The organism is Cypionkella sp. (assembly GCF_030652235.1).
Taxonomy (GTDB): Bacteria; Pseudomonadota; Alphaproteobacteria; order Rhodobacterales; family Rhodobacteraceae; genus Cypionkella.
In genome coordinates, this window is the sequence record NZ_JAUSBA010000013.1 from 1 (window position 1) to 57,671 (window position 57,671).

At 60.3% G+C, this 57,671-nt stretch carries 52 protein-coding genes (1 of these 52 running past the window's edge); 23 read left to right on the top strand and 29 right to left on the bottom strand.

The features are described from left to right. Positions 1-195: 195 nt before the first annotated feature. The 7 genes from Q7V03_RS03030 to Q7V03_RS03060 form a co-directional block, all read right to left on the bottom strand. On the bottom strand, positions 196-990 hold the full coding sequence (locus tag Q7V03_RS03030) for a carnitinyl-CoA dehydratase (protein ID WP_304924129.1): 795 nt from the start codon (positions 988-990) through the stop codon (positions 196-198). Between the two features lies 1 nt (position 991). Continuing rightward, positions 992-2,980: an acetate--CoA ligase family protein gene (locus Q7V03_RS03035; RefSeq protein WP_304924130.1), complete on the bottom strand. Its 1,989-nt coding sequence runs from the start codon at positions 2,978-2,980 to the stop codon at positions 992-994. 3 nt (positions 2,981-2,983) lie between these two features. Further along, complete coding sequence (locus Q7V03_RS03040; protein WP_304924131.1) at positions 2,984-3,286, bottom strand: SelT/SelW/SelH family protein; 303 nt, start codon at positions 3,284-3,286, stop codon at positions 2,984-2,986. Positions 3,287-3,301: 15 nt separating this feature from the next. Then, positions 3,302-4,465 carry an acyl-CoA dehydrogenase family protein gene (locus Q7V03_RS03045; RefSeq protein ID WP_304924132.1) on the bottom strand — a complete coding sequence of 388 codons (1,164 nt, stop codon included), beginning with the start codon at positions 4,463-4,465 and terminating at the stop codon, positions 3,302-3,304. A 9-nt stretch (positions 4,466-4,474) separates the two neighbouring features. Next, the gene (locus Q7V03_RS03050; protein ID WP_304924133.1) at positions 4,475-5,227 is read right to left on the bottom strand and encodes an SDR family oxidoreductase; all 753 of its coding nucleotides are present in this window, start codon (positions 5,225-5,227) and stop codon (positions 4,475-4,477) included. Further along, a complete protein-coding gene (locus Q7V03_RS03055) occupies positions 5,224-6,690 on the bottom strand; it encodes a carnitine 3-dehydrogenase (RefSeq protein WP_304924134.1) in 1,467 nt (488 codons plus the stop codon). The genes Q7V03_RS03050 and Q7V03_RS03055 overlap by 4 nt, the downstream gene beginning before the upstream one ends. A 458-nt stretch (positions 6,691-7,148) precedes the next feature. Then, complete coding sequence (locus tag Q7V03_RS03060; protein WP_304924135.1) at positions 7,149-8,063, bottom strand: 3-keto-5-aminohexanoate cleavage protein; 915 nt, start codon at positions 8,061-8,063, stop codon at positions 7,149-7,151. Positions 8,064-8,136: 73 nt separating this feature from the next. On the opposite strand from Q7V03_RS03060, the gene Q7V03_RS03065 reads away from it, so the two are divergent. Beyond that, positions 8,137-9,111, top strand: coding sequence for a GlxA family transcriptional regulator (locus Q7V03_RS03065; protein ID WP_304924136.1), 975 nt, complete (start codon positions 8,137-8,139; stop codon positions 9,109-9,111). Between the two features lie 126 nt (positions 9,112-9,237). Here Q7V03_RS03065 and Q7V03_RS03070 read toward each other — a convergent pair whose 3' ends face one another. The 3 genes from Q7V03_RS03070 to Q7V03_RS03080 all read right to left on the bottom strand — a co-directional run bounded on the left by Q7V03_RS03070 (position 9,238) and on the right by Q7V03_RS03080 (position 13,064). Continuing rightward, positions 9,238-11,250 (bottom strand): M3 family metallopeptidase, encoded by a 2,013-nt coding sequence (locus tag Q7V03_RS03070; RefSeq protein ID WP_304924137.1) that lies wholly within the window; start codon positions 11,248-11,250, stop codon positions 9,238-9,240. A 206-nt stretch (positions 11,251-11,456) separates the two neighbouring features. Next, positions 11,457-12,248, bottom strand: coding sequence for an amino acid ABC transporter permease (locus tag Q7V03_RS03075; RefSeq protein WP_304924138.1), 792 nt, complete (start codon positions 12,246-12,248; stop codon positions 11,457-11,459). A gap of 36 nt (positions 12,249-12,284) precedes the next feature. Next, complete coding sequence (locus tag Q7V03_RS03080) at positions 12,285-13,064, bottom strand: transporter substrate-binding domain-containing protein (protein WP_304924139.1); 780 nt, start codon at positions 13,062-13,064, stop codon at positions 12,285-12,287. 630 nt (positions 13,065-13,694) lie between these two features. Between Q7V03_RS03080 and Q7V03_RS03085 the strand changes: the two genes are divergently transcribed. After that, positions 13,695-14,306: a class III extradiol ring-cleavage dioxygenase gene (locus Q7V03_RS03085; protein ID WP_304924140.1), complete on the top strand. Its 612-nt coding sequence runs from the start codon at positions 13,695-13,697 to the stop codon at positions 14,304-14,306. On the opposite strand, the gene Q7V03_RS03090 is transcribed toward Q7V03_RS03085, so the two are convergent. From Q7V03_RS03090 to Q7V03_RS03110, 5 genes are all read right to left on the bottom strand, one after another. Next, a complete protein-coding gene (locus Q7V03_RS03090) occupies positions 14,214-14,681 on the bottom strand; it encodes a hypothetical protein (protein WP_304924141.1) in 468 nt (155 codons plus the stop codon). The two genes, Q7V03_RS03085 and Q7V03_RS03090, sit on opposite strands and share 93 nt — an antisense overlap. 175 nt (positions 14,682-14,856) lie before the next feature. Then, complete coding sequence (locus tag Q7V03_RS03095; RefSeq protein WP_304924186.1) at positions 14,857-15,891, bottom strand: molybdopterin-synthase adenylyltransferase MoeB; 1,035 nt, start codon at positions 15,889-15,891, stop codon at positions 14,857-14,859. Next, positions 15,888-16,382, bottom strand: a complete 495-nt coding sequence (gene dut / locus Q7V03_RS03100) for a dUTP diphosphatase (RefSeq protein WP_304924142.1) — start codon at positions 16,380-16,382, stop codon at positions 15,888-15,890. Before dut ends, Q7V03_RS03095 begins: the two co-directional genes overlap by 4 nt. A 103-nt stretch (positions 16,383-16,485) precedes the next feature. Beyond that, positions 16,486-17,682 (bottom strand): bifunctional phosphopantothenoylcysteine decarboxylase/phosphopantothenate--cysteine ligase CoaBC, encoded by a 1,197-nt coding sequence (gene coaBC, locus Q7V03_RS03105; protein WP_304924143.1) that lies wholly within the window; start codon positions 17,680-17,682, stop codon positions 16,486-16,488. A 74-nt stretch (positions 17,683-17,756) separates the two neighbouring features. Then, positions 17,757-18,632: an RNA polymerase factor sigma-32 gene (locus Q7V03_RS03110; RefSeq protein WP_304924144.1), complete on the bottom strand. Its 876-nt coding sequence runs from the start codon at positions 18,630-18,632 to the stop codon at positions 17,757-17,759. Positions 18,633-18,840: 208 nt separating this feature from the next. Between Q7V03_RS03110 and Q7V03_RS03115 the strand changes: the two genes are divergently transcribed. Further along, a complete protein-coding gene (locus Q7V03_RS03115) occupies positions 18,841-19,710 on the top strand; it encodes a glutathione S-transferase (protein WP_304924145.1) in 870 nt (289 codons plus the stop codon). A gap of 68 nt (positions 19,711-19,778) precedes the next feature. Continuing rightward, a complete protein-coding gene (locus tag Q7V03_RS03120) occupies positions 19,779-21,293 on the top strand; it encodes a YifB family Mg chelatase-like AAA ATPase (protein WP_304924146.1) in 1,515 nt (504 codons plus the stop codon). Between the two features lie 8 nt (positions 21,294-21,301). Here Q7V03_RS03120 and gshB read toward each other — a convergent pair whose 3' ends face one another. The 3 genes from gshB to rsmI are packed head-to-tail and all read right to left on the bottom strand — an operon-like array spanning position 21,302 to position 23,524. Beyond that, a complete protein-coding gene (gene gshB, locus Q7V03_RS03125; protein ID WP_304924147.1) occupies positions 21,302-22,246 on the bottom strand; it encodes a glutathione synthase in 945 nt (314 codons plus the stop codon). A 55-nt stretch (positions 22,247-22,301) separates the two neighbouring features. Further along, positions 22,302-22,655, bottom strand: coding sequence for a YraN family protein (locus Q7V03_RS03130; RefSeq protein WP_304924148.1), 354 nt, complete (start codon positions 22,653-22,655; stop codon positions 22,302-22,304). Continuing rightward, entirely contained in the window at positions 22,652-23,524 is an 873-nt protein-coding gene (gene rsmI, locus Q7V03_RS03135) for a 16S rRNA (cytidine(1402)-2'-O)-methyltransferase (protein ID WP_304924149.1), read from the bottom strand. Before rsmI ends, Q7V03_RS03130 begins: the two co-directional genes overlap by 4 nt. 82 nt (positions 23,525-23,606) lie before the next feature. Between rsmI and Q7V03_RS03140 the strand changes: the two genes are divergently transcribed. After that, a complete protein-coding gene (locus tag Q7V03_RS03140; protein WP_304924150.1) occupies positions 23,607-24,782 on the top strand; it encodes a penicillin-binding protein activator in 1,176 nt (391 codons plus the stop codon). Positions 24,783-24,802: 20 nt separating this feature from the next. Next, positions 24,803-27,586, top strand: coding sequence for a [protein-PII] uridylyltransferase (locus Q7V03_RS03145; RefSeq protein WP_304924151.1), 2,784 nt, complete (start codon positions 24,803-24,805; stop codon positions 27,584-27,586). Positions 27,587-27,922: 336 nt separating this feature from the next. On the opposite strand, the gene Q7V03_RS03150 is transcribed toward Q7V03_RS03145, so the two are convergent. Then, positions 27,923-28,417 (bottom strand): Dps family protein, encoded by a 495-nt coding sequence (locus tag Q7V03_RS03150; protein WP_304924152.1) that lies wholly within the window; start codon positions 28,415-28,417, stop codon positions 27,923-27,925. A gap of 308 nt (positions 28,418-28,725) precedes the next feature. Between Q7V03_RS03150 and murJ the strand changes: the two genes are divergently transcribed. Next, a complete protein-coding gene (gene murJ, locus Q7V03_RS03155) occupies positions 28,726-30,264 on the top strand; it encodes a murein biosynthesis integral membrane protein MurJ (protein WP_304924153.1) in 1,539 nt (512 codons plus the stop codon). On the opposite strand, the gene Q7V03_RS03160 is transcribed toward murJ, so the two are convergent. After that, positions 30,261-30,992, bottom strand: coding sequence for a rhomboid family intramembrane serine protease (locus tag Q7V03_RS03160; RefSeq protein ID WP_304924154.1), 732 nt, complete (start codon positions 30,990-30,992; stop codon positions 30,261-30,263). The two genes, murJ and Q7V03_RS03160, sit on opposite strands and share 4 nt — an antisense overlap. A gap of 132 nt (positions 30,993-31,124) precedes the next feature. Between Q7V03_RS03160 and trpS the strand changes: the two genes are divergently transcribed. Both trpS and Q7V03_RS03170 read left to right on the top strand, forming a co-directional pair. Further along, positions 31,125-32,168: a tryptophan--tRNA ligase gene (gene trpS, locus Q7V03_RS03165; RefSeq protein WP_304924155.1), complete on the top strand. Its 1,044-nt coding sequence runs from the start codon at positions 31,125-31,127 to the stop codon at positions 32,166-32,168. A 124-nt stretch (positions 32,169-32,292) separates the two neighbouring features. Next, on the top strand, positions 32,293-33,372 hold the full coding sequence (locus Q7V03_RS03170; RefSeq protein ID WP_304924156.1) for a hypothetical protein: 1,080 nt from the start codon (positions 32,293-32,295) through the stop codon (positions 33,370-33,372). Between the two features lie 210 nt (positions 33,373-33,582). On the opposite strand, the gene Q7V03_RS03175 is transcribed toward Q7V03_RS03170, so the two are convergent. Then, positions 33,583-34,143: a TlpA disulfide reductase family protein gene (locus Q7V03_RS03175; protein ID WP_304924187.1), complete on the bottom strand. Its 561-nt coding sequence runs from the start codon at positions 34,141-34,143 to the stop codon at positions 33,583-33,585. Between the two features lie 18 nt (positions 34,144-34,161). On the opposite strand from Q7V03_RS03175, the gene argH reads away from it, so the two are divergent. The 7 genes from argH (at position 34,162) to Q7V03_RS03210 (ending at position 40,937) form a co-directional block, all read left to right on the top strand. Beyond that, positions 34,162-35,562, top strand: coding sequence for an argininosuccinate lyase (argH, locus tag Q7V03_RS03180; protein ID WP_304924157.1), 1,401 nt, complete (start codon positions 34,162-34,164; stop codon positions 35,560-35,562). Between the two features lie 31 nt (positions 35,563-35,593). Then, entirely contained in the window at positions 35,594-35,758 is a 165-nt protein-coding gene (locus Q7V03_RS03185) for a hypothetical protein (protein WP_304924158.1), read from the top strand. 9 nt (positions 35,759-35,767) lie between these two features. Beyond that, the gene (locus tag Q7V03_RS03190; protein WP_304924159.1) at positions 35,768-35,902 is read left to right on the top strand and encodes a hypothetical protein; all 135 of its coding nucleotides are present in this window, start codon (positions 35,768-35,770) and stop codon (positions 35,900-35,902) included. Between the two features lie 85 nt (positions 35,903-35,987). Continuing rightward, the gene (gene lysA / locus Q7V03_RS03195; protein ID WP_304924160.1) at positions 35,988-37,253 is read left to right on the top strand and encodes a diaminopimelate decarboxylase; all 1,266 of its coding nucleotides are present in this window, start codon (positions 35,988-35,990) and stop codon (positions 37,251-37,253) included. A gap of 14 nt (positions 37,254-37,267) precedes the next feature. Beyond that, positions 37,268-39,715: a DUF4175 domain-containing protein gene (locus tag Q7V03_RS03200; protein WP_304924161.1), complete on the top strand. Its 2,448-nt coding sequence runs from the start codon at positions 37,268-37,270 to the stop codon at positions 39,713-39,715. A gap of 172 nt (positions 39,716-39,887) precedes the next feature. Continuing rightward, positions 39,888-40,094, top strand: a complete 207-nt coding sequence (locus Q7V03_RS03205; protein WP_054005407.1) for a cold-shock protein — start codon at positions 39,888-39,890, stop codon at positions 40,092-40,094. Between the two features lie 213 nt (positions 40,095-40,307). Then, the gene (locus Q7V03_RS03210) at positions 40,308-40,937 is read left to right on the top strand and encodes a PDZ domain-containing protein (RefSeq protein WP_304924162.1); all 630 of its coding nucleotides are present in this window, start codon (positions 40,308-40,310) and stop codon (positions 40,935-40,937) included. A gap of 140 nt (positions 40,938-41,077) precedes the next feature. On the opposite strand, the gene Q7V03_RS03215 is transcribed toward Q7V03_RS03210, so the two are convergent. From Q7V03_RS03215 to Q7V03_RS03240, 6 genes are all read right to left on the bottom strand, one after another. Further along, complete coding sequence (locus Q7V03_RS03215; RefSeq protein WP_304924163.1) at positions 41,078-41,668, bottom strand: FMN-dependent NADH-azoreductase; 591 nt, start codon at positions 41,666-41,668, stop codon at positions 41,078-41,080. A 298-nt stretch (positions 41,669-41,966) separates the two neighbouring features. Then, positions 41,967-43,049 (bottom strand): alkene reductase, encoded by a 1,083-nt coding sequence (locus tag Q7V03_RS03220; protein WP_304924164.1) that lies wholly within the window; start codon positions 43,047-43,049, stop codon positions 41,967-41,969. A 227-nt stretch (positions 43,050-43,276) separates the two neighbouring features. Next, a complete protein-coding gene (gene uvrC / locus Q7V03_RS03225; protein ID WP_304924165.1) occupies positions 43,277-45,133 on the bottom strand; it encodes an excinuclease ABC subunit UvrC in 1,857 nt (618 codons plus the stop codon). A 310-nt stretch (positions 45,134-45,443) separates the two neighbouring features. Next, the gene (locus tag Q7V03_RS03230; RefSeq protein ID WP_304924166.1) at positions 45,444-46,220 is read right to left on the bottom strand and encodes an SDR family oxidoreductase; all 777 of its coding nucleotides are present in this window, start codon (positions 46,218-46,220) and stop codon (positions 45,444-45,446) included. Then, on the bottom strand, positions 46,217-46,408 hold the full coding sequence (locus Q7V03_RS03235; RefSeq protein WP_054005412.1) for a hypothetical protein: 192 nt from the start codon (positions 46,406-46,408) through the stop codon (positions 46,217-46,219). Before Q7V03_RS03235 ends, Q7V03_RS03230 begins: the two co-directional genes overlap by 4 nt. Before the next feature lies 1 nt (position 46,409). Continuing rightward, positions 46,410-47,198 (bottom strand): S49 family peptidase, encoded by a 789-nt coding sequence (locus Q7V03_RS03240; protein WP_304924167.1) that lies wholly within the window; start codon positions 47,196-47,198, stop codon positions 46,410-46,412. Between the two features lie 127 nt (positions 47,199-47,325). Here Q7V03_RS03240 and Q7V03_RS03245 point away from each other — a divergent pair, with 127 nt between their 5' ends. From Q7V03_RS03245 to Q7V03_RS03275, 7 genes are all read left to right on the top strand, one after another. Next, positions 47,326-48,216, top strand: coding sequence for a LysR family transcriptional regulator (locus Q7V03_RS03245; protein WP_304924168.1), 891 nt, complete (start codon positions 47,326-47,328; stop codon positions 48,214-48,216). An 86-nt stretch (positions 48,217-48,302) separates the two neighbouring features. Continuing rightward, positions 48,303-48,770, top strand: coding sequence for a formate dehydrogenase subunit gamma (locus tag Q7V03_RS03250; protein ID WP_304924169.1), 468 nt, complete (start codon positions 48,303-48,305; stop codon positions 48,768-48,770). Continuing rightward, positions 48,767-50,293 (top strand): NADH-quinone oxidoreductase subunit NuoF, encoded by a 1,527-nt coding sequence (locus Q7V03_RS03255; protein WP_304924170.1) that lies wholly within the window; start codon positions 48,767-48,769, stop codon positions 50,291-50,293. Before Q7V03_RS03250 ends, Q7V03_RS03255 begins: the two co-directional genes overlap by 4 nt. Beyond that, positions 50,290-53,181, top strand: a complete 2,892-nt coding sequence (fdhF, locus tag Q7V03_RS03260; RefSeq protein ID WP_304924171.1) for a formate dehydrogenase subunit alpha — start codon at positions 50,290-50,292, stop codon at positions 53,179-53,181. Before Q7V03_RS03255 ends, fdhF begins: the two co-directional genes overlap by 4 nt. Then, on the top strand, positions 53,178-53,987 hold the full coding sequence (gene fdhD, locus Q7V03_RS03265) for a formate dehydrogenase accessory sulfurtransferase FdhD (protein WP_370651069.1): 810 nt from the start codon (positions 53,178-53,180) through the stop codon (positions 53,985-53,987). Before fdhF ends, fdhD begins: the two co-directional genes overlap by 4 nt. Continuing rightward, a complete protein-coding gene (locus Q7V03_RS03270) occupies positions 53,977-54,225 on the top strand; it encodes a formate dehydrogenase subunit delta (RefSeq protein ID WP_304924173.1) in 249 nt (82 codons plus the stop codon). Before fdhD ends, Q7V03_RS03270 begins: the two co-directional genes overlap by 11 nt. A gap of 150 nt (positions 54,226-54,375) precedes the next feature. Next, positions 54,376-55,107 carry a peptidoglycan-binding protein gene (locus tag Q7V03_RS03275; protein WP_304924174.1) on the top strand — a complete coding sequence of 244 codons (732 nt, stop codon included), beginning with the start codon at positions 54,376-54,378 and terminating at the stop codon, positions 55,105-55,107. Here Q7V03_RS03275 and Q7V03_RS03280 read toward each other — a convergent pair. Further along, entirely contained in the window at positions 55,097-55,744 is a 648-nt protein-coding gene (locus Q7V03_RS03280; RefSeq protein ID WP_304924175.1) for a 4'-phosphopantetheinyl transferase, read from the bottom strand. The genes Q7V03_RS03275 and Q7V03_RS03280 overlap by 11 nt on opposite strands. Then, positions 55,737-57,671: the 3' portion of a MupA/Atu3671 family FMN-dependent luciferase-like monooxygenase gene (locus Q7V03_RS03285; protein ID WP_304924176.1), read on the bottom strand. It continues 2,556 nt past the right edge of the window; the window shows 1,935 of its 4,491 coding nt (coding positions 2,557-4,491); its start codon lies off the right edge, out of view — the gene reads right to left on this strand; its stop codon occupies positions 55,737-55,739. Before Q7V03_RS03285 ends, Q7V03_RS03280 begins: the two co-directional genes overlap by 8 nt.

Below are 57,671 nucleotides of genomic sequence, written 5' to 3' on the forward strand. Positions count from 1 at the left end.
CCGCCTTCAGCCTGACGCAGGATCGCGAGGATCTGCGCCTCAGTGTATCTGCTTGTCTTCATTCGGAATCTCCTCGTTCATATTACCGAGAAAATTCTACTTATGCAGCCCCTTACTTTCGGGGGGGATTACCCGCCAACCGAGATCGAAATCCGCCCATTCAATGAAGACGCGGATTTCGCCGATATGTAGGGGTTACTTGCCTTTCCACACCGGATCGCGCTTCTCAGCAAAGGCGCGCGCACCCTCCAACTGATCCTCGGATGAATAGAGCTTATCCACCGTCGGCAGCAGACGCTTGGACACCCGGTTCAACGCGTCTTGGAAGCGCATATTCTCGGCCTCGCGCACCACTTCTTTGATCGCAGCATAGACCAGCGGCGGGCCAGATTCCAACAATCGCGCCAGATCCCAAGCCTTGGGCAGCAGGTCTACGGACGTGGTGATCTCTTTCACGATACCCCAGCGCAAAGCCTCCTCGGCATCGAACCAGCGTCCGGTCAAAAGCAGGTCCATCGCCACATGATAAGGGATGCGCTTGGGCAGTTTGATGCTGGCGGCATCGGCCACCGTGCCAGACCGGATTTCCGGCAAGGCGAAGGTTGCGTTCGCCGAACACAGGATCAGATCGGCGCTCAAAGCCAGTTCCAGCCCGCCACCGCAGCAAATCCCGTTTACCGCCGCAATCACCGGCTTGTTCAGGTTCGGCAATTCCTGCAAGCCGCCAAAGCCGCCGACGCCGTAATCGCCATCCACCGCATCGCCATCCGCCGCCGCCTTCAAATCCCAACCTGGGCAGAAGAATTTCTCCCCCGCCGCGCGCAGAATACACACCCTTAGCGAGTCATCGTCGCGGAAATCCCGAAACACCTGCCCCATCACCCGGCTGGTTTTCAGGCTGATCGCATTGGCTTTCGGGCTGTCGAGCGTGACCTCCAGTATAGCCCCCTCGCGGCGGGTTTTGATCGGGCCTTCGGTTCGCATTTCCATCTCAAGCCATCCTTACCAATGCATCCACCGCAACCGCCCCTTCGGGCCGCACGAGGATCGGGTTAATTTCAATTTCCTCAAGGCTGGCATCGGTCAGCATCAGATCGCCCAAGGCGACGGCAATCTTGGCAACCGCCTGCATGTCGGCGCGCGCCCGCCCCCGATACCCATCCAGCAGCGGCCACAACCGCAACCCCCGCATCGCCTGCAACACTTGCGCTTCCGTCACTGGCAAGATCATCGTCACGGTATCGGCCAGCACTTCCGCCGTCACCCCGCCCATCCCCAGCGTCAGACTCACGCCATAAATCGGATCGCGCCGCAGCCCAAGCAGGATTTCCGCCACCGCCCCGGTGACCATTTCTTCCACCAGGTAGCCCACAGCCCCCGGCATCTCGGCCTGCCCTTGCAGCGAGGCAAGCCCCAACCGCACCGCGCCAGCTTCGGTCTTGTGCGCGAACCCGAGGCCCTTCAGCGCGTAGGGCGGGGTTAACCCCGCCGCCCCCGCGGCCACTTCGGCAAAAGTCCCGCTGACGGCGCGCGGCACCGCAACACCCGCCTGTGCCAGCAACGCCTTACCCTCGGCCTCAGACAACATCCGGCTGTCGCGCGGTACCATTGCTACCGCAGGCCGCCACCCCGAAACCCCCGGTGCCACCTGCGCCGCTTTCACCGCAGCCAAAGCCGTCTCCAACCCCATCAAGGTCACAACCCCCTGATCCATCAGCGCAATCGCTTGGCGCTCATCAAAATTCTCCGGCATCGAGGCGACGGGCAAAGCAATCTTGCCGCTGGTTTTCTGCGCCGAAACGATCGCGTCCAACGCAGGTTGATACCCAGCCGGATCGCATCGATCATTCCTCGGCGGGTCAATGATGTAAAGCCCCGCGTCGTAAGCCTCTAGCATCGCGGTGAACACTTCGGTGGTCTTCGGCCCATCGCCCCAAATGAAGGTGTGGTAATCCAGCGGGTTAGAGATCGTCGGGATCGCCCCCAACACTTCAAACAGCCGATCATGCGTCGCCTGAGGCACTGGCGGGAAATCAATGCCATAAGGTGCCGCCAAATCCGCCACCAACCCGGCCTCACCGCCCGAACACGACAGCGAGCATATCCGCGGCCCAATCTGCGGCCCATGGACATGGAAAATCTTCAACGTCTCGATCAGTTCTGAAGGCGTGTTGACCTCCGCCACCCCGATCTGGCGCAAAAACGCCGAAGACGCCGCCCCACCCCCCGCCAATGATGCGGTATGCGACGCCGCCGCCGTCCGGCTCAGCTCGGTCTTGCCGGATTTGATGCAGACCACGCCCTTGCCCATCGCCCGCGCGCGTTCCGCCAACGCCGCGAAAGCAACCGCGTCGTCGATGCCCTCAATATACATCCCCAAGGCAGTGACGCGCGGATCGTCCAGCAAAGCCCCCGCCAGATCGGCCAAGCCCACCACCGCCGCATTGCCCAGACAGGCAACATAAGCCACCGGAAGCGCCCTCTTCTGCATCCCCAGGTTGATCACGATGTTCGAGGATTGGCTGACCAAAGCCACGCCTTTCGCCACCGGAATCCCGCCATGCTGATCCGGCCACAGCAGCGCACCATCAAGATAATTGATCACCCCATAGCAATTCGGCCCAAGGATTGGCATATCGCCCGCCGCTGCAATCAACCGCGCCTGCAACTCCGGCTCGCCCGCTTCGGTCCAACCCGAGGCAAAGCAAATCGCCCCACCCGCGCCCATCGCCGCCAGTTCCGCCACAACCTCAATGGTCGCGAACCGGTTCACCCCGATAAACGTGGCATCCGGCGCTTGCGGCAGATCGGCAAGGCTGGCGTAGGCGCGCAAGCCGCCAATCTCGGCCTTGGTCGGATGTACTGGCCAAATCTCGCCCGCAAAGCCCATCTTGCGGCATTGCTCGATCACATTCAGCGCCCAACCCGCGCCCAGCACGGCAATGCTGCGCGGTCGCAGCAGGCGGTCAAGATTGGCCATTCACTATCCTTCGGTCTTACCTGCGCGGTCGATATGGCCCAGATCCCGCTCTGGCCACACCCGATCCCGCACCATTTGTTTCAGCACTTTCACATCAGGAAAGCCGCCCTTTTCCTTGCGATCCCAGATCACTTCGCCGTCCAACGTGATCTGAAACAGCCCACCCGTCGCCGGGATCAGCGAGACCGAGGCGATGTCCTGCCCAAACGTCGACAGCAATTCCTGCGCCATCCAAGCCGTGCGCAACAGCCAGTTGCATTGCGTGCAATAGCTCAGGGAGATCACCGGGCGCTTGATTTCGCTCATAGTTTTGGCCTCTCGCTAGGCGCCATGCGGCCGCAGCAATTCACGGCTGATGATATGACGCTGGATTTCCGACGTGCCTTCCCAGATACGCTCCACCCGCGCATCACGCCAGATGCGCTCCAGCGGCAGCTCGTCCATCAAGCCCATACCGCCGTGAATCTGTATCGCCTCATCGGCAATCATCGCCAGCACTTCGCTGGCTTTCAGCTTCGCCATCGACATATCGGCTTCGGTCACGGTGCCCTGATCATATTTCCACGCCGCCTCGCGCGTCAGCAATTCCGCCGCTTTCAACTCCATCGACATATCGGCCAGCTTGAAGCTTATGCCTTGGAATTTGCCAATCTGCTGGCCAAATTGCTTGCGCTCTGCCGCATAAGAAATCGCATGGCCCAAAGCGCGCTCGGCCCGGCCCAGGCAGGTCGAAGCCACTTGCAGCCTGGTTGCGCCCAGCCATTTGCCCGCCACTTCAAAGCCTTTATGCACTTCGCCCAAAATCTGGCTGGCAGGCAAACGGCAGTCATCAAACTCAAGAATCATGTTGTTGTAGCCGCGGTGCGACACGTTGCGATAGCCCTCGCGCACGGTGAATCCCGGCGTGCCTTTGTCGACCAGAAACGCCGTGATCAGCTTTTTCTTGCCGCGCGGGGTATCTTCCTCGCCCGTCGCCACCCAGACAATCGCGAAATCGGCGACGTCAGCATGGCTGATGAAATGCTTGGTGCCGTTCAGCACATAATCGCTGCCATCGGCCTTCGCGAACGCCTTCATCGAGCGCAAATCCGAGCCCGAGCCGGGTTCCGTCATCGCCTGACAGTCGTGCTTTTCGGCGCGGATGCAGGGGAACAGATATTTCTCACGCTGCTCGGGCGTGCATGCCAGAAGGATGTTGGACGGCCGCGCCACGCAGTTCCAGTGCAAAGCATAGTTCGCCTTGCCAAGTTCCTTTTCGTAAAGCAACCACGTCAGCGTATCCAGCCCCGCGCCGCCGACATCCTCGGGCATGTTCGCCGCATAAAGCCCGGCCTCAACGGCCTTTTTCGAGATTTCCTTCATCAGATCATGCCGCAGCACGCCAGTGCGCTCGACCTCTGCCTCATGCGGGAACAACTCGTTCTCCACAAAAGCGCGGGTGGTCTCGATGATCATCTGTTGTTCTTCAGACAGGCCGAAATTCATTTCTTTTCCTTACGGATCAACGTTGTAGGTCATGCCATCGACGGCCAGGGCCTGGCCCGAAATCATGCGCGCGCCGTCAGAGGCCAAATAAAGCGCCATCGCCGCCACATCTTCGGGGTCGGTCAGCCGTTTCAGCGCGGTGCCAGAAGCATAGCCTTGCCGCACTGCATCGGGCGTCATGCCCTTGGCCACCGCCTCGGCCTCAATCACCCGATCAATGCGCGGGCCGTTGACCGAACCGGGGCAGATCGCATTGGCGCGGATGCCATGCGGCCCAAGTTCCATGGCGACTGTTTTCATCAGGCCAATCACGCCCCATTTAGCCGCCACGTAGGGCGCGCGGAACGGGTTGCCATAAAGCCCAGCGGTGGACGACATGAAGATCATCACACCCTTGCCCGCCGGTTTCATCAGCCGCGCCGCATGTTTTGCCGCCAGCATCGCGCCATCAAGATTGACGGCCAGACACTGATGCCACGCCGCCAAATCCATATCTTCAATCGCCGCCGTCGGCCCCTTGATGCCAGCATTGGCGCAGAGCACATCCAGCCCGCCCCAATCCGCCGCGATCTGGGTAAACAACGCCTGCATACCCGGCTCAAGACTGGCATCGCAGACCGAGCCGCGAATCCCCGGCGGCAATGCCGCCACCATCGCCACATCCACATCCGTCACCCAGACGCGATAGCCCGCCCCGGCAAAGGCTTTCGCCATCACCAGACCAATGCCATTCGCGCCAGCCGTGATCAGAACGGTTTTCATTTCTTCTGCCCCACAGCCCGGCCCGCACCTTCCGGCAGCGGCAACCCGGCTTGCGCGTCTGCAATCGACTTCAGCTTGGCCCAAACCTGCGGCCCAGCAGGCGCCGATTTACCCGAAGCCATATTTACATGCAGGCACAACTGCTCAATCGTGGCGACGCATTCTTCACCCTTCAGGATCCGCACGAAGCTGCGGAACCGCTTCTCATCCGCGCTGATGAGCTGCAATGTCCCGGTCAGCTTATCGCCCAGCTTCGCCTCACCCAGATGCCGGATGTGGGTTTCCGCCGAATAGAACGAATTGCCCGCCGCTACATAGTCCATCCCGGCCCCGATCAGCCGCAGGAAGGCATCGACGGTTTCCGAATTGGCAAAATAATAGCGGCTTTCGGTCATATGGCCGTTGTAGTCGATCCAGCCCGGCAGCACCTGCATCTGCGCCATGACCAGCGGAGCATCCTTCGGCGCGCTGTCCACTTCGGCATGGAAGGCCACCGCGCGGGCTTCGTCATGCTCGCGCAGAACCTTGCCCGCGCCCCAATTGCGATCCTTCAACGCGCGCAGGAAACCGATCAGGTTGCTGTCGCGAATACGCTCCAACTCGCGGATGGTGTGATGCCCAGATTGCGCATCCGACTGGCCTGCGATTAGATCGACCAGCTCGTCGTTGAACTCTGGCACGTCGGTCAGCTTGGTCCAAGGGGCGGTCAGATATGGCCCAAACTGCGCCATGAAATGCTTCATGCCCGCCTCGCCACCCGCGACGCGATAGGTTTCAAACAGCCCCATCTGGCCCCAGCGCAGACCAAAGCCCATGCGGATCGACTCGTCAATTTCTTCCGTGGTCGCCACGCCGTCCTTCACCAGCCACAACGCCTCGCGCCACACCGCTTCCAGGAAACGGTCGGCGATGTGGGCGTCGATTTCCTTTTTGATATGCAGCGGGAACATGCCGATCTCTTTCAGGATCAGCTTGGCTTTCTCAATCACCGCCGGATCAGATTTCGGCGACGGCACCACTTCGGCCAGCGGGAGAAGGTAGACCGGGTTGAACGGATGGGCGACAAAAATGGTGCCCGGATTGGCGGCATTTTCCTGCAACTCGGACGGTTTGAAGCCAGAGGTCGAAGACCCGATCGGCGTACCCAATTCTGCCGATTGTTGGATCTGTGCAAAGACCCGATGCTTCAAATCCAGCCGTTCCGACACCGATTCCTGAATGTAATGCGCGCCTTCGACGGCTTCGGTGATGGTCTGCGCGAAGGACAACACCCCCTCCTTCGGCATCGGAATATCACTCAGCGCAGGCAGCGACGCCCGCGCATTCGCCATCACTTCGCTGATCTTGCGCTCTGCCTGCGGATCGGGATCGAACACCGACACATTCCAGCCGTTGAGCAAAAACCGAGCCGCCCACCCGCCGCCAATAACCCCACCACCAATGATCGCTGCTTTTTTCGTCATCTTAGCATCTTCCCCAATTCTCAAATTTGATCACTCAACCATGCCGGGAGTTTCGTTGCCTTGTTCGTCCAGATAGGGTTGCCACAACTTTGAGTCCCGGCAGGTGCGGGTTTTGGCATCGCAAGTTCCCTCACAATCCGTGGACTTAGTGCAGTGCTTCCCATCGTCCGCATTTGGAAAAACGCACAAAGGGGGATCATTCATAGCAAATACTGAACTCTGCAAATACCCGCCGTCAGCTTCGCAACTTGCTGCATCCTTCGGAGTATCTTTGGTCGTCCGAAAATTGCACACGTCAGGCCCGCCGTCTTTCGAAGGAACATGATCTTCGCATCTCGCGTCGGTCAAGGGTTGCCCCTTCGGAGTCACCCAATGCACAATCGGAACGCAAGCAGCCAACACCGCCACTGCGACGCCAGCGCCAACCATCCACAGTTTAACCTTGGACCCGACCACCCTCATTTCGCCAACGGCGCGCGCTTCTCCAGCTTCAGCTTCGCCCGCACTTCCGCAGGCGTAATCACCCGAGCCCCAAGGTTCGAGATGATCGTCACCGCCCGCTCCACCAGTTGCGCATTGTTCGCCAGCACGCCCTTATCCAGCCACAGGTTATCCTCCAACCCGACCCGCACATTGCCGCCTGCCAGAACCGAGGCCGCGACATAGGGCATCTGATTGCGGCCAATCGCAAAGGCGCTCCAATGCCAATCGGCGGGGACGTTGTTGACCATGGCAAGGAAGGTGTTCAGATCGTCCGGCGCGCCCCACGGCACGCCCATGCACAACTGCACCAAGGTCGGCGCCGGGATCACGCCTTCGCGCGCAAGCTCTTTCGCCAGCCACAGATGCCCGGTGTCAAACGCCTCAATCTCAATCCGCACGCCCGCCGCCGTCATCCGCTTGGCCATATCCCGCAACATGCCGGGGGTGTTGACCATCACATAATCGGCCTCATTGAAGTTCATCGTGCCACAGTCGAGCGTGCAAATCTCGGGCCGACATTCCACCACATGCGCCACCCGCGCGGTGGCACCCACCATATCCGAATGGCCCGCCATCTGGTTCATCTTCTCGGTTCCATCAAACAGCAGGTCGCCGCCCATACCGGCCGTCAGGTTCAGCACCACATCGGTGCCGGAATCGCGAATCCGCTCGGTCACTTCGCGGTAAAGCGTCAAATCGCGGCTCGGCTTGCCCGTCTCAGGATCACGCACATGGCAATGCACCACCGCCGCCCCAGCCTTCGCCGCATCAATCGCCGATTTCGCAATCTGCTCAGGGCTGCGCGGCACATGCGGGCTGCGGTCCTGCGTGCCGCCCGATCCGGTGATGGCAGCGGTGATGAAAACTTCGCGGTTCATGGCCAAGGGCATGGGAATCCTCCAATTCGATTGCCCACACCATAACCAGCTTGCAACGCCACGCTTGACGATTTACGCAATAAATATGACAAAACCCGCAAAAATCAACACATCCATCTTCGCCCCCCGCGCCGAACCGCTTACCTTGGCGCTGCTGGTGCTGCCGCAATCCTCCATCCTCGAAGTCGCCTCCACCCTAGACCCGCTCCGCTCTGCCAACCGCCACCTCGGCCATGACGCCTACCGGTGGCGCGTCGTCTCCCCCGATGGCCGCCCAGTTCCGCTGACCTGCGGCATTGAACTGCCGTCCAACGGCCCGCTGACCGCCGCGGAAGGCGCCAACGCCCTCATCGTCATCGCCGGATTCCAACAATCCCACTCCGCCACCCAACCGCTGATCCGCGACATCGCGCGCGCCGCCCCCCGTTTCGCAGCCATCGGCGGCATCGACGCAGGCGCTTGGGTTCTGGCCCGCGCGGGCCTTCTGAACGGCTTTAAGGCCACCGTGCATTGGGAAGACCTTGAGGATTTCGCCGCCACCCATCCTCAAATCGACGTCGCCCCCGACCGCTTTGTGATCGACCGCAACCGCTTCACCGCAGGCGGCGCGGCACCTGCCTGCGATCTGATGCTGCACCTGATCCGCGCCCGCCACGGCCCCGCTTTGGCGCTGCAAGTCGCGGCCTCTTTCATCACCACGGCCCGCGACGGCCACGAACCGCAAATGACGCACGCAAAGCCCGACCCGCGCCTAGACCCGCGCGTCAGCGCCGCCATCGCCCGCATGGAAGCCACCCTCGACGCCCCCGAAACCACAGCACAAACTGCAACCGCCATCGGCCTGTCGCCGCGCCGCCTCGAGCAAATCTTCCAGGTCAGCCTGGGCCTGCCGCCCGCGACCTACGCCCTCACCCTGCGCCTCGCGGCCGCACGCCGCATGATAACCGACACCCGCCACCCCTTGGCCGAAGTCGCCCTGCGCTGCGGCTTTTCCTCGGCCTCAGCCCTGTCACGCAGCTTTCGAACCAAATTCGGCCAAGCCCCAAGCCAGCTGCGATAACCCGCGCCCGCCACAATGGCCGGATGCGCGCCACGAGGGTATTGTGAAGCCAATGCGAAAGCCGTTCCATTCACATCGGCCCAAATGTCCTCAGGGTGAGGCCGCAGGCCGAGGGGCGGAAAGCCCCTAGACAACCTCAACCAAACCACGCCCCTTCAGCAAAGGCTCCACTCCCGGCATCCGGCCGCGGAATTTGGTATACAAAACATCCGGTTCCTCCGAACCGCCCGCCGAAAGGATGAATTTCTCCAACCGCGCCGCCGTGGCCGGATCAAACGCATCCCCCGCCTCCTCAAAGGCCGCAAACGCATCGGCGTCCATCACCTCTGACCACATGTAGCTGTAATAGCCGCTGGAATAGCCGTCGCCCGAGAACACGTGCGCGAAATGCGGCGTCGCGTGCCGCATCCGAATGGCACGCGGCATGCCCAAAGCCTCCAACACCTCCGCCTGTTTCTGCATCGGATCGGCGGGCGGTGCCCCCTCGTGGAACGCCAGATCTACCATGGCCGAGGATATAAACTCCACCGTCGAGAACCCCTGATCGTAAGTCCCCGCATCCAACAACCGCTTGATCAGATCGGCAGGCATCGCCGCACCAGTCTGCCAATGCCGCGCGTGCTTTTCCAGCACCTCCGGCACTTCCATCCAATGCTCATAAAGCTGGCTCGGCAGCTCGACAAAATCGCGCGCCACCGACGTGCCGCTGATGAAACCATAGGTCACATTCGACAGCATCTGGTGCAACGCATGGCCGAACTCATGGAACAACGTCCGCGCATCGTCATAAGACAACAAAGCCGGATCACCCTTGGCAAAGTTGCAGACATTCACCACCACGGGCCGCTGATCTCCGCCCAATTTGCGCTGCGACCGCATCGCCGAACACCAAGCCCCCGAGCGTTTTGATCCGCGCGCAAAGTAATCGCCGATGAACACCGCGACATGTGTGCCGCCGCGCGTGACCTCCCAAGCCCTTGCATCAGCATGATAAAGCGGAATGTCCAAGGCGCGGAACTCTAGCCCGAACAATCGATTGGCACAATCGAAGCAGGCGTTGAGGATTGCCTCCAGCCCCAGATAAGGCTTCAACACCGCCTCATCCAAATCATGCTCCGCCGCACGCCGCTTCTCTGAATAATACCGCCAATCCCACGGCTCCAGCGGCCCCGCGATGCCATCCGCATGCAGCCGCACCTCCAAAATCGCGGCATCCTCCAAAGCCTTGACCTTCGCAGGTTGCCAAACCCGCATCAGCAAATCCCGCACCGCAGCAGGAGTCTTCGCCATCTCCGGCTCCAGCTTGTAATCGGCAAAACTAGCATAACCCAGCAAAACTGCCCGCTCTGCCCGCAACGCCAAAATCTCTGCCGCCACGCCGCGATTGTCCGTAGCCCCGCCATTCGCCCCGCGCAAACCCCAAGCCTCATAAGCCTTTTGCCGCAGCCCACGCCGAGGAGAAAACTGCAAAAACGGCACGATCAAAGACCGCGACAGCGTCACCACTGGCCCAGCCGCGCCTTTTTCAATCCCCGCCGCCCGCGCCGAGGCCGCCACGAACTCTGGCAACCCCTCCAGATCGGCCTCGGTCAATTCCATGAACCAGCCACGCTCATCCGCCAACAGGTTCTGGCTGAACTGCGTGCCCAAAACCGCCAACCGAGACTTCACTGCCGTCAACCGCTCAGCCTCCGCGCCCGCCAGCAAAGCCCCAGACCGCACAAACATCTGGTGATACAATGTCAAAACCCGCAGCTGCTCCACCGAAAGCCCCAACGCATCGCGCCGCTGAAACAGATCCTCCACCCGGCCAAACAGTGCGGTATTGTTGGTCACTTCCGAGGCAAAAGCCGACATCTTCGGCGCCAGATCCATCTGCAATGCCTCGCGCGCCTCCGTCGAATCCGCCCCCGCAAGATTGTAAAACACCCCGCCCACCCGGTCCAAAGCCCCCTCTGCCAGCTCCATCGCCTCGATGGTATTGGCAAACGTAACCTCAGCCTGCTCGGCAATCGCCGCGATATTCGCCCGCGCCTCGACCAAAGCAGCGTCAAAGGCCGGGGCAAAATCCGCGTCCGAAATCGCCGCAAATGGCGGTAGCCCAAATTCTCCGTCCCAAGCGCCCAGTAAAACATTCATCGTAAATCTCCTTTGCGCCAAAGCTAGGCACCGCACCTTATAAGGTCCACCCTCCGAGTTGCTCTTTTTGAAATACTCCGCGCAGAGCGTCCGCCAGAGGCGTCAAACGCAACAGCTCAATCCCAATCCAACCTGCGCACAAGGCGCCCACCGCGCGTAAGCGCTCAAGCGACTTGCGCGGCACGCGCGCAATCAGATCACGCCACCTACCGCTGATCGCGCGCCTTCAACCGCGCCTCAATCCGGCGCAACACCAAAGACAACCCCACCGTCATCGTCAGATACAGAAGCGCCACCAGATTATAGGTCTCAAAATACCGGAAATTCCCCGCCGCCGTCACCTTGCCCAGTTGCGTGATATCCGCCACCCCCAATACCGACACCAAAGAGCTGTCTTTCACCATCGCCACAAAATCATTGCCCAAAGGCGGCAGGATCATCCGAAACGCCTGCGGAAACACCACATGGCGAAACCGCTGCCAGCCCGACAGGCCCAGCGCCTGCGCCGCCTCGATCTGTCCTTTGTCCACTGCCTGCAACCCAGCCCGGAACACTTCCGCCAAGAATGCCGAATAGGCCAAGGTCAGCGCGATAATCGCCCGCCACAGTAGCGGAAAATCCCGCGTCTTCACCGGCTCCAGCCCCAAATGCGCCGTCAGCCAGTTCCAGCCATAAATTGCCGCCGGAGCCGCCACAAAGGCCACATACAAAAGCAGCACCATGATCGGCACCCCGCGCACGACCTCGATGTAAAACCGCGCCACTTGTCGGATCGCGCGAAATCGCGACAGCCCCGCCATCGCCAACAAAAGCCCCAAAACGCAGGCCATCGCATAGGCCACCACGGTCACAAAAGTCGTCAGCCAAATCCCCTTGGCCAGCAACCGCATCGCCGAGGAGTAAACCTCACTCGCCCAAACCTGATAAAACAGCAGCGCCCCGATGCCGCCAAGCGCCACCAGCCACCACGGAAAATCCTGATCTTTCAAAGCCTTCATCCGAATGGCCCCGACGCTACATCGGGGCCGCTTCCATCACTCCGCCTTGTAATCCAAAAACCACTTCTTGTTCAGCGCCTCAAACGTGCCATCCGCCTTCAACGCCGCAATCCCGGCATTGATCGGCGCTTCCCAGTCTGAATCTTTCGGAAAAATAAAGCCGAAATCTTCCGACCCCAGCGGTGTACCCACCAGCTTCAGCCCGCCGTTAGAGGCATCGACATAGCCCTTGCCCGCCGTCATATCGCTGAGAACCGTATCAACATCGCCCGATTTCAACGCCTCAACACTGGCGCCAAAGGTCTCAAACAGCTTGATCCGCGGGTTCGCCTCATTGCCATCCAGCACCGAATACACCGCCGTGTAGAACGGCGTTGTCCCCGCCTGCGCGCCGACCAGCAGATCGGCATTGGTGGCAAATGTCGGCGCATCGGTGAACCGCGCCTCATCGCCGCGCACCAACATCATGCTTTCCGACCGCATGTAAGGCTCCGAGAAATCGACCTTCTCTTTGCGATCCTCCTTAATGGTGATGCCGGTCATGCCCATGTCGAACTGCCCCTCCGACACCGCCGGAATCATCGCCTCCCAAGAGATATTGGCGTATTTCACCGTGAAATTCAGCCGCTTGGCAAGTTCCGCCACTGCGTCATATTCCCAACCCACCGCCGCGCCCGATTTGTCGACAAACTGCAACGGCGGATAAGCATTCTCGGTCACTATGGTGATCTCTTTGCCGCCCAGATCGGGCAAATCGCCCGCAAAAGCTGCAGAAAAGCTCAAAGCAAGGCCCGCAAGGGCAGCAGCAATCTTCATATGTGAACTCCCTGTCACAGAGTGGATGGGGGAGTATGGCCGCGATTGGGGGGCGGGGGCAAGGGGGCCATAGCGCGCAAATATCGCACGATATAGGCTCCGAATGACGCGTTTCTCATCCAAGGTAAGCCCAAGCAGGGCCCGGTGCAGCAGACAGCAATCAGGCCTAGCCGTCCCGCCAGGCCGGAACATCACGCAAGCCCAAAAGCTCCGGATCAATCCAGTTATTGCAACTGCTAAATAGATTGCGTCCATCGCCTTCATGTCTACCGCGCGCCCAAGGATACTTGTCGTCCCACATATTTAGAATGAAGGCGTGAACAAATCATAAACAAAATCACACGCCCTGCGCACAACTGCACACCCCGCACCCAAATCCCCGCCACATCCGCCCATTGCACCAACCCTCCCTTGGCGTCATCTTTCCTATAACCACAACAGGCCCAGATGCCCAAACTTCCCACTCATTTCATCTCCCACGGTGGCGGCCCTTGGCCTTGGTTGCCAAACATGCGCCAGATGCTCGCCAGCTTGGAAACCGCACTCGCCCGGATGCCCTAAAAAATCGACACCGCCCCGCAAGCCATCCTGATGATGTCCGGCCATTGGCAGTGAGACGATTTCGCCGTGATGTCCGTAGTCCACCCCGGAATGCTTCATGATTACGGCGGCTTCCCGCCCGAGACCTATAAAATCACCTACCCCGCCCCCGGCGCACCAGACCTCGCCCAGCGCACCGCCGATCTGATCAAATCCGCAGGCTTGCCGACACACCTAGACCCCAAACGCGGCTTCGATCACGGCACCTTCGCGCCCGCTTATGTGATGTATCCCAACGCCGAACTTCCAATCTTCCAAATCTCGCTGCAACACAGCTACGACCCCGCAGCACATTTCGCCCTCGGTCGCGCCATAGCCCCGCTGCGTTATGAAGGCGTGCTGATCGTAGGCTCGCGTCTCAGCTATCACAACCTGCGGCTGTTCGGCCCCGGCGCCAAAGCTCCGTCCGCAGCGTTTGACGCATGGCTGTCCGCCACCATGGCGCTGCCCGGCGACCAACGCAGCAATACCCTGCTGGACTGGGACAAAGCCCCCTCCGCCCGCATCTGCCACCCAAAAGAAGACCATCTCGTACCGCTGTTCGCCGCTTTAGGTGCCGCCGAATTTGAGCCCGCCACCCTGACCTATCACGACAAAAACATCTTCGGCGGCGTCACCGCCTCCAGCTACCGGATCGGTTAGATCAAAGGGCGCGCTTAAGGCGCGCCGCCGCCCACCAGCCATTGCGCCAAGATCACCAGCGGCCCAACTGCCAGCATCGACCAGACGCGCCGCGTTGCCCAGCTTTTTGAACGCCGAATTCGAATAGGCCATCACGATGAAGGGTCCGATCGCAAGCAGCAGCGGCCCGACCATGCCATGCGCCAGCATCTCCCCGACAAACACCGCATGAAGGATCAGCCCCAGTACCAGTAAGCCAAAGGCCACGCCCATCTTATCCTCGGGCGAATGGCTGATCTCCGCCGCCTGGGTCCAGATCTTGTAAAATATCTTCGGCGAGGACCAAAGCCAGCCCAGCACAAATGCCGCCACCGCATCAAGGCAGATGCCCAGCAAGTTCCCCCTGAAAACCCTCCTGCTTTCGGGCCAGAGTGGCGCAAGGTTTCAACCTCACCAAGTAAGGATTCTCACAAAAAAGTTTACAAATCAGCAAAATCCACAGCGTCAGTCCGGAAAAAGCATCAGGTCACACCGCAAAATTTCGGCTGCCAAATCTGTTAATACAGCATATTCAATGATTTACCCCACAGACGGCGCAATCCGCCCGTGGTTTTAGCCCAATCACCCGAGTCTCACCATAAAGCGCATCATGGATAAACAACCGCCCCCGCAACGGCTCGCCGGCTCCGGTGATCAGCTTCACCGCCTCCATCGCCATCATGCTGCCAATCACCCCCGGCAAAGGGGCCGCCACCCCAGCCTCGGCACAAGTTGGCACCGTGCCCGGCGCTGGCCGCACCGGGAAAACGCATTCATAACAAGGGCTCCCCTTCGCCGGATCATAGACCGAAAGCTGCCCCTCCCATTGCGTGATCGCCGCCGCCACCAACGGCTTTCCCGCCGCCACACACAACCGATTGACCAAATACCGCGTGTCGAAATTGTCCGAGCCATCCAGCACCAGATCATATTCCGCGATCAACCCGCCCGAGGCCTCATCCAGCCGCCGCATGTAAGGCTTCACCACAATATACGGGTTCAGCGCCTTCATCGCGATTTCCGCTGAACGCACCTTATCCATGCCAATACGTTGAACACTATGAATAATCTGGCGCTGCAAATTGCTGGGATCAACCGTGTCGTCGTCAATCACCCCAATTTCGCCCACTCCCGCCGCAGCGAGATAGAGCAGAGCCGGAGCGCCAAGCCCCCCCGCCCCTACCACCAAAACCTTCGCATCCTTAAGCTTTCGCTGCCCCGGCCCGCCAATCTCGCGCAGCAGAATATGCCGGGCATAGCGCTCCACCTCGCCGCTGGAAAACGCTGCGGGCGAGATCACCGGCGCCGCCAATTCCACCCTATTTTTCAACCCTTGCAGTAGAACCCAGTATCCCAGTACCGCGCTGAAACCCAAGGCCACCGCGGCCCAAACCCGAGCATCGCCGCCGGTCGTCTCGCGCAACGGATGCCCCGCAGGCAGCAGCAAATTCACCAAAATCGTCGCCAGCCACAAAGCCGCAATCGCACCCCAACGCAGCCGCTTTGGGGTGCCCAAAACTCCGCCCAAAACCCAAAGTGCGAAAGCGAGTGCGACAACCAACATCAGTCTTTTCCACCCGAACGCGGGGCAGCCCCCCCAAAACCCGTCGAGCCAAAGCCACCCGCGCCCCGCACAGTTTCATCTAATATATCAATCACTTGAAATCGCGCCCGCACCACAGGTGCCACCACACATTGCGCAATCCGGTCACCATGCCGCACCACATAAGGCTTCGCGCCTAAATTGATCAAAGCCACCCCCAACGGGCCACGGTAATCGCTATCAATCGTTCCGGGCGTGTTCGGCAAAGTGATGCCAAATTTCACCGCCAACCCAGATCGAGGCCGGATCTGCATCTCATATCCCACTGAAATTGCGACACGAATCCCCGTAGGCACGATCACCCGCGCCAGCGGCTCAATCACAATTCCGCCCGCCCGATCCGCCTCGGGGAAATTGGCGCAAACATCCGCCCCCGCCGCCCCAGCGGTCTGGTAGGCAGGCAACGCGACTGCCCGATCCGCCCACTCCTCCCACATCACCTGTACAAGCGTCATGGTCATCCTCTCTGCTCAAATATCCCCGCCGGAGGCAGCCAACTTATAACCCAACGCAACCCGACAGACCTTATCCCACGGAATTTTCCGGAAAATTCCGGCGTTACCGCAACAAAACCGCCGCAATCCGCTCTGCCAAAGCCCGCGCCACCGCATCTTTGCCCATACGCGGCCAAACTTCGGCCCCTGCGTCAGTGATCAACGTCACCGCATTCTCGCTGCCCCCCATGATCCCGGTGCAGGGCGAGACATCGTTCGCCACGATCCAATCGCAGCCCTTGCGCAGCCGTTTCGCCGCCGCATATTCCGCGACCCGGTCAGTCTCAGCCGCAAACCCCACCACCAACTTTGGCCGCTGCGTCCCCTTGGAAACACGCACCAAAATATCCGCGTTCTCGGCAAACTCCAGCGCCGGGGCCCGTCCCATCCCGTCCTTCTTCAGCTTCGATCCGCTGGCATTGGTCACCCGCCAATCCGCCACCGCCGCCGCCATCACCGCTGCATCGGCGGGCAAAGCCGCCTCTACCGCCGCCAGCATCTGGGCCGCCGTTTCCACCCGCACCACCGCCACGCCCTGCGGCGCTGGCACCACCGCAGGCCCGGTCACAAACGTCACGCGCGCGCCCAGATCTCGCAGTGCCACCGCAAGCGCCGTGCCCTGAGCGCCCGAGGACCGATTGGCAATATAGCGCACCGGATCAATCGGTTCGTGCGTCGGTCCTGAGGTCACCAGCACATGCTTGCCAGCCAAAGGCCCGTCAGACAGCGCGCCAGAAATCGCCGCCATAATCTCTTCGGGTTCCGCCATGCGCCCCGGCCCGAACTCGCCGCAGGCCATTTCGCCCGCGTTCGGCCCAACGAACAGAACGCCATCCGCCCGCGCCTGCGCCACGTTCCGATGAGTCGCCGGATGCCGCCACATCCGGACATTCATCGCAGGGGCCACCAGGACGCGGGTATCAGTCGCTAATAACAGCGTCGAAGCCAGATCATCCGCCCGTCCTTGCGCCAATTTCGCCAACAGATCTGCCGTTCCCGGTGCCACGACGATCAGATCCGCCACCCGCGACAGTTGAATATGCCCCATCTCGGACTCTTCGGTCAGATCGAATAGGGCCTGATAAACCTTCTCACCGGCCAGCGCACTCACCGACAACGGCGTAACAAACTCCGCCCCTGCCCGCGTCAAAACCGGAGTCACCGAAGCTCCCGCCCGCTTCAAAAGCCGTACCAAGGTCAAAGACTTGTAGGCCGCAATGCCGCCGCCAATGATCAGCAAAATCCGCTTGTTCGCCAGCATCGCCCACTCCCTTGGCCCCCCATAGATGTAGGCGGCACCGGGACCAAACTCAACGCCCTAAAGCGGCACAGGTTTCAAAGCAAAGCCAGCACTTCCGGCGATTGCGCTTCCAAAGACCGCCGCAGCTTCACGTAAGCTGCCGCCTCTAGCTGCCGGATGCGTTCTTTGGACAGGCCCAATTCCACCCCCAAAGATTCCAATGTCCTCGGCTCATCCCGCAGCCGCCGCTCCGCCACGATATGACGCTCTCGCGCCGTCAAGCCACCCATCGCCGCCACTAACCAACCGCGCAACCGCTCAGTATCATGCGAAAACTCCACCCGTTCGGACGCCTGCACACTCTCGTCTTCCAGAGTATCGATCCACTCTCGCCCGTCTTCATCCGCCGCCTGCGTCGCGTTCAGCGATGCGTCAGAGCCCGCAAGCCGCCCCTCCATCATCTCCACTTCCGCCACCCGCACACCAATTTCATGCGCAACTTTCTCGCGCAACTGGTGTTGGTCCAGCACCAGACCCTCCGCGGCAGCCTCGCGCTCCAACTTGGCCTGCACCCGTTTCATGTTGAAAAACAGTGATTTTTGCGCCGAGGTGCTGCCGGTTCGAACCATCGACCAATTCCGCATCACATAATCCTGTATGCTGGCTTTGATCCACCACACCGCATAAGTCGAAAATCGTACGCCACGGTCCGGGTCAAACTTTTCCGCCGCCTTCATCAGCCCCAGCGAAGCTTCCTGAATTAGATCATTCATCGGCGCACCATAGCGGCGAAACTTCGAGGCCATCGAAATCGCCAACCGCATATATGCCGTGATCAACCTATGCAGCGCCGCCTCATCGCGCTGATCGCGCCACGCATAGGCCAGCCGCAACTCGGTTTCTGCATCCAACAACTCCGCCGCGCGCGCTTGCCGCGACAAAACCTGCTGATAGGGTGCGTCAAGTGTCATCTGATCCCCCGATCGTCTCGGTGCCCTGCTTTTGCGGTTCACATTAATGATACGCAGGCCACGCCACTTTGGATGCCAGCAGAACGCTCGATTTGTGATTTATCTTTCTTTCCATCAGTTCCCGTGATGGACCCACGCACAAATCACCGCTTTCCATCGCGCCCGCGCATCGCCTAGCCTGCGCCCAACCCAAACCTCGGAGCCTGCAATGACCTATGACCTCGTGATCGGCGACCGCGCCTATTCCAGTTGGAGCCTGCGCGGCTGGCTGCTGTTCGATGCCTTCAACATCCCCGTCAAACTGTACACCGCCCGCCTCTATAGCGATGAACTTCCCAATCTTCTCAAAGACTTCTACCCCGCCAAGACCGCCCCCACCATGCGCACGCCCGACGGCGTGGTTGTGCCCGAAACCATCGCCATTGCCGAAGAACTCGCTTCCCGCCACCCCGAAGCGGGCCTTTGGCCCAGCGACCCAAAACACCGCGCCATTGCCCGCGTTCTCGCCGCCGAAATGCACGCGGGCTTTGCCGCCCTGCGCAGCCATTGCCCGATGAACCTGCGCGTCAGCTATACCGATTGCGCGCGCCCGCCCAATGTTCTGGCCGATCTTGCGCGCCTTGAAACCATCTGGGCATGGGCACAAAATGAAACCGGATCAACCACTTGGCTCTGCGGCGAATACTCTGCCGCCGACGCTTTCTTCGCCCCCGTCGCTGCCCGCATCGCCAGCTATAACCTGCCGCTTTCGGCGCAAGCCATGGCCTACGTTCACGCCCATCTCGCCCATCCTTCCTTCCGCCGCTGGCGCGCAATGGGGATGATCGACGGCGCGGATCAGGATTTCTATCACCGCGACTACCCCCGCCGCCTGTGGCCCGGCCCGGTTCCCCTTGCCGCCCGCCCCTTCGAAGGTAGCGCTGCCGAGAACACCGCCTGCCCCTATTCTGGCAAGCCCATCAGTCATGTGCTTGAAATATCAGGCCGCCGCATCGGCTTTTGCAACGCTTTCTGCCGCGACAAAACCATGGCCGACCCCGAAGCATGGCCGAAATTCATGGCGATTTATCAGTCCTGACGGCTGATCTTTACCATTCGTAAACCATTGCCCCCTAGCCGTTAACCAAAGCTAACGGGAGGGGTGCAATGGTCGCGCGGGCCTATACAGTGGCCTTTGAAGGCGTTGAGGCTCGCATCGTTGAGGTGCAATGCGCCATAGCCCCCGGCATGCCGTATTTCGGCGTCGTAGGCTTGCCCGACAAGGCGGTGTCCGAAGCGAAAGAACGCGTCCGCGCCGCAATGGCCGCGATGTCGATCGCTTTGCCGTCCAAGCGCATCATGGTCAACCTATCGCCCGCCGATCTCCCGAAAGAGGGCTCGCATTTCGATCTGCCGATCGCTCTGGCGCTGCTGGCAGCCCTCGAAATCATCCCGAAAGACGCGGTGGAGGCCACCGTCGCCCTCGGCGAACTCTCCCTCGATGGCCGCCTGATCGCGGTGCTCGGCGCACTCCCCGCCGCCATCACCGCCGCCGAACAAGACTGTGTGCTGCTCTGCCCGAAAGCCTGCGGTGCCGAAGCCGCTTGGGTCGGCGCCACCCAAGTCCTTGCCGCCGCCACCCTCAACGATGTGGTGCGCCACTACACCGGACAAATCCCGATCACCCCAGCCGAAGCAGGCGAGGTTGCGCCGCAAGCCACCGGACGTGATTTCCGCGACGTGAAGGGGCAAGAACGCGCGAAACGGGCGTTGGAAATCGCCGCCTCTGGCCGTCACCACGCGCTGCTGGTCGGAACGCCAGGGTCCGGGAAATCCATGCTCGCCGCACGCCTGCCGGGTATACTGCCGCCGCTGTCGGCACAAGAAGCCCTTGAAACCTCGATGATTCATTCGCTAGCCGGGCTGCTCTCCGAAGGCGGCATCTCGCGCTCTCGTCCCTTCCGCGAACCGCATCACACCGCCTCAATGGCCGCCATCGTGGGGGGAGGCAAAGGCGCAAAACCCGGCGAAGTATCCCTAGCCCACAACGGCGTTTTGTTCATGGACGAATTTCCCGAATTCCCCCGCGCCGTGCTGGAAACCCTGCGCCAACCCATCGAGACCGGCGAGATCACGGTCGCGCGCGCCAACGCCCATATCCGCTATCCCTGCCGCTTCCTGCTGATCGCCGCCGCCAATCCCTGCAAATGCGGCTATATGTCCGATCCCGCCCGCGCCTGCGCCAAAGTGCCGATCTGCGGTGAGGATTATCTTGGCCGCATCTCTGGCCCGCTGATGGACCGTTTTGATCTGCGCGTCGAAGTCCCCCCGGTGGCCTATACCGACCTCGACCTGCCATCCTCTGGCGACAGCTCGGCAACGGTTGCCGCCCGCGTGCAAGCCGCCCGCGCTTTGCAAACCAAACGCTTCCAAGGCCATAAGAACACCCGCGTCAACGCCGATATGGAGGGTAGCCTTCTTGAACAAGTGGCCGCCCCCGATCCCGAAGGCCGTGCTTTGCTCGCCAAAGTCGCCGAACGCTTCGGCCTCTCCGCGCGCGGCTACCACCGTGTGCTGCGCGTCGCCCGCACCATCGCCGACCTTGACGCCTCCCCTAGCGTCCGCCTGCCCCATATCGCCGAAGCTGTCAGCTACCGTTTGGCTGTGGGCGTGAAAAACTAGCCATCCGCCTACAACCCGCGTTTGGCCTCAATCACCTTCCAAATCCGCTCGGCAGTATTGGTGCCGTCAAACCGCTCCAACTCCTGTATCCCCGTCGGCGAGGTCACATTGATCTCGGTCAGATAATCGCCAATTACGTCGATGCCGACAAAAATCTGCCCGTGCTCACGCAAGACCGGCCCAATCGCCGCACAAATCTCCAGATCGCGCGCCGTTAGCCCGATCTTCTCCGGCCGCCCTCCCGCATGCATGTTTGACCGCGTCTCTCCGGCCTGCGGCACCCGATTGATCGCACCCACCGGCTCGCCATCGACCAAAATCACGCGCTTGTCGCCCTTGGACACATCCGGCAGGAACTTCTGCACAATCAGCGGCTCGCGGTTCATCCCCGTGAACATCTCATAAAGCGACGCCAAATTCCTATCATTCGGATCCAGCCGGAACACCCCAGCCCCGCCATTGCCATAAAGCGGCTTCAAAATGATATCGCCGTGCCGGGCCTTGAACTCACGAATCGTCTGCAAGTCCCGCGCGATCGCAGTCGGTGGCGTCAACTCGGGGAACCGCAGAACCAGCAATTTCTCAGGGTAATTCCGCACCCAAAACGGATCATTCACCACCAAAGTCTTGGGGTGAATCATATCCAGCAGATGCGTCGTGGTGATGTAGCCCATGTCAAACGGCGGATCCTGCCGCAGCCAGACCACATCAAACTCCGAAAGATCAACCTCAGCCTCTGGCCCATAGCTGACATGATTGCCAAGCTCGCGCCGCAAGGTGATCGGAAAGCCGCGTGCCATCACCCGGCCTTCGACAAAGGATAACTTGTCAGGCGTATAGAAAAACAACGAATGTCCCCGCGCCTGCGCCTCTAGCGCGATGCGGAACGTGCTGTCACCGTTGATATGGACCGACCCGATTGGGTCCATCTGTAGCGCGACTTTGAGGGGCATGAGACTCTCCGGAAATCATTGCCCCTTTGATGCCGCAAGCCCGCCCGGGATGCAATCAGGCGGTGTAGGCGTTTTCCAACACTTCGATCCGCCCCACCGCATCGACCAAAGCCACGTCAAATCGCACTTCCGTCATCTGCCCAGCCGGTTCACCCGCCAGAAATTCTGATGCCGCGCCATAAATCCGCGCCATCTGCCGTGCTGTCAGATGCTCTGCCGCCTGCGCATGGGTCTTGCTTTGCTTGACTTCAATGAAGATCACCTCAGCGCCATCGCGTGCAATCAGGTCAATCTCCCCGGCCGAGCCACGCCAGCGCCGCGCACACACGACACGCCCCGAACGGTCATAAAGCTGCGCCACCTGCTCTTCGGCGGCAAATCCTGCGTGATATGACCTTGCCCCGCTCATGCGCCTGCCCTTTTCAATGCCAGTTGATAAACATCCCGCCGCGCCAAACCATAAGCTTGCGCCACCGCCGCCGCCGCATCCTTCATCGTCATATGCGTCAAAGCCAAATCCAAAGCCTGCTCCACCGTTGCCGCATCTGCCGCCTGTTCCGGGGCGCGATCAATCAACACGACGATTTCGCCCTTCACAACACGCCCGTCAAACGCCGCAGCCAATTCGCCCAGCGTCCCGCGCGACACTTCCTCGAATCGCTTGGTCAGCTCCCGGCACACCACACTTTTACGACCAACTCCGAGACCCTGCACCAAATCATCTAATAATGCCTTAACGCGCTTTGGCGACTCATAGAGAATCACCGTCGCCTGCACCTGTGCCAGCTCGCGAATGAACGTCTGCCGCGCCCCTTTGGCTGCTGGCGGAAAGCCTGCGAACAAAAACCGGTCCGACGGCAGCCCCGACACCGTCAGCGCGCATAAAACCGCCGATGCCCCGGGCGCGGACAGCACGGGGTAGCCTTCCGCAATCGCGGCACGCGCCAACTGGAAACCGGGGTCCGAAATCAGCGGCGTTCCGGCTTCCGAGGCATAGGCGACCGATTTACCTTCCGCTATCGCCCGCAGTAGGCGCGGCAAGGCGGCATCATTGTTGTGCTCGTGATAGGCGACCAACGGCCTATCCCCCAGGCTAACTCCATGAATTTCCATCAAATGCCGCAAAGTTCGGGTGTCTTCTGCCGCCAGAACATCCGCCGAGGCCAGAATATCCAACGCCCGCAGCGTGATATCCCGCGCAGCACCAATCGGGGTTGCCAAAAAATACAAACCCGCCACAAGACGCTGTTTTTCCGGCGCCGCTCTGCTGATCGTCACCCGGTTAGCCTCCCTGATAAGTTTACTTCCCGCCCCGATGCGCTTAATCTGAACGACATTCCGCCAACGGTGAGGGAGTTCTATGTTGTCCGTTTTGATGCGGGCCCGCAAGTCGCTGGGCCAAATAGTTATCGCCACTGCCGCACTGGTCTTGGCCGCTTGCGTGCCTGCTGTCGGTCCCACCGCAGGTGACAGCAACGCCTCGAGCAAGATCCAAGTCGCTTTGCTGGTGCCCGCAGGCTCGGGCCAAGCCAGCGATGAGTTGCTCGCACGCTCGCTGCAAAACGCTGCCCGCATGGCGATTTCCGATCTCGGCGGTGCCGCCCGTGTCGATCTGCGGGTCTACAACACCGCAGGTCAGCCCGCGACAGCCGCCGCGATGGCAACCCAAGCCGTCGCCGATGGCGCGCAGGTGATCCTTGGCCCGGTGTTCGCGCAAGAGGCCAATGCCGCAGGCGTCGCTGTGGCAGGCTCTGGCGTCAATGTGCTGGCGTTCTCGAACAACCCCGACATTGCCGGCAACAACGTCTTCTTGCTGGGTCCAACCTTTGGCAACACCGCCAGCCGTTTGGCATCCTATGCCGTGCGCCAAGGGAAATCGCAGATTATGATCGTGCATGATCGCAACACCGCAGGCGAATTGGGCCGTGCCGCCATCACGCAAGCCGTGGCGCAGGCTGGCGGCTGGGTGGTAGCTACTGGCAATTATGAATTCTCGCAAAATGGCGTAGTGGCAGCTGCCCCCGGCATCGCAGCAGCCGCAAAATCCGCAGGCGCGCAGGCGGTGTTCCTGACCGCTGATACCGCGGGCGCTTTACCCTTGGTCAGCCAGCTTTTGGCCGACAACGGGCTTTCCTCGGCAAGCGCGCAATTCATCGGCCTCACCCGTTGGGATATCCCCACAGCCACCCTCGGTCTGCCCGGCGTGCAAGGCGGCTGGTTTGCGCTGCCCGATCCCGCACTTTATGAGCAGTACCAAGCCCGCTACCAATCCACGTTCAGCGAGTCGCCGCATCCGATTTCCGGTCTCGCCTACGACGGTATTGCTGCCATCGGGGCGCTTATGAAAAAAGCTGGGTCTGGCCCGCTGTCGAAGGCAGCCCTGACCCAGGGTGCGGGCTTTGTCGGCGTCAACGGCATCTTCCGGCTGCGTTCCGACGGCACCAATGAGCGCGGTCTGGCCATTGCGCAAATCCAAGGTGGTCGCGCCGTGGTCATTGATCCCGCCCCGCGCAGCTTCGGCGGCTTTGGGTCTTAAGGCAGAAACGAGAGTCCCGCATGAAACGCGCCGTGGCCCCTGTGGCTGGCCCTGCTGCAGCGCCCGATCTGCTGATCCCCGCTGCCGACTTGATCGACGGTGGGGCCTTGCTGGCTGCGATCCACGCTGAACTCCCCGCCACGGATGCCCGCGCAGGCCGCGCCGTCGCCGTGCGCCATATGAGCCTCGCGAAGAACCGCGCCAATGCGGCCCTAGAGACCGCCTTCCTGCTGAACCCGCTGAAAGCCCGCGCGCTTGTATCGGCCCAGTCTCACCTCACCGATGTGCTGGTCACCACCGCTTTGCTGATCGCCCGCGATCATCTGCACCGCGCGCAATCGCCCACCACCGCCGAGCGTCTCACCGTGCTGGCCGTCGGCGGCTTTGGCCGTGCCGAGATGGCGCCGCATTCCGATGTAGACCTGTTGTTCCTCACGCCATGGAAAATCACCCCTTGGGCGGAATCCGTCATCGAATCCATGCTCTACATGCTGTGGGATTTGAAACTGAAAGTCGGCCATGCCAGCCGCACCGTCGCCGATTGCATCCGCTTGGGCCGCGAAGACATCACCATCCGCACCGCCCTGCTGGAGCACCGCTTCATCGCAGGCGACGCATCCCTTGCGACAGAGCTGAACGAACGCCTGTGGTCTGATCTCTTCCGCAACTCCGGCCCCGAATTCATCGAAGCCAAACTCGCCGAACGGGCCGAGCGGCACAAACGCCAAGGCGGTCAGCGCTACGTGCTGGAACCCAACGTCAAAGAAGCCAAGGGCGGCTTGCGCGATCTGCAAACGCTCTACTGGATCGGCAAGTACCTGCTGCGGGTGTCCTCCTCCGCTGGTCTGGTCGGTGCGGGCCTGCTGTCGCGCGAAGAATATGACAAGTTTGAGCGCGCCGAGAATTTCCTCTGGGCCGCCCGCTGCCATCTGCACTACATCACCCACCGCGCCGTCGATCAGTTGACCTTTGACGCACAGGTCGATGTCGCCAAACGCATGGGCTATCACGACACCACGGGCCGCCGCGCCGTGGAGTTGTTCATGCAAGATTACTTCCGCCACGCCACCCATGTCGGCGAGCTGACACGTATCTTCCTGACCGAACTTGAAGCCCGCCACGCCAAGCCAGAATCCAGCATTCTTGGCATGTTTAGCCGCAAAAAGGTCAAACCACCCTACAAACTGGTACAAAGCCGCATTGACGTGCTGGACCCTGCCGAATTCCTGTCAGACCCGCTCAACCTGCTGCGGGCGTTTGAAGAAGCTCTGCGCTCGCGTCACCTGTTGCACCCCAACATCATGCGGATCATCGCCGCCAACCTTGATCTGATCGACGACAGCATCCGCGATAATCCCGAAGCCCAGCGCATCTTTCTTGACCTCATGCTGAAACACGGCAACCCCGAGCGTGCCCTGCGCCGGATGAACGAGTTGGGTGTGCTCTCTGCCTTCATCCCCGAGTTTGAAAACATCGTCGCCATGATGCAGTTCAACGTCTACCACCACTACACGGTCGACGAACACATCATCCAAACCATCTCTGTCCTCGCCCAGATCGAACGCGGCGAGTTGATCGAAGACCTGCCGCTGTCCTCCTCGATCCTGAAGGCGGGCATCAACCGCCGGGTGATCTATGTCGCCTTGCTGCTGCACGACATCGGCAAAGGCCGCCCCGAAGACCATTCCATCATCGGCGCGCAAATCGCCCGCCGCATCGCGCCTCGTCTGGGTTTGGATCAAGAAGAAACCGAAACCGTCGAATGGCTGGTGCGCTATCACCTCTTGATGTCCGATATGGCGCAAAAGCGTGACATCGGCGATCCGCGCACCGTGCGCGATTTCGCCAAAGCGGTGAAAACCCGCAAACGCCTTGATCTGCTGACTGTGCTCACCGTCTGCGATATTCGCGGCGTCGGTCCCACCACATGGAACAACTGGAAAGCCATGCTGCTGCGCCAGCTCTACAGCATCACCGCCGAAGCCCTCGAAGGTGGCTTGGAAACCATCAACCGCGACAAACGCGAAGATGAGGCGAAAGCCGCACTACGCCTGCGCCTGAAAGACTGGACCGAAGCGCAGATCAAAGTCGAGCAAGCCCGCCACTACACCCCCTATTGGCAGGGCCTCTCCACCGACACCCAAGAGGTTTTCGCCCGCCTGCTGCGCGGCCTGGGTGACCATGAAATTCGTATTGATTTGCATCCCGAACCCGCCCGCGACGCCACCCGCGCCTGCTTTGCCCTCGGCGACCACCCTGGCATTTTCTCCCGCCTCGCCGGAGCCTTGGCGCTGGTCGGTGCCAATGTCGTCGATGCCCGCACCTATACCTCAAAAGACGGCTACGCGACGCCAGTGTTCTGGATACAAGACGCCGACGGCAAACCCTATGACGTCGAACGGCTGCCCCGCCTGCGCGGCATGATTGAGAAAACCCTGAAAGGCGAAGTGCTGCCGCGCGAAGCCCTCGCTGGCCGCGATAAGGTGAAAAAACGTGAGCGCGAGTTCCGCTTCCCGACCCATATCACCTTCGATAACGAAGGCTCGGAAATCTACACCATCATCGAAGTCGACACCCGTGACCGCCCCGGCCTGCTGTATGATCTGACCCGCACGCTCGCTGCCAACAATATCTATATCGCCAGCGCAGTGATCGCGACCTATGGCGCGCAAGTGGTCGATGCATTCTATGTCAAAGACATGTTCGGCCTGAAACTGCACACCAAAAGCAAACAAGAAGCCCTAGACCGCAAACTGCGCCAAGCCATCGCCGAGGGCGTAGAGCGCGCCCAAAACTCGGGCTAACGCCGGCCCCAAATTCCAAGCCGCCCCGGACTTGATCCGGGGGCCCAAGTCATGACCCGCAACGCAAAAAGCCCCGGATCAAGTCTGGGGCGGCGTTTTTATGCACAAGCCCAGCTTAACGGCTAAATGAACCCGGCTCATCCTCTGCGCTCAAATATCCCACGAGGGTTTGCCATTGATTCCAGAAACCAATGGCATGGGGTTTGGCACAAATTCGCGTGGGGGTGTGAAACTCCGAAACACCGCCAGTATCACGCGCTCAAACGCCATCCTGCATCAGGGGGACTGGCACCGGGGCGACTGGGAGTGCGTAACCCCCAGCCTTTCCGCAGGCGCTCACTTCGCCGTCGCCCGCAGCATCCAAGCCGCCTGCTCGTGGAACGCTGATCGCCGCGCCGCGAGATCCGCGGTGACCGGATCGTTGTTATCCTCGGCCAGCTTGAGCAACGCATGGAACCAAACCGCCACAGCCGCGTGATCCTTCGCCAGATCTTCGACCATCTCCAGCGTCGAGGGCAAAGTCGGCAAATCCTTGATCACCGACAGCTCCATCACCTCGGCCAGTGAATGCGGGGTCACCTGCCCCAAAGCCCGAATACGCTCGGTCAGATCATCGACGGCTGGAAACATCTCGTTGTATTGCTCATCCGTCAGATGATGCAGCAAGTAAAACATCGGCCCCTCGACGTTCCAGTGATAGACATGGCTCTTAAAAATCAACCGAAAGGTGTCCGCCACAGCCTGCGTCAAACCTGCAGCAAGCGCCGATGCATCCTTTACCGCAGTTTGAATCGGCTTGGCCTTGGGAACAATGTTGAATCGCTCGGTCATTTGGCGTCCTCACCGGATTGGTTGCCCAAGCTTTACGCCATCGAAATTTTAACGCGCTAACACGCGCAATGGTTTCCCTGCTTTCTGCGTCGCGTCTCCTCAGGGTGCGTGATTTCACGCATCTGATACTCGCACAGCCAAATCCCTAATAACCCCTTAACGCCCCCACCCTAACCCGTTGAAATCCCCACCCCACCCCGCGGTCCACGTGTGGACACATCTGCGTGCCAGCCCCCAGTTCCCAAAATTTCCCATTTCACCCCACCGCCATTCCCCTGTAAGCCTTGCCCTAAACCAAAGGGCCGCCCATGAAACCGATCAGCCTGCTGCGCTCCATCCTCACCGTTGGCAGCTGGACTCTGCTGTCCCGAGGCGCCGGTTTCGCCCGCGACATGATGATGGCCGCTTATCTGGGTGCCGGCCCGATAGCCGACGCCTTCAATGTCGCATTTTCCCTGCCCAACATGTTCCGCCGCTTCTTCGCCGAGGGGGCCTTCAACATGGCCTTCGTGCCAATGTTCGCCAAAAAGCTGGAGGGCGGCGAGGATGCCAACGGCTTCGCCCGCGACGCCTTCAACGGCCTTGCCGCGATCCTGATCCTCTTTTCCATCCTCGGCACCTTCGCGATGCCGTGGCTCGTCTGGGCAATGGCCAGCGGTTTTGCCCAAGACCAACGCTTCGATCTCGCCGTGCTCTACGGCCAGATCGGCTTCAACTACATCCTGTTCATCAGCCTCGTCGCCCTGCTCTCGGGCGTACTGAACGCCTACGGCCACTTCACCGAAGCAGGCTTCGTCCCGGTCCTGATGAACCTGATCTTCATCGCCATGATGTTCCTCGCCGCCAAATTCGGCTGGGATATGGGCCTGACCCTTGCTTGGGCCGTGCCGATCACCGGCGTCGCCCAACTGGCCTTCACTTGGTATTCGGCGGCAAAACTCGGCCTCAGCTTCGCGCCGCGCTGGCCCAAGATCACCCCTGAACTTAAACGCCTCGCCATCATCGCAGGCCCTGCGATCCTGTCAGGCGGCGTCGTCCAGATCAACATGCTGGTCGGCCGCCAAGTCGCCTCGTACACCGAGGGCGCGGTCAGTTGGCTGGTTTACGCCGACCGCCTCTACCAACTCCCGCTCGGAGTCGTCGCCATCGCCATCGGTACCGTATTGCTGCCCGACCTCAGCCGCCGCCTCCGCGCGGGCGACGCAGCCGGGGGCCGAGAAAGCTTCAACCGCGGCACCGAACTCGCCCTCGCCCTCACCTTGCCCTGCGCGGTGGCGCTGATGGTGATCGCCCTGCCGCTGACCGCCGCCCTCTACCAACGCGGCGCCTTCACCGCCGACGACACCGCTGCCACAGCCCTTGTGCTGGCGATCTACGGCGCAGGCCTGCCCGCCTTCGTGCTGCACAAAGTCTACCAGCCGCTCTATTACGCCCGCGAAGACAGCCGCAGCCCGTTCCGCTTCGCCATCGTCTCGATGATCATCAACGCCGCCATCGCGGTCGGCCTGATGCCCTACATCGGCTTCGCCGCCGCCGCCCTCGCCACCACCCTTGCAGGCTGGATGATGGCCGCTCAACTCTGGTTCGGCACCAAACGCATGGGCGACGCCGCCCGTTTTGACACCCGCTTTCGCAGCCGCGCGCCGCGCATCATCATCGCCGCCATCGTGATGGGATTCGCGCTCTACGGCACACAGGTTGCCCTTGGCGAGATGCTGGCCAGCCACGGCTGGCGCTATGCCGGTCTCGCTTTGCTGATCACCACTGGTGTCTTAAGCTACTCCGCCGCAGGCACCGCCATAGGCGCTTTCAAACTCTCTGACTTCCGCAACCTGCGCCGCCGTTAGCGGTTCCTGATCCGCTCCCGCACCCGCGCAAACCCACCGGGACTGACCACAAACGACAGCAAAAACCCCGCCGCAAAGCCGGGCAAATCCGCGACCCAAGACCAATCATGCCCGACCTGCCCCATGCTCGGCATCACCATCGGCAACAAAGTGAAAAACGCACCATAAACCGCCTGAAACACCATCAGTGCCCCGATCAGACTGAACGCGCGCAACTGATTCACCCCAGTCCCCGCCATCTTCACCCAGATCAGAAACGAGAACGCCCCGATCAGCCCGTAAACCCCTGGAAACGCCCCATAAAGCGGCTGGTTCGGCACCACAAACCCATAAGCCAACGCCCCCAAAGCGCCCGAGCCCAGAAACACCAAAGCCACCGCCCAGCCCTTGAACACTTCCCCCACGAACTTGCCCAAAGCCATCGTCATTGCGATGCCGAACAAAGCTTGCGTCGCCGATCCATGCACAAAGACAAAGCTGAAAAACCGCCTGATCAACGGCATATCGACCGCCCCCGCTGCCAAATTCTGCCGCCAAAACTCTGGAAACACCCCATAATCCTGAATGGCCGCAATCCGCCACCCGACCGCCTGCGGCCCACCCGTCACCCCGGCATCTGCAAGTGAAAACAGGATCTCCAAAGCAATCATCGGCAGCGCCAACAGCCACACCACCCCCGGCAGTGGATTGATCGGTGTAATCTGGTCGGCTCTTAAATCGTCCTGCATCATACCTTGTCCCGGATCATTCTAGCGGGGCAGCCGCGATTGACGCCCCCTGCGCGCAGCGTTAAGCCCAAAGCGCAGCTTTTTCTAGCCCGCAGCCTTTATTGGCTGCGCCAATTCAAGATGGAGTATCCCATGTCCGAGCCGGTCCAAACGCCTCAGACTTTCCCCACCCGTATCTTCTCGGGCATCCAGCCCTCCGGCGGCTTGACCCTTGGCAATTACCTCGGAGCCCTGAAACGCTTTGTGCAAAAGCAGGATGAAGGCATCGAGACGATCTATTGCCTCGTTGACATGCACGCGATCACCACCTGGCAAGACCCGGCGAAACTGCGCCAACAAACCCGCGAAGCCGCCGCTGGCTTCATCGCCGCGGGCATTGATCCGACCCGTTCGATTCTGTTCAACCAATCCCAAGTGACGGCCCACGTCGAACTCGGCTGGATCTTCAACTGCGTCGCCCGCATGGGCTGGATGAGCCGGATGACCCAGTTCAAGGACAAGGCGGGCAAGAACTCCGAAAACGTCTCGCTCGGCCTCTACGCCTACCCCGCCCTGATGGCCGCCGATATTCTGGCCTATAAAGCCACGCATGTGCCGGTGGGAGAGGATCAAAAACAGCATATCGAGCTGACCCGCGACATCGCGCTGAAATTCAACAACGACTACAAAGTGAACTTCTTCCCCATCACCGAGCCAGTCATCGAAGGGGCTGCCACCCGTGTGATGTCCCTGCGCGATGGCACGAAGAAAATGTCGAAATCCGACCCCTCGGATCAATCCCGCATCAACCTGACCGACGACGCCGACACCATCGCCAAGAAGTTCCGCAAAGCCAAAACCGATGCCGAACCCTTGCCCAGCGATCTCGAAGGCCTGTCCGGCAGGCCAGACGCCCGTAACCTGATCAACGTCTACGCTGCACTCGCCGACATGACGCCAGAAGCCGTGATCACCGAATACGCAGGCGCACAATTTGGCACCTTCAAGCCCGCCTTGGCCGATCTTGCGGTGGCGAAACTTTCGCCGATCACCATCAAGATGAGCCAACTGATGCAAGACCCCGCCGAGATCGACCGTATCCTCGGCGAAGGTGCCGCCCGCGCCGATGCCATCGCGCGGCCCATCGTCGATCAAGTCTACGACATTATCGGCATGATCCGCTCGCGCCCGTTCTGAAACCATGCCAGCCTGCCGAAACGGTAGGCTGGCACCCGCGCGACGGAGGACAACATGACAACCCCGAAACGCAAACCCAATGCGCCCTGCCGCCATGCGGCCCGACAATTCTGATGGGGCCGCAATGATCTGGAGGCGTATCACCCGCCTGATCCTGCTGGTCATTCTGGCAGGCTCGCTGGCCGGAACCACCCTCACCGCCGCCCGCATCGCCTCTGATCCGCTGCTCGCCCCGTTTGTTGAGGCCAGCAAAGACCAGATCGCAGCCACCACCGAGCGGATGCTGACCAGTGCTGCCACACCAGAAACCCTCAGCGCCCATATCGCCAACCGCTTGGCTGAACAACCGCGCAACTGGCTGGCTCTCGATGCATTGGTGGACCTCGCCTACGAGCGTAAAATCGCCATCCCCTCGGCCCTAAACGCCGCCGTGCAAACCGCCCGCGAGGATGACCACAGCTACTACGCCACCGTCACCTCCTGCGCCGCTTGTGCCTACGATCCCGCGCAATGCAGCCTTAGCGAAGTGATGATCTGCCAAGCCCCCATCGCCCTCACCCCCATCGGCGACATCGCAGGCATCACCCGCGCGGGCGTCGCCTATGCGTCGGGCAGCGAAGTCGACCAAATCGACCTCGCCCTCTCGGTGGTAGGCCTAGGGGCCACCGCCGCCATCCTCGCCTCCAGCGGCACATCAGGCGTTGTGAAGGCTGGCGCAAGCCTCGCCAAACTCGCCCGCAAAATGGGCCGCCTGTCGCCGCACCTAGTCGAAATGGCCTTGGAAGCCGCCCGTACCGGGGTAAACTGGGCCAGCCTCCCCGCCGTGCGCAGTCTCGATGACCTGACCGCCGCAATCCGAAGTGAAGCCTTCCTGCCGCTGACCAACACCCTCACCGACCTCAGCCGCCTGAACACCGCAACCGATGCCACCACCGCCCTGCACCTGCTGCCGATGGTCGATGATGCAGCCAACGCCCGCCGCCTCGCCAATGCCGCCGATGCGCTTGGCCCCAAACTCGTCGGACGCGCCGAAGTCCTCGGCAAAGCCCGCCTGTTTCGCGCCACCTTAAGATTTTCCGAAACCGCATGGGCGCTGGGCGCGGGCCTCGTGGGCCTCATGCTCTCCACCGCCACCCTGATCAGCGGCATGATCCAACACGCCCTGCTCAAACGCCTGCGCCGCAGCATTAAACGCAGCGCCTGACTCGAACCTAAGAAGCTTCCGGCGACCCACGATGCCAAAGCATTGCGGGCCGGATGTTTAAGCACAAAGGATGGCCCAAGCATTTGCTCTTTTTGAAATACTCCCGCCGGAGGCATCCCACACCTGCGCCAAACCAAACGCCAATTCGCAAAACCAAACGCCGATGCAGGTCCGAATTTCGTCTTTCTGTGAAATCCGTCTTCGCCAAGATCACTCCGCCATCATCGCCTTCAACACCGCCTGCGCCTCGTCAGAATCCCACTCCGCATCGCCAATCAACCGCGCCACTTCCTCGCCTTCAGGATTAACGATCAACGTCACCGGCAGCCCCAGCACCGCCATCTGATGCGCCAGCGCCGATTTCGGATCGCGCAACACGGGCAGCGAAGTCACCCCGGCCTCGGCATAAAACTTCACGATCTGCCCCACATCATTGCGCCCGGTCGCCACAGGCACCACCGCAATCTTGGGCATCGCATCCGCCAGCCGTTGCAGCGCGGGCATCTCTTTGCGACAAGGCGCGCACCAGGTTGCCCAGAAGTTCAGCACCACCCATTTGCCCTTGTACTGAGCCAGCGACGTCTCAAGCCCCGCACCATCCAGCAACACCGCCTCGGGCAAAGCCACAGGCGCGACCAGTGCCAGTTTTTTCATATCGCCCGTCAGCAGCCCCTCCAGGCTGCCTGCATTTGCGCCCCCCGCATTTGCGCCCCCCGCATTTGCACCGACAGCAAAGGCCGTATACAGAGCCACCAACAGCATCTTGCGCATCATGTCGAAGGCCCTTCCATGACCAATTCCCCAACCACAGCCGCCAACCAAATGTGGGGCGGCCGCTTTGCCTCTGGCCCCGACGCGATCATGACCGCGATCAACGCCTCAATCGGCTTTGACCAACGGCTTTACGCGCAAGACATTGCAGGCTCTCGCGCCCATGCCGCCATGCTGGCCGCCACGGGTATCCTGACTTCTAGTGATGCCGAGGCCATCGGGGAAGGCCTGCTCACGGTGTTGTCAGAAATTGAGGCCGGGAATTTCACCTTTTCCACCGCCCTCGAAGACATCCACATGAACGTCGAATCCCGCCTGAAAGACCTGATCGGTGCCCCCGCAGGCCGCCTTCACACCGCCCGATCGCGCAACGATCAAGTCGCCGTCGATTTCCGCCTTTGGGTGCGCGATCAATGCGACGCCGCCATCCAAGGCTTAAATGCCCTGATGAAAGCCTTCCTTGCCCAAGCCGAAGCAGGCGCCGATTGGGTGATGCCAGGCTTCACCCATCTGCAAACCGCCCAGCCCGTCACTTGGGGCCACCATATGCTCGCCTATGTCGAGATGCTGGCCCGCGACAAATCCCGCTTTGAAGACGCCCGCAAACGCATGAACGAATGCCCCTTGGGGGCCGCCGCCCTCGCCGGAACCTCGTTCCCCATCGACCGCCATATGACCGCCAAAGCCCTTGGCTTTGACCGCCCAACCGCGAACTCCCTCGACTCGGTCTCCGACCGCGACTTCGCGCTCGAATTCCTAAGCGCCTCCAGCATCTGCGCCATGCACCTGTCGCGCTTCGCCGAAGAACTGGTGATCTGGTCCTCCGCCCAATTTCGTTTCGTCAAGCTGTCGGACAAATGGACCACCGGCTCCTCCATCATGCCGCAAAAGAAAAACCCCGACGCCGCCGAACTTCTGCGCGCCAAACTCGGCCGAATCTTGGGCGCAACCGTCGCCCTGTTCACCATCATGAAGGGTCTGGCGCTGACCTATTCGAAAGACATGCAGGAAGACAAAGAGCAGGTGTTCGACGCCGCCGATACCCTGATGCTGGCGCTGGCCGCGATGACCGGTATGGTTGGCGACATGACCGCCAACCGCGATGTGCTGGCCACCTCCGCAGCCAGCGGCTTCTCGACTGCCACCGACCTCGCCGATTGGCTGGTGCGCGCCCTGAACCTGCCGTTCCGCGAGGCGCATCACATCACCGGAACCCTCGTGGCGCTGGCGGAATCGAAAGCCTGCGATCTCGCCGATCTGTCCATCACCGAAATGAAAGCGGTGCATGACGGCATCACCCAAGAAGTCTATTCCGTTCTGGGCGTTGAGAATTCTGTCCGCAGCCGGATGTCCTACGGCGGAACCTCGCCCATCCGTGTGGCCGAGCAAGTCGCCCGCTGGAAAACGCAACTGGCCTAAGGCACCCTGCCGGAAGCCACGGAAACCCCAAATGCGCCTGCTGCCCATCTTACTGCTATATGCCGCCCTACTGCTGACCGCCTGCACCGACCCGCACGTGGGCGCAGGGATAGGCATCGGCCCGCACGGCGCAACCATCCGCCCGGTGATTTCCGGCGCAATCCCCGGCGGTGGCCGCATCAGCTATTCGCCTTAAGGACCGAACATGAAACGCCTTCCCCTGATCGCCCTGCTTGTCCTCACCGCCTGCGGAGCCGATGGCCCCCCCACTGCCCCGAAAACCGGCATAACCCTGTCCGGCGATGCCCGCGTTGGCATCTCATCGGGCGAAACCCCGTAATCACCGCAAAGCCAAGGCTGCGCCGAATTGCGCAGGCTTCGGCTTCTGCTATACCCAAGCGACTGATTTCATAAGGGGCCGCCGCATGGACCATTTCCTGTATCGTGACGGCATCCTTCATGCCGAAGATGTGGCCGTGGCCGATATTGCCGCCCAAGTTGGCACGCCGTTCTACGTCTATTCCAGCGCCACCCTGACCCGCCACTACACCCTGTTCACCGAGGCGCTTTCGCCGCTGCCCCATCTTGTCTGCTTTGCGATCAAATCACTGTCGAACATTGCCGTCCTTAAACTGCTGGGCGACCTTGGCGCAGGCATGGATGTGGTGTCGGGCGGCGAATACCGTCGTGCGCAAGCCGCTGGCGTACCCGGCAACCGCATCGTGTTCTCTGGCGTCGGCAAAACCCGCGAGGAAATGCGCCTCGCGTTGGAAAATGGCATCCGCCAATTCAACGTCGAATCCGAACCCGAACTGCGCGCGCTCTCCGAAGTCGCCTCCAGCATGGGCACCACCGCCCCGATCACCATCCGCGTCAACCCAGACGTCGACGCCCGCACGCATGAGAAGATCGCCACCGGCAAGAAAGACAACAAATTCGGCATCCCGATCAGCCGTGCCAGCGAAGTCTACGCCGAGGCTGCCAAACTTCCCGGCTTGGCTGTCATCGGCATCGACGTGCATATCGGCTCGCAACTCACCGAACTTGAACCCTTTGAACAAGCCTACAAAAAGATAGCCGACCTGACCCTGCGCCTGCGCTATGAAGGCCATATCATCTCCCGTCTCGACCTCGGCGGCGGCCTCGGCATCCCGTATGAGCGGTCCAACACCGCCCCGCCGCTGCCGCAGGAATATGGCGCATTGATCAAACGCACCGTTGGCCATCTCGGCTGCGAGATTGAGATCGAACCCGGCCGGCTGATTTCCGGCAACTCAGGCTTGCTCGTCTCCAAAGTCATCTACGTCAAAAACGGCGAGATCAGCGATTTCTTGATCGTCGATGCCGCGATGAACGACCTTGTGCGCCCCTCGATGTATGGCGCGCATCACGATATCATTCCGGTGCAAGAGGCCAAAGCCGCCACCGTAGCCCAAAGCTATGACGTGGTCGGCCCGGTCTGCGAGACGGGTGATACCTTCGCCAAAGCCCGCCCGCTGGCGCCGTTGAAGGAAGATGACCTGATCGCTTTCCGCTCGGCAGGCGCTTATGGCGCGGTGATGGCGTCAGAATACAACACCCGGCCCCTTATCCCCGAAGTGATGGTGAAAGATGATCAATTTGCCGTCATTCGCGCCCGCCCTAGCTATGAAGAGATATTGAACCGCGATACCATTCCCCTGTGGCTTTGAAACTGTAGAGGCCGATGACAGAAAATACCGAAGCGCAGGCATTAAAACGCATTGAGACCCCGCTGCGGATCACGCTTGCGGGGCTTTGGGCTGAACGCATCACCCGCGCCTTCTGGCCGTTTTGGACCGTTGCCATCACCAGCCTCGCCGCCACTGCGTTCGGGTTGCAAGACCTGCTACCGATTGAGGCCGCGTGGTTCGGCATGGTCACGGCCACCCTCGGCCTGATCTGGGGGGTGGTCCACGGCATCCGCGCGTTCCGGCGCCCGACCCGGATTGAGGCACTGATCCGGCTGGACAGCAAACTCCCCGGCCAACCCATCGCGGCTTTGCGCGACACCCAAGCCATCGGCATCAGCGATGAGGCATCAAAGGCCGTCTGGGCCGCCCACCGCGCCCGGATGGCCACGCGTGCTTCTGGCGCGAAACCGGTGCAGCCCGACCTGCAACTCTCCTCCCGCGACCCGTTCGCTTTGCGCTACGTCGCCCTCACCGCACTGGTGATGGCCCTGCTGTTCGGCTCAATCTGGCGCGTCACATCCGTTGCAGGTCTCACCCCCGGCGGCACCGCCAACGCCGCCGCTGGCCCGGCATGGGAAGGCTGGGCGCAGCCCCCCAGCTATACCGGCAAACCCGCGCTCTATCTCAACGACCAGACCGCCGACGCCCTCACCCTGCCCACCGGCACCCGCCTGCAAATCCGCCTCTATGGTGAACCCGGCGCGCTGATCGTATCCGAAACCGTCTCGGGCCGCACCGATGCGCCCCCGGCCAGCCAACCCACACAAGATTTCACCGTCACCACCTCCGGCACACTCGCCATTGAAGGCGCTGCGGGCCGCGAATGGAAAATCATCGCCACCCCCGACAACGCCCCCACCGTCACCCCCGCGGCAGGAATCAGCCGCGACGGCGAGGGCCGATTCAAGCAGAAGTTCACCGCGACAGACGATTACGGCGTCACCAAAGGCGAAGTCACCATCGCCCTAGACCTCGCCGCCGTCACCCGCACCTACGGGTTGAAAACCGACCCCGAAGCGATTCCACCCGTCACGCTCGACCTGCCGCTGCCGTTCAAAGGCAGCCGCGCTGACATCAAAACCACCCTCGTCGATGATCTCTCGGAATCCGTGCTGTCGAATCTGCCCGTCACCATCACCTACGGCGTCACCGACGCCGCAGGCAACACCGGCACCGCAGATCCGATCCACCTGATCCTCCCCGGCAAACGCTTCTTCGATCCCCTCGCCGACGCCCTGATCGAGATGCGCCGCGATATCCTGTGGTCGCGCAGCAACGCCCCGACCTCGCTGGAAATCCTGAAAGCCGTCAGCAACCAGCCGGGCGACATTTTCCCCGATGACAAATCCTACAATCGGCTGAAAGCCGTGATCAAACGTCTGGACGGTGAGGCGAAAACCCTCACCCCCAAAGCCCGCGACGAAATCACCAAAGAGCTTTGGGAAATCTCGCTGATGATCGAAGACGGCAAGCTGAACAACGCCAAAGACCGCATGCAGCGCGCACAAGAACGCCTCGCCGAAGCCATCCGCAAGGGTGCCAGCCCCGAAGAAATCCAAAAACTGATGGATGAAATGCGCGACGCTTTGGACGAATATATGGCTGAAGAAGCCAAGAAAAATCCAGCCGACCCCAATGACGAAACCTCGCCGCAGCAAAAAGGCCCGAGCATCACCCAAGACCAGATCGACCAGATGCTGGACAAGCTGCAAAAGCTGATGGAAGAAGGCAAAACTGCCGAAGCCGCCGAATTGATGAAGCAGTTGCAAGATCTTATGAATAACATGAAGGTGCAGCCAGGCGACGGTACTGGTGGCAAAGGCAGCCCCGGCAAGCAGGCGATGAATGACCTCGGCAACACCTTGCGTGGCCAGCAAAGCCTGTCAGACGACAGCTTCCGCGATTTGCAAGGCGGCCAGGAAGGCACGGGTCAAGACGGAAAATCCCTGTCGCAACGCCAGCAAGAGCTGCGCGACAAACTGAAACAACTGCGCGACGGCGGCAATCTTCCCGGCCAAGGTGGCGACAAGAACGCAGAAGGCAAGCAGAACCTCGACGAGGCAGGCCGCGCCATGGAAGAAGCCGAGCGCGCGCTGAAAGACGGCGACCTGCCCGGCGCGTTGGACAAGCAAGCCGAAGCAATCGATAAAATGCGCGAAGGCCTGCGCGATTTCGGCGATGCTTTGGCTGATCAAGACCGCAAGCAAGGCGCATCCCCCGATGGCACGCAAAAGACCGAAGACCCGCAATCGGGCGGCCCGCGCGATCCCTTGGGCCGCGAAAACGGCCTGCACATCGGTTCCGATGGCAACTTGGCCGAGAACAAAGACATCTACAAACGCGCACAAGAATTGCTCGACCAGATTCGCAAACGCTCGGCAGATCAGTCCCGCAGCGATCAGGAACGCAGTTACCTCAACCGCTTGCTTGATCTGTTCTAACCTGATTCTTTTTTCGCCCCCCTTGTTTTCCCGTTGAAATTGGCGCATGTAGGCAGAGCGAAACGCTATCTATCGAACATCTGTCTCCTCTCTAGGCCTCAGTTCTCGATTGCTACGACTGAGCCACGTCATCGCATTCCGCGGATGGCACACCAAAACTAGGAGACACACGATGGCCAATGGCACCGTGAAATGGTTTAACGCAACCAAAGGCTTCGGCTTTATCGCACCAGCAAACGGCAACAAAGACGTGTTCGTGCACATTTCCGCAATGGAACGTGCTGGCATCCGTCAGTTGAACGACGGTCAAGCAGTGACCTTCGACATCGAAGCTGGCCGTGATGGCCGCGAGTCGGCGATCAATCTCGCTCTGGCGTAAGCCATTTCGGGCGGTTCACTCCGCCCGTCACATCAGATTTGAAACGGGGGTTGCGCAAGCTGCCCCCGTTTCGCATTGTCGGATACCGCCGTCAGACAAGCCCATAGACGCAAAGCATTTTCGCTGATCTAACTCCGGACACCAACAACAATAACAGGTGCCCAATGCCGAAATTCCCTGCCCAGCCCCTATGTCTCGCGCGCGCTGGATGCCGTGCTGATCCCGGTCAATGCCGACACCATTGCCGCCTTCGGACTTGCCGCGACTGATAAAGGCGTGCTGGTGCTGTCCACCCAGCCCGGTGGCACCGCCGACACAGCTGGCATCGAACCCGGCGACGTGATTTCCAGCGTCCACGGCAAACCCGTCAAGGACCCGATCTCGCTGGATGAAATCGTCTATTACTGGATCAGCCAAAACGCCTTTGACTTCATCTTCGACGGCTGGCGCGCAGGCAGCGCCCACAGCAGCAACGCCACCGTCACCATGGTCGCGTGGGCCGAAGTGATTGAAATCACCACCATTGCCAGCTGGACCGCCTATTCCTACGAAAGCTTCAGCTATTCGGAATTCTACTTGGAATATTCCGAAGAAATGACGACCTCTTACGAAGAATCTGAAACCAGCATCGAGACCAGCGTCACCTCGGAAGAATTTACCACCGAAATGACCACGGAAGACGAAGCCGCGCAGGTTGACGAAGCAGCTCCAGATGAGGCCGCCCCAGACGACCAACCCGCCGATGACGAACAGACCGACGCGCCTGCGGATGAAGAACCGCAGGCCGAAGAACCCGACACTGGCGGTGACGATTCGGGCGGTGATGAACCCATCGAGGAATAACCCTCAGACGCGCAGCAAAAGGCCCCGCAAACTGCGGGGCCTTTTACACTCACGCAAATCAAATTTTCGCATTCATTGGGCGGACTGCCCGATGGGAGGGCCGGAGGGTGTGAAACCCTCCGGGGCCAGCCAAGCAAACCTTAGGCAGCCAGTGCGTCCACTTCTGCTTCGCCCTTGGCAATCGCGGCTTCCGGCCCGTAAGCCATCGCATCAGCCGCTGCAAACTGCACATCGGTGATGCCGAAGAAGCCCAGCATGTGCCGGACATAACCCGAAGCGAAATCAATCTCCGAGCCAAACTTGGTGCCATCCGAGGTGAACGCCACAATCGCGCGCTTGCCGGTCAGCAGGCCAATCGGGCCTGTTTCGGTGTAGTTAAAGGTCTCGCCTTTGCGGGCCAACTGATCAATCCACGACTTCAACTGCGCCGGGACGCCAAAGTTATACACCGGCAAAGCGATGACCAGCAGGTCAGCAGCTTTGACTTCGGCCAGCAGCGCGTCGGCATAGGCTGCGGTCACTTTTTGGTCGTCATTGCGGGCGTCCGCCGGGGTGAACACAGCCCCCAGCCAAGCGCCGTCAATGGCGGTGACGCCAGCCGACAGATCGCGGGTGACAACGTTTGCGCCCGGATTGGCAGCCAGGACACGCTCCATGATCCGGTCGGTCAAACGGCGCGACACTGCGCCAGCAGGTTTGATCGAGGATTCGACGCGCAGGATATTGGTCATTTTCGGGGTCCAATTCAGGATGATGAGGAATTCTATGACACCCAAATGCGCCTTTTCCTATCTCTGCGCAATTAGAGGAATCGCACCTCATCTGCGCATCTGTGCACAGAAATACAGGACGCGGGGCAGGTCCCCAATACGCCGATTCTGCCGCCAATCGTTAATATTTCCTGAAAGTCATCGCGTAAGCCTTTGATCTTAAACGCTATGCAAATGGTCCCGAGTTGGGACCGCAAGTGCAGCCAAAGCAAAAGGGCCGCGCAACCCGCGCGGCCCTTCCCCAGACTCAAATCAAAGATCACCCCAAAGCTGGATAATCCGTGTAGCCCTTTTCCCCCGGCGTGTAGAACGTCGCAAAGTCCGGCGCGTTCAACTCTGCCCCTGCCTTGTACCGCGCCACCAGATCCGGGTTGGCAAGGTATGGCCGGCCAAACCCGACCAGATCTGCCGCACCGCTGTCCACAGCCGCCTGCCCGGAGGCCGCATCGAGACTACCACCGAGAATAAACGTCCGGGGCCAAGCCGCCCGCAACTTGGCGCGGAACTCTGCCGGGATCGCCGGATTGCCCATCGCAGCATGATCAACCAGATGCACATAGACCAGCCCGATCTGAGCCAAACGCGCCATCAACGCCAGATAGGTCTCATCCACCGCAGCATAAGCCGCCATCCCCGAAGCCGTGCCATAGGGCGAGATCCGGATGCCAACCTTATCGCCGCCAATCGCCGCCACGACCTCTTGCGCAACCTCGGTCACGAAACGCAACCGCTTCTCAACCGATCCACCCCAAGCATCTGTCCGCTTGTTGGTATCGGGCGAGATGAACTGCTCCAGCAAGTACCCATTCGCCGCGTGCAACTCAACGCCATCGAATCCCGCAGCAATGGCATTTTTCGCCGCCGTCACGAACTCAGCCTTGGCCTGCTGGATGTCGGCCTCGGTCATTTCCTGCGGCACCGGATGATCCTGCATCCCATCGGCGTCGGTATACATCTGACCGGCCAAAGCCAGCGCCGAAGGCGCCACAATCTTCGAACCGGCAGGCATATTGCCCGGATGGCTGACCCGCCCGGTGTGCATGATCTGCGCGAAAATCACCGCGCCCTTGGCATGAGCCGCCGCCGTCACCGGCTTCCAAGCCGCCACCTGCGCATCGCTCCACAGCCCCGGCGTGCGGGCATAGCCGCGGCCGTTCGGGCTGGGGGCGATGCCTTCGGTCACGATCAGGCCAGCCGTACCGCGCTGGCTGTAATACACCACCATGATTGGCGTCGGCACCGCGTCAACATCGGCACGGCAGCGGGTCATCGGGTTCATCACCATCCGGTTTTGCAGGTGATACGGGCCCATTTGGGTCTGGTCAAAAATCGAAGCAGCCATCGTTTCGCGTCCTTTGACAAAAAATCTGAACTAAATAGTTTAGCCACTTTCCCCGCAGAAGCCATGCTTGTTTGCGCCCTGGCACCTGTGCAAAAATGCATGCCTGCTCCCCTTGAAACCGGGCGACGCGATAATGGGCTGCACCTGTGAAACCCTTAAGATTTCCTGATCAGAAAATGTCATGCCCCTGATAAACATATCAATAAAAATCTGTCCACGCGTGGACACTACCCTCGCGTGCTGAAAAAATCACTGATCGCCTTCGCCATTGCTTCAGATACCCCCGGCACCGCCATCAGATCAGACAGCCCCGCCCGCGACACCGCCTTAGCCGAACCAAAATGCGCCAGTAGCGCCCGTTTCCGAACAGCCCCCACCCCCGGAATATCATCCAGCGGCGTGATCGACACCTGCTTGGCCCGCTTCGCCCGATGTGCTCCATTTGCCCAGCGGTGTGCCTCGTCCCGCAGCCTTTGAATGAAATACAGCACAGGATCGTTGCGCTGCAACGCCATCACCGGCTGGCCCGTGCGGTAAAACTCCTCTTTCCCCGCATCGCGATCTATTCCCTTCGCCACCCCCACCATCGCGAGATCATCGACGCCCAGTTCCGCCAAAATCCCCGCAACGGCCGAGACTTGCCCCGCCCCGCCGTCAATCAACAGCAGATCCGGCCAAGACCCCGAACTGCGCTCCGGGTCTTCCTTCAGCAACCGCTCAAACCGCCGCGTCATCACCTCGCGCATCATCCCGAAATCGTCCGAATTCTTGCCCGCCGCCGACTTAATGTTGAACTTGCGATACTGCGATTTCAGAAAACCTTCCGCCCCCGCCACGATCATGCCCCCGACAGCATCCGAGCCCTGAATATGGGCGTTGTCATACACTTCGATCCGCGTCGGCGGGCCGTCGAGATCAAACGCCTCAGCCAGTCCCGCCAGCAGCTTGTTCTGGGTCGAGCTTTCAGACATTTTCCGCGCCAGACTTTCCCGCGCATTGCGAACGGCGTTTTCGACGAGCTCGGCCTTCTCCCCCCGCTGCGGCACAGCCAGTTCCACCTTCCGACCCGCCCGTTCCGTCAACAGATCAACCACCAGATCCTCATTATCTACCGGATGAGAAAGCAAGATCAGCCGAGGCGGCTCTTTGTCGTCATAGAATTGCGCCACGAAGGCCTCCAGAATCTCGGCCTCCTCCGCCCCTGCGCCTGTGCGCGGGTAGAAATCACGATTGCCCCAGGATTGATTGGCGCGGATGAAGAACACTTGCACGCAGGCCTGCCCGCCTTCGAGATGCAGGGCGATCACGTCCGCCTCAGCCACTCCCGCCGGGTTGATCCCTTGCGATTGCTGCACCTGAGTCAGCGCCTTGATCCTGTCGCGCAACGCCGCCGCGCGCTCAAACTCCATCGCGTCCGAAGCGATGTTCATCTCGGCGGCTAGATTGCTTTGCACGGTGGTGGTCTTGCCCTGCAAAAACCGTTCGGCATCCGCCACTAAGGTCGCGTAACCCGGCCCATCAATCCGGCCAGTGCAGGGGGCAGAGCAGCGCTTGATCTGATATTGCAGACAAGGCCGGGTGCGGCTGTCAAACATCGAATCCGAGCAGTTGCGCAGCAGGAACACCTTTTGCAGCTGATTAAGGGTGCGATTAACCGCCCCCGCCGATGCAAATGGCCCGAAATAACTGCCCTTCTCGGATCGCTTGCCGCGATGCTTTTTCAACTGCGGAAAGGGGTGCTCCGTGCTGATCAGAATGTTCGGAAACGATTTGTCGTCGCGCAACAGCACATTGTAGCGTGGTTTCAACTGCTTGATCAGGTTCTGCTCTAGCAGCAGCGCCTCGGTTTCCGTCCGCGTCGTCAGGAACATCATGCTGACGGTTTCCGAGATCATCCGCGCAATACGCCCGGAATGGCCCGAGGGGCGGGCATAGTTTGATACCCGCGCCCGCAGATTTCGCGCCTTGCCGACGTAAAGCACCTCGGACGCCGCGTTCAACATCCTGTAAACGCCGGGGCTGCCATCTAGCGTTTTCAGGTAATCCTGAATTAGATCATGTCCTGTCAGGCTTACATCGTTCATGCAGAAACACACCTTCGAGATTTGTCGATTCTCTGTTGTAGCTGCAATGATAACCCCGCCGCGACAAGAGAAAAGCTATCCCCGCTTTCTGTGGATAACATTGCGGAGAAGTTTTCAGAACCGCCAAATTTCCCTTGTTTTTGGCCCCATTTGCCTTATTGCCTATTTTTTAGGCGAAATAATAAGTCATTGATAACAATAGAAAGATTTCTCAACATCTGGCAAATCCCTGATAAGTCAGGACATTTTGTAACGCATCCGTGAAGAAAATACGAAAAGTGGACAACTTTCACGAGAGGCAAAATTTCGCCTAGTCGAAATCCATCACATCGGGGGTTTTCCAACCCAAATGCTGACCACCATCGACAGAGATCATTTGCCCCGTCACAGCGGGGGAATCGAGAAAAAACCCGAGCGCTGCAGTGATATCGGCAGGATTAGACCCGCGTTTCAGGATTGTGGCGCCGCGTTGGGTGATAAAGCTTTCGTCGCTTTGGCGCGCACCTTGCAACGTCGGCCCCGGCCCAATGCCATTCACCCTCACCCGCGGGGCGAGCCCTTGCGCAGTGGTGCGGGTCATCGCCCAGAGGCCCATTTTCGCCAGCGTATAGGATAGAAATTCAGGTGTCAGTTTATGCACACGCTGGTCGATCATGTTCAGCACCAAACCACCGGCAATCGGTTCGCCGTGGTCGTCCAGCTTCGGCGCGGGCACCTGTGCGGCAAACGCCTGTGTCAGCACGAAAGGCGCACGAAGGTTGCTTTCCATGTGGCGATCCCAGCTTTTGCGGGTCACCGTGGCGACGGTGTCATATTCAAAGATCGAGGCGTTGTTGATCAGCACTGTCAACGGCCCACCAAGCCCCTGCACCGCCATCGGCACCAGCTTTTCCACTTGGGTTTCAATCAGCAGATCGGCGCGCAGGGCAACGGCTTTGCGGCCCAGAGCGGCGATCTCTTTCACCACCGCCTCGGCCTCTTTGCGGGAACTGGCGTAATGCACCGCCACATCGTAGCCACGCTTGGCCAGATACAGCGCCATCTCGCGGCCCAGCCGCTTGCCCGCTCCCGTCACCAATGCCCTCATCGTCCACCCTTTTTGCAATCGCAGCCTTTGGATCCAATCACATAGCGCCCGCAGCGTTTGCAGGTAGCTGGATTGGCCAATCCAAGGCGTTTTTTCACTGATCCGCCGATACGGCCGGGGAATAATGCATTGCCGACCATGCCTATGGCCAGCATCACCAGCAGAAAAACGAGGACGGCTTTGATCATGTTACAACCCGTAGCGCGCCCAAATCGCGCGATCTTCAACCGAAGCCAGCGCATCTTCGGCCATATTCAGGCCAAATCGGCTGAGCAATCCGCGCTTTTGCCCCAGCGGCACCAGCTTGACCTTGTCGCCATAAAGCGATTTCAGTTTCGGCACCAGATGCGCCACGCCATCGGTTAGACCCAGATCAACCGAGCGCTGGCCCACCCAGATATCAGCGTTGAACAGATCAGCATCGGCCAAGCGGTTGCCGCGCCGGGCTTTGACATGGGCAATGAAGGCATCGTGGATCGGGGCTTGCAGGGCTTTTAGGCGTTCGATGTCTTCCGGCTTTTGCGGCAGGAACGGGTCGGCGAGGCTTTTCTGTTTGCCCATGGCGACCACCCGACGCTCCACGCCCTGTTTAGCCATCAGTTCAGGGAAGCCAAAACTGGCGAAAATCACTCCGATGGAACCCACGATGGAACTGGGATCAACCCAGATCTGATCCGCAGCACAGGCCAGCCAATAGCCGCCCGATGCTGCAACATCCTCGACAAAGGCGTGAACGGGCACAGATTTCTCGTCCGCCAACCGCCGCACCCGCGCCGCGATCAGGCTCGACTGCACTGGCGAGCCGCCCGGAGAATTCACCACCAGCGCCACCGCTGCAGGCTTCATCTTGAACGCCTTTTCGATGATCGCAGCCAGCCCTGCATCGTTCAGCGCATTGCGGCCAGAGCCAATCGTACCCGCCAGCCGGATCACCGGCACCACGGGGGATTTCTTTACAAAGGGGATAAATTTCATCATGCCACAAAGCTAAGGCTTCACACCCGCAAGCACAACTCTTGCAGCTTCATCTTGGCCCAAATACTATCTGCGGAGGGCTCGCTTCACATCCCTTGCGCATCAAACCATTCCCCGCCAACCTGCACCCATGATCGACAAGCTGGAAATGTTCATTGCCCTCGCCAACGAGCGCCATTTTGGTCGCGCGGCTGAAGTGTGCAGGGTGACGCAACCCAGCCTATCCTCAGCCATCCGCCAGCTCGAGGACCAGTTGGGCGTGCAACTGGTGTTTCGCGGGTCACGCTTTCAGGGTCTGACCCCGGAAGGCCAGCGCGTGCTGGATTGGGCGCGGCGCATTGTCGGCGATATGCGAGCGCTGAGGGATGAAATGCGCTCGGTGCATTCCGGCCTGTCGGGCAATCTGCGCATCGGGGTGATCCCCACCGCCCTACCAATGGTGGCTGATCTGACCGCCCCGTTTACCGCCCGCCATCCGAACATGCGCGTCACTCTGCTGTCGCGCACCTCGGTGGAAATTCTGGCGGGCATTGAGAGTCTGGAACTGGACGCCGGCCTGACATATCTCGACAATGAACCCTTGGGGCGGGTGGCGCAGACCCCGCTTTATACCGAATTCTACCGCTATCTCTGTGCGCCCAACTCACCATTGGCGGATCGGGCGCAAGTGACGTGGAGCGAGATGGTTCACGAACCGCTGTGCTTGCTTACCGCCGATATGCAGAACCGCCGCATCGTCAACCAGCATCTGGCTGAAGTGGGGGTGCGTGTTGCGCCGACGGTCGAGTCGAACTCTAGTATCGCTTTGGTGGCGCATGTCAAATCAGGTCTGTGGGCCTCGGTGGTGCCGATGAAGCTGGCCGAGATGTTCACCGGGCAAGGGCTGCGCGCGATCCCGATTGTCGAACCCGAAGCCGAGCATCTGGTCGGATTGATCACCGCCAAGCGCGATCCGCAAACCCCTGTTCTGCAGGCGCTTATGGATGAAGCGGCAAAGCTGGCGGTACGCCTGCGTCGATAGGCATTGCCTATCGAACAACGGTATATCAATATTGATTTCCATATCAATCGGCGTATCACAGACGCAAGCTACCAAAGGGCCGCCATATGCTTGATTCCGTCGACGTCACCGCTCGGGTTGGAGAAATCCTTAGCGCCCACAAAGGCATGGAGGGATCGCTGCTGCCGATCTTGCACGCCATTCAGGCTGACTTTGGCTATGTGCCGCAGGTGGCTTTGCCGATTATTGCGCAAGACCTGAACCTGTCGAAGGCCGAAGTGCATGGCGTGATGAGCTTTTATCACGATTTCCGCGAACATCCTGCGGGCGATCATGTGCTGAAACTCTGCCGTGCGGAATCCTGTCAGTCGATGGGGGCGGATCGGGTGGCGGCTCATGCGCAAAAGGCGTTGGGGATTGAGTGGCATGAGACTTCCAAGGATGGCCGCGTAACCTTAGAACCGATTTTCTGCCTTGGCCTCTGCGCTTGTGGCCCCGCCGCAATGATCAATGGCAAGTTGGTGGGCCGGGTCGATGAAGCCCGGATTGATGCGATCATCGGGGGTTTGAAATGAAGATTTACCTGCCGCTGGACAGCGCCGCCGTCGCCCTTGGCGCTGACGAAATTGCTGATTCGCTGATGTTTCAAGCCAAAGCGCGTGGGATCAGCCTGACGCTGGTGCGCAATGGATCGCGTGGGATGGTCTGGCTGGAACCGATGGCCGAAGTGGTCACCGATGCGGGTCGGATGGCCTTTGGCCCGCTGACGCTCGCAGATGTGCCTGGGCTGTTTGATGATCTGGCCGTGCATCCGAAGGCCCTTGGATTGACCGAAGATCTGCCGTGGCTGAAAGCGCAAACCCGGCTGACCTTCGCCCGCGTTGGCGTGATCGACCCGCTGTCGCTGGACGACTATAAAGCGCATGGCGGGCTGGCTGGCCTGACCCTTGCGCTTGGTATGGACAAAGCTGGGATCGTTGCCGAAGTGACCAATTCGGGCCTGCGCGGTCGGGGTGGCGCGGGCTTTCCGACCGGGATCAAGTGGAAGACAGTTTCGGAAGCGCAAGCAGACCGCAAATACATCGTTTGCAATGCCGATGAGGGCGATTCTGCCACATTCGCCGACCGGATGTTGATGGAAGGCGACCCCTTCACGCTGATCGAGGGCATGATCATTGCGGGTCTTGCGACTGGGGCCACCAAGGGATTTGTGTATATCCGTTCGGAATACCCGATTGCGGTTGATGTAATGCAGAAAGCGGTGAAAATCGCGACTGCCGCTGGGCTACTTGGCGCGTCGGTTTTAGGCTCGGGTCCTGCGTTTGAAATCGAAATTCGTGTCGGTGCTGGGGCCTATGTTTGTGGCGAGGAAACCTCTCTGCTGAACAGCCTTGAAGGCAAGCGCGGTGTGGTGCGCGCCAAGCCGCCGCTGCCCGCTTTGCAGGGCTTCATGGCGAAGCCAACGGTGGTGAACAACGTGATTTCGCTGGCCTCGGTGCCGGTAATTTTCGAAAAAGGTGCGGAGTTTTACAAGAACTTCGGCCTTGGTAGGTCGCGCGGTACCATCCCGTTGCAGATCGCCGGAAACGTCAAACACGGCGGACTTTACGAGATCGCTTTCGGCCTGACCCTTGGTGAAATCGTTGATAAAATCGCCGGGGGCAGCGCCTCAGGCCGCCCGGTGAAAGCGGTGCAGGTCGGCGGCCCCTTGGGTGCATACTTCCCCCGTGCTTTGTTCGATACACCCTTTGGTTATGAAGAATTCGCGGGCAAAGACGGCCTGATCGGCCATGCCGGTTTGACGGTGTTTGACGATAGCGCCGATATGCTGAAACAAGCCCGTTTTGCGATGGAATTCTGCGCCATCGAGTCCTGTGGCAAATGCACCCCCTGCCGGATCGGCGCTGTGCGTGGTGTTGAAACAGTAGACCGAATTGCAAAGGGCGACGCCTCGGCGATCCCGCTTTTGACCGATTTGTGCAACACCATGAAGTCCGGTTCACTTTGCGCATTGGGTGGCTTCACGCCCTACCCGGTGATGTCCGCCCTGACCCACTTTCCCGATGATTTCGCCCCAATGAAGGAAGCCGCCGAATGAAAGACTTCATCATCCCGGATCGCGATTTCGGCACCCCCGCTGCCAAAAGCAAACAAATGGTCACATTGACCATAGACGGCTTTGACATCACTGTGCCGGAAGGCACCAGCATCATGCGCGCCGCCGCAGAAATCGGTATTTCAGTGCCGAAACTCTGCGCAACAGACAGTATCGACGCCTTCGGGTCCTGCCGTTTGTGCCTCGTGGAAATCGAAGGCCGCAATGGCACTCCGGCATCCTGCACCACCCCTGTTGCACCGGGCCTAAAAGTCCACACCCAGAACGCCAAGCTGAAGCAGTTGCGCCGTGGCGTGATGGAGCTTTACATCTCCGACCACCCTTTAGATTGCCTGACCTGCAGCGCCAATGGCGATTGCGAGTTGCAGGATATGGCCGGAGCAGTCGGCCTGCGCGATGTGCGATATGAAGCGATTGACACCCATTTCAAAGCCAAAGACACCTCCGGCATCGCCAACCCAAACTACATCCCGCGCGATGATTCGAACCCGTATTTCAGCTATGATCCGCAGAAATGTATCGTGTGTTCCAGGTGCGTTAGGGCCTGCGAAGAAGTTCAAGGCACTTTCGCTTTGACCATCGAAGGCCGAGGTTTTGATAGCCGAGTGTCGTTTGGCGCGAAAACTGACACTGCTTTGTCGTCTGATTGCGTCTCGTGTGGCGCTTGCGTGCAAGCCTGCCCAACCGCGACTTTGCAAGAAAAGTCGATCATCGAGATTGGCACACCAGAACGCTCCGTCATCACCACGTGCGCTTATTGCGGCGTCGGGTGTTCTTTCAAAGCTGAGATGCGCGGCGATGAATTGGTCCGTATGGTGCCCTACAAGCACGGCAAGGCCAACCGCGGTCATTCCTGCGTTAAGGGCCGCTTTGCTTATGGCTACGCCAGCCACAAAGACCGCATCCTGAACCCGATGATCCGCGATTCTATCAATGATCCATGGCAGGAAGTGTCGTGGGACGAGGCGATGGATTTCACCGCGAACCGGATGAAGGGCATTATCGAGCGTCACGGTCGCCACTCGGTCGGCGTGATCACCTCGTCGCGCTGCACCAATGAAGAAGCCTATCTGGTGCAGAAACTGACCCGAGCCGTGTTTATGAACAACAATACGGATACCTGCGCGCGGGTATGTCATTCGCCCACTGGCTACGGTCTCGGGCAAACCTTGGGCACCTCGGCCGGCACGCAAGACTTTGATTCTGTTGAAGAAACAGATGTTGTGATGGTCATCGGCGCCAACCCAGTCGCGGCCCACCCAGTCTTCGCCAGCCGCTTGAAAAAGCGTCTGCGCAAGGGTGCAAAGCTGATCGTGATTGACCCGCGCCGCACAGAGATGGTGAAATCGCCCCATGTGAAAGCCGAGCACCACCTCGCTTTGACCCCAGGCACCAACGTTGCCATCGTCACTGCTTTGGCGCATGTCATCGTAACCGAAGGGCTGTTCGACGCGCAGTTTATCCAAGACCGCTGCGATTGGGATGAGTTCCAAGACTACGCTGAATTCGTCAGTCAGCCACAAAACTCACCTGAATCGGTGGCTTTGCTGACTGGCGTTCCCGCTGCCGAAGTGCGTGCTGCGGCGCGGCTGTTTGCCAAGGGCGGCAATGGCTCGATCTATTACGGCTTGGGCGTGACCGAACACAGCCAAGGCTCGACCACCGTGATCGGCATCGCCAACCTTGCGATGATGACCGGCAACATTGGCCGTCCGGGTGTGGGTGTGAACCCGCTGCGCGGGCAGAATAACGTGCAAGGTTCGTGCGACATGGGGTCTTTCCCGCATGAATTGCCCGGCTACCGCCATGTCAAAGGCGACGGCGTGCGCGATATTTTCGAACGGGCTTGGGGCGTCAAAATTGACGACGAACCGGGGCTGCGCATCCCGAACATGCTGGATGCTGCGGTTGAGGGCACTTTCAAGGGCCTCTATTGTCAAGGCGAAGACATCCTGCAATCCGACCCCGACACCAAACACGTCGCAGCGGGCCTTGCCGCGATGGAATGTGTGATCGTGCATGACTTGTTCCTGAATGAAACCGCCAATTACGCTCACGTCTTCCTGCCCGGCTCCACCTTTCTTGAGAAGGACGGCACCTTCACCAACGCCGAGCGCCGCATCAACCGCGTGCGCAAAGTGATGGCCCCGCGCAATGGTTATGCCGATTGGGAGATCACCCAGATGCTCGCCAATGCGATGTTGAAAGATACGGCTGGGGCCAAATGGACCTATACGCATCCCACGCAAATCATGGACGAAATCGCCATGACCACGCCGTCTTTCGCAGGCGTGAACTATGAAAAGCTGGAAGTTTTGGGCTCAATCCAATGGCCCTGCAACGATGCCGCCCCCGAAGGCACACCGTTGATGCATGTTGAAGCTTTTGTGCGCGGCAAGGGCAAGTTCATCAACACCGAGTATGTCGCGACCGATGAGAAAACCGGCCCGCGGTTCCCTCTGCTTCTGACCACGGGGCGGATTCTGTCGCAGTATAATGTCGGTGCGCAGACACGCCGCACCGAGAACGTCGCTTGGCATGCCGAGGATGTGCTGGAAATCCACCCGCATGACGCCGAAGTGCGCGGCGTCAAGGATGGAGACTTCGTTCGTCTGGCGTCTCGCTCGGGTGACACAACCCTGCGCGCGACAATTACCGACAAGGTTAATCCGGGCGTGGTTTACACCACCTTCCACCACCCCGACACCCAAGCCAACGTGATCACCACCGACTTCTCGGATTGGGCCACAAACTGTCCGGAATACAAGGTCACCGCTGTGCAAGTCTCACCCAGCAATGGCCCGTCGGAATGGCAAGAGGAATACAACGCTCAAGCCGCGATGTCGCGGCGCATCGCAGCGGCAGAGTGATGCAAACCCACCGCACCTTGCCGCGCCTGACCTTTGGGTCGGGCGCGGATTTTGGGTCGGCATCGGCCCGAGAATTGCCCGAGGAAGTCGCGGTAGCCTTGTCGTTTAACGGCTCAACCCAAGCCGTAATGATGGCCTCACCTGCCGATCTGGAAGATTTTGCCTACGGCTTTGCGCTGACCGAAGGTATTGCCAAGCCTGAAGAAATTCAAAGCGTTGAGGTGGAAGAAACCCCGCTTGGCCTAGATGTGCAAATCTGGCTGGAACCAAAGGCCGAAGCCCGCCTGACCAAACGCCGCCGCACCATGGCGGGCCCGGTCGGCTGTGGTCTTTGCGGAATCGACAGTCTGGAAGAAGCCACGCGGGTGATGCAGCCTGTGCCTGCCTCCAATTTCCGCATGGCCCCGTCCGAAATCATGGCCGCCGTCGCTTCGCTTCCCGCCGCCCAACCGCTGCACGATCTCACCCGCGCGGTTCACGCCGCTGGCTATTTCAGTAGCAAACTGCTGGCCGCGCGCGAAGATGTTGGCCGCCACAACGCGCTGGACAAACTCTGCGGCCATTTGATCCGCACCGCGCATCCGACCGGAGCCATCGTGCTGACCAGCCGCGTTTCCATTGACATGGTGCAGAAGGTAGCCGCCCTCGGCGCGCCGATCCTGATCGCCGTGTCCGCACCAACTGCCCATGCCGTCCGCCTTGCTGACCTCGCGGGCATCACCCTGATCGCCCTCGCCCGCCCTGATCGGTTTGAGGCTTATACCCACACCGACCGCATTTCGCAGGAGACCGCCCATGTCGCTTAACGACACCCACGCAGGCCCGCACGCCAAGCTGATCTATATGGCGAACCAGATCGCCAAGTTCATGGAATCGAAACCGCATAATGAGGGCCTGACTCTACTTGCGTCGCATATCAATGACTTCTGGGAACCGCGGATGCGCCGCCATCTGTTTGAAGTGCTTGACGCAGGCGGCGCTGGCCTGCGACCGCTGGTAGTCGAGGCGTCAGCGGCGATCAAACGCCCAGTTATCGCGGCTTAGCCCGACCGCAAGAGAAAAAGATACTTCTGGATCACGGCATAAAACGAGTGCTTGAGCAACTATGCTGTTTATCCTAGGCTTAACGTATGTCGATCCGTGACTCACCGGGTCGGCCATTTTGATCGGATTTTATTGTATCGGAGACGTTTCATGGGAAATGTCATTGTGCGATCGGGCTCGTCTGGGCAATCCGTCCGGGACTTGCAAATGGCGCTGAACAACCGCCTGAATCCTTCACCAAATCTGATCATCAACGGCCTTTTCACCCCGCAAACCGAACGCGCCCTGCTGGCGTTTCAACGCTGCAACTGGCTAGAGATGGACGGCATTGCCGGGCCCTGCACGCTGGAAGCGCTGTATGGAACCGAGTCCGCTCCGATCATCCTGCACAACGTGCCCTATCTCAGCCAACCGACGCCAACGACCTGTTGGGCAGCGGCGACGGCGATGTTGACGGGGCTGTCGATCCAAGCCATCCGCATGACCACGCCGCAACGTTTGCTGACCGCCAATGGTTCGCTGATCAACGAATGTGAGCATGGCCAGAGGCTTGAAGTGCATCAGACGTTCGCGCAACTGCATCGGCTGCGCTATCAACCGCCGCAAAGCTGGCCCGTCGCGGCGCTGATCGGGGTGTTGCGGAGTGGCCCGATCATGCTGGAATTGCTGCATAATCCCCGTTCTTTTCAACGCGGCAGCAGCTCGTCAGGGCATTATGTGGTGATCGTCGGGGCGCGTGGTTCGCACAGCTCCGACGCCACCACCACCACGCTGCGGATTTATGATCCCGATGACAGCGACGGTGAGGGGCTTTATTCGGCGGTCTACGCCTCCATGCTGCGCCGCGCTCCACTGGCGACGTTTGGGATGTTTACCCAGTAGGCACAGCGCAAAATACTGCGAAGAAGTGGGCGTTTTCTACGCAGCACCCTTGGATTTGAAAGCCTTTTTCAATCGATGAGATGGCTTTGCAGAATTCCGCGGTGCAACTTTGATCTTGCCAGATAATTCGTAAAGTTTGGAAATCGAAAATCTGCTGCGTGATCGGGTATTGCGCCTTATACGCGGCCTCTTTCGCGACAAAAATCCGCAGCGCCTGCAAGCCTTGCTGCGGCGCCGACAGGTCATTGATTTGTTTGAATTCCTCTGGCCGAAGCACAGTCGACCACAGTTCTGCGGGCAGCGGCTGCAAGGGTTCTATATCCAAACCCAGCCCCCGATACTCGCGCGTCCGTCCCATCACGGCGAGACATGCCCCCGCGCAATGGCTGATGCTGCCTGTTGCAGCTTCTGGCCAGATCGGGGCACGATCCTGACCCATCGGAATAGCGACAGGTGCAAAGCCCAGACCTTGCAAAGCCTGCCGCGCGGCACTGCGCCCGGTGGCAAATTCTGCCAATCGCGCGGGTACGGCGCTCGGCAAATCTTCTCTCGGCCAAAGTGTAAGTGGCGCGGCGGGTTCGCCCAGCGTAACGCCGCGTGGCAAAATCGCGCGCAGTCGTGCCGCGATGTCAGGCATTCACCTGCCCACGCATCGCGCGCCGTCGCGCCATCGCATCGGCGCGCGCATCGCCACGGTCGGACACCACCGCAGGGACCGCTTTCGGGCGATCATCCAAATGCGCCGCCAAAGCCGACAAAACCGGGAAACGGAAGATATCGGTGATCGACAGCTTCGCTGCGCCAAGGCTATCCCGGATCTCGCGATGGACTTGCACCGCCAGCAGGGAATGCCCTCCCAAGGCGAAGAAATTGTCCTGCGAGCCGACTTTCGCCACCCCCAAAACCCGCGCCCAGATGGCCGCGATCTGCGATTCAATATCCGAGCTGGGCGCAACAAAGCTTGGCGTTTCAAGCGCCTTGGCGCTTGGGGCCGGCAGGGCCTTGCGATCTACCTTACGGTTCGGCGTTAGCGGAAAGGCATTAAGGCTGACAAAATGCGCGGGCATCATGTGCTCAGGCAAAAGCCCCGCCAATTCGGCCCGCAGTGCGACCTCGGTCGCCGCGCCAACAATATAAGCCACCAGCCGCAAGTCACCCGGCGTATCTTCGCGCGCCATCACCACGGCTTGCCGCACCCCCGGCTGCGCTTCCAGCACAGATTCAATCTCGCCCAGCTCAATCCGGTAGCCGCGCAGTTTGACTTGATGATCGGTGCGACCTAGGAAATCGATCTTACCATCCACCCGCCACCGCACCAGATCGCCCGTACGATACATCCGCGCGCCCCAAGCGCAGGCACGATCAGTTGAAACAAAACAATCGTTCATAAACCGCTCTGCTGTCAGATCAGGGCGCTGCCAATAGCCGCGCGTCACACCATCGCCACCGATCCACAACTCTCCTGCCACACCGGGGGCAACCGGATTCATCACCGCATCCAGCACATAAATCTGTTGGTTTGCCAACGGCTTGCCGATATTGCACACCCCATCAACCTCGCTGACTTCCTCCACCGAAGACCAGATGGTTGTCTCGGTCGGTCCATACATGTTCAACACCCGTGCCGACGTCGCACGGCGCAAATCAGCAACCAGCGCGCCCGGCAAAGCCTCGCCGCCCAGCATCACGGTCTTCACCCCCGCCAAAGCCATGCGCGACTCATCATTCATCACGATCATTCGTGCCATCGACGGTGTACATTGCAGATGCGTCACCTTATGCCGCAATATCTGCGCCGCGATCGAGAAATCATCCTCGGCCACGCCACCGCCCGCATTGGCGCGCTTAACCACTTCGGCCAGCGGATATAGCCCCTCCATGACTTTCTCGGGTGCTACGCCATAGTCGATCAGGCAGGCCACTTCGCCCACGCCAATCCGCTTCAACTGCTCCACCCGTGCCAGTGCGTCGTTGACTGTGCCGAACAGGCCCGAGTCCTCAAAATAGCGCTGGAAAGCGAAATCGAGGATCGCCTCGGTCTCCTCGTCGCTCAGCGATTGCAGATCAATCTGCATCGGATTTGAGACGCCCTGCGGCTTTTTGAATGCCGGGAAAGCCCACGCATATTGCTTGATCAGCGCCGCAGCCGAGCGCAGATAATCCTTCATCGGCCCGCGCGACACTTCCCGCGCATGATCACGGTCGCGCGCGATATAGCTGTGCAGCATCAGAGTCACGGTATGGTTGGCCGGATCATGCCCGACCTCACGAAGCGCCTGATGATAAAGCTTAATCTTACCAGCCACTTCCTCAATCGACTGACCCAGAAGATGCGTGAGTACATTCGCACCAATCGCCCCGGCTTCGCGCCAAGTTTCGGGATTGCCCGCCGTTGTCACCCATAGCGGCAGTTCTTTCGATACCGGGCGCGGCTGGCTGATCAGTTCAAACGTGCCGCCATCTGCGGTCGGAAACCCAACCTTTTCACCCCGCCACAGCCTGCGTACCTGATCCGCAGCGGCAAACATCGCCGCCTTGTTGTTCGGCGGCGTATTCTCGGGCCG

What these genes read in the sequence shown, in the direction of transcription:
- Q7V03_RS03030 (WP_304924129.1), bottom strand. Translation starts at nt 990, where the DNA reads ATGGAAATGCGAACCGAAGGCCCGATCAAAACCCGCCGCGAGGGGGCT.
- Q7V03_RS03035 (WP_304924130.1), bottom strand. Translation starts at nt 2,980, where the DNA reads ATGGCCAATCTTGACCGCCTGCTGCGACCGCGCAGCATTGCCGTGCTG.
- Q7V03_RS03040 (WP_304924131.1), bottom strand. Translation starts at nt 3,286, where the DNA reads ATGAGCGAAATCAAGCGCCCGGTGATCTCCCTGAGCTATTGCACGCAA.
- Q7V03_RS03045 (WP_304924132.1), bottom strand. Translation starts at nt 4,465, where the DNA reads ATGAATTTCGGCCTGTCTGAAGAACAACAGATGATCATCGAGACCACC.
- Q7V03_RS03050 (WP_304924133.1), bottom strand. Translation starts at nt 5,227, where the DNA reads ATGAAAACCGTTCTGATCACGGCTGGCGCGAATGGCATTGGTCTGGTG.
- Q7V03_RS03055 (WP_304924134.1), bottom strand. Translation starts at nt 6,690, where the DNA reads ATGACGAAAAAAGCAGCGATCATTGGTGGTGGGGTTATTGGCGGCGGG.
- Q7V03_RS03060 (WP_304924135.1), bottom strand. Translation starts at nt 8,063, where the DNA reads ATGCCCTTGGCCATGAACCGCGAAGTTTTCATCACCGCTGCCATCACC.
- Q7V03_RS03065 (WP_304924136.1), top strand. Translation starts at nt 8,137, where the DNA reads ATGACAAAACCCGCAAAAATCAACACATCCATCTTCGCCCCCCGCGCC.
- Q7V03_RS03070 (WP_304924137.1), bottom strand. Translation starts at nt 11,250, where the DNA reads ATGAATGTTTTACTGGGCGCTTGGGACGGAGAATTTGGGCTACCGCCA.
- Q7V03_RS03075 (WP_304924138.1), bottom strand. Translation starts at nt 12,248, where the DNA reads ATGAAGGCTTTGAAAGATCAGGATTTTCCGTGGTGGCTGGTGGCGCTT.
- Q7V03_RS03080 (WP_304924139.1), bottom strand. Translation starts at nt 13,064, where the DNA reads ATGAAGATTGCTGCTGCCCTTGCGGGCCTTGCTTTGAGCTTTTCTGCA.
- Q7V03_RS03085 (WP_304924140.1), top strand. Translation starts at nt 13,695, where the DNA reads ATGTCCGTAGTCCACCCCGGAATGCTTCATGATTACGGCGGCTTCCCG.
- dut (WP_304924142.1), bottom strand. Translation starts at nt 16,382, where the DNA reads ATGACGCTTGTACAGGTGATGTGGGAGGAGTGGGCGGATCGGGCAGTC.
- coaBC (WP_304924143.1), bottom strand. Translation starts at nt 17,682, where the DNA reads ATGCTGGCGAACAAGCGGATTTTGCTGATCATTGGCGGCGGCATTGCG.
- Q7V03_RS03110 (WP_304924144.1), bottom strand. Translation starts at nt 18,632, where the DNA reads ATGACACTTGACGCACCCTATCAGCAGGTTTTGTCGCGGCAAGCGCGC.
- Q7V03_RS03115 (WP_304924145.1), top strand. Translation starts at nt 18,841, where the DNA reads ATGACCTATGACCTCGTGATCGGCGACCGCGCCTATTCCAGTTGGAGC.
- Q7V03_RS03120 (WP_304924146.1), top strand. Translation starts at nt 19,779, where the DNA reads ATGGTCGCGCGGGCCTATACAGTGGCCTTTGAAGGCGTTGAGGCTCGC.
- gshB (WP_304924147.1), bottom strand. Translation starts at nt 22,246, where the DNA reads ATGCCCCTCAAAGTCGCGCTACAGATGGACCCAATCGGGTCGGTCCAT.
- Q7V03_RS03130 (WP_304924148.1), bottom strand. Translation starts at nt 22,655, where the DNA reads ATGAGCGGGGCAAGGTCATATCACGCAGGATTTGCCGCCGAAGAGCAG.
- Q7V03_RS03140 (WP_304924150.1), top strand. Translation starts at nt 23,607, where the DNA reads ATGTTGTCCGTTTTGATGCGGGCCCGCAAGTCGCTGGGCCAAATAGTT.
- Q7V03_RS03145 (WP_304924151.1), top strand. Translation starts at nt 24,803, where the DNA reads ATGAAACGCGCCGTGGCCCCTGTGGCTGGCCCTGCTGCAGCGCCCGAT.
- Q7V03_RS03150 (WP_304924152.1), bottom strand. Translation starts at nt 28,417, where the DNA reads ATGACCGAGCGATTCAACATTGTTCCCAAGGCCAAGCCGATTCAAACT.
- murJ (WP_304924153.1), top strand. Translation starts at nt 28,726, where the DNA reads ATGAAACCGATCAGCCTGCTGCGCTCCATCCTCACCGTTGGCAGCTGG.
- Q7V03_RS03160 (WP_304924154.1), bottom strand. Translation starts at nt 30,992, where the DNA reads ATGCAGGACGATTTAAGAGCCGACCAGATTACACCGATCAATCCACTG.
- trpS (WP_304924155.1), top strand. Translation starts at nt 31,125, where the DNA reads ATGTCCGAGCCGGTCCAAACGCCTCAGACTTTCCCCACCCGTATCTTC.
- Q7V03_RS03170 (WP_304924156.1), top strand. Translation starts at nt 32,293, where the DNA reads ATGATCTGGAGGCGTATCACCCGCCTGATCCTGCTGGTCATTCTGGCA.
- Q7V03_RS03175 (WP_304924187.1), bottom strand. Translation starts at nt 34,143, where the DNA reads ATGCGCAAGATGCTGTTGGTGGCTCTGTATACGGCCTTTGCTGTCGGT.
- argH (WP_304924157.1), top strand. Translation starts at nt 34,162, where the DNA reads ATGACCAATTCCCCAACCACAGCCGCCAACCAAATGTGGGGCGGCCGC.
- Q7V03_RS03185 (WP_304924158.1), top strand. Translation starts at nt 35,594, where the DNA reads ATGCGCCTGCTGCCCATCTTACTGCTATATGCCGCCCTACTGCTGACC.
- Q7V03_RS03190 (WP_304924159.1), top strand. Translation starts at nt 35,768, where the DNA reads ATGAAACGCCTTCCCCTGATCGCCCTGCTTGTCCTCACCGCCTGCGGA.
- lysA (WP_304924160.1), top strand. Translation starts at nt 35,988, where the DNA reads ATGGACCATTTCCTGTATCGTGACGGCATCCTTCATGCCGAAGATGTG.
- Q7V03_RS03200 (WP_304924161.1), top strand. Translation starts at nt 37,268, where the DNA reads ATGACAGAAAATACCGAAGCGCAGGCATTAAAACGCATTGAGACCCCG.
- Q7V03_RS03205 (WP_054005407.1), top strand. Translation starts at nt 39,888, where the DNA reads ATGGCCAATGGCACCGTGAAATGGTTTAACGCAACCAAAGGCTTCGGC.
- Q7V03_RS03215 (WP_304924163.1), bottom strand. Translation starts at nt 41,668, where the DNA reads ATGACCAATATCCTGCGCGTCGAATCCTCGATCAAACCTGCTGGCGCA.
- Q7V03_RS03220 (WP_304924164.1), bottom strand. Translation starts at nt 43,049, where the DNA reads ATGGCTGCTTCGATTTTTGACCAGACCCAAATGGGCCCGTATCACCTG.
- uvrC (WP_304924165.1), bottom strand. Translation starts at nt 45,133, where the DNA reads ATGAACGATGTAAGCCTGACAGGACATGATCTAATTCAGGATTACCTG.
- Q7V03_RS03230 (WP_304924166.1), bottom strand. Translation starts at nt 46,220, where the DNA reads ATGAGGGCATTGGTGACGGGAGCGGGCAAGCGGCTGGGCCGCGAGATG.
- Q7V03_RS03235 (WP_054005412.1), bottom strand. Translation starts at nt 46,408, where the DNA reads ATGATCAAAGCCGTCCTCGTTTTTCTGCTGGTGATGCTGGCCATAGGC.
- Q7V03_RS03240 (WP_304924167.1), bottom strand. Translation starts at nt 47,198, where the DNA reads ATGATGAAATTTATCCCCTTTGTAAAGAAATCCCCCGTGGTGCCGGTG.
- Q7V03_RS03245 (WP_304924168.1), top strand. Translation starts at nt 47,326, where the DNA reads ATGATCGACAAGCTGGAAATGTTCATTGCCCTCGCCAACGAGCGCCAT.
- Q7V03_RS03250 (WP_304924169.1), top strand. Translation starts at nt 48,303, where the DNA reads ATGCTTGATTCCGTCGACGTCACCGCTCGGGTTGGAGAAATCCTTAGC.
- Q7V03_RS03255 (WP_304924170.1), top strand. Translation starts at nt 48,767, where the DNA reads ATGAAGATTTACCTGCCGCTGGACAGCGCCGCCGTCGCCCTTGGCGCT.
- fdhF (WP_304924171.1), top strand. Translation starts at nt 50,290, where the DNA reads ATGAAAGACTTCATCATCCCGGATCGCGATTTCGGCACCCCCGCTGCC.
- Q7V03_RS03270 (WP_304924173.1), top strand. Translation starts at nt 53,977, where the DNA reads ATGTCGCTTAACGACACCCACGCAGGCCCGCACGCCAAGCTGATCTAT.
- Q7V03_RS03275 (WP_304924174.1), top strand. Translation starts at nt 54,376, where the DNA reads ATGGGAAATGTCATTGTGCGATCGGGCTCGTCTGGGCAATCCGTCCGG.
- Q7V03_RS03280 (WP_304924175.1), bottom strand. Translation starts at nt 55,744, where the DNA reads ATGCCTGACATCGCGGCACGACTGCGCGCGATTTTGCCACGCGGCGTT.